General features: G+C 44.6%; 56 protein-coding genes (2 of these 56 running past the window's edge). 24 read left to right on the top strand and 32 right to left on the bottom strand.

Annotation, left to right across the window (positions count from 1 at the left end; genetic code table 11):
• The 7 genes from V7R39_RS11635 to glmU all read right to left on the bottom strand — a co-directional run.
• Window positions 1-432: the start of an ATP-binding protein gene (locus V7R39_RS11635; RefSeq protein WP_334030822.1), read on the bottom strand. Its footprint begins 1473 nt before the window's first position; 432 of the gene's 1905 nt are visible here — the first part of the coding sequence; the start codon lies at window positions 430-432; its stop codon lies off the left edge, out of view.
• Between the two features lie 19 nt (window positions 433-451).
• The gene (locus V7R39_RS11630) at window positions 452-1465 is read right to left on the bottom strand and encodes an ABC transporter substrate-binding protein (protein WP_334030821.1); all 1014 of its coding nucleotides are present in this window, start codon (window positions 1463-1465) and stop codon (window positions 452-454) included.
• Window positions 1466-1654: 189 nt separating this feature from the next.
• Window positions 1655-2311, bottom strand: a complete 657-nt coding sequence (locus tag V7R39_RS11625) for a hypothetical protein (RefSeq protein ID WP_334030820.1) — start codon at window positions 2309-2311, stop codon at window positions 1655-1657.
• 30 nt (window positions 2312-2341) lie between these two features.
• Window positions 2342-4174, bottom strand: a complete 1833-nt coding sequence (gene glmS, locus V7R39_RS11620) for a glutamine--fructose-6-phosphate transaminase (isomerizing) (protein WP_334030819.1) — start codon at window positions 4172-4174, stop codon at window positions 2342-2344.
• A 2-nt stretch (window positions 4175-4176) separates the two neighbouring features.
• Window positions 4177-5028, bottom strand: coding sequence for a DeoR/GlpR family DNA-binding transcription regulator (locus V7R39_RS11615; protein ID WP_334030817.1), 852 nt, complete (start codon window positions 5026-5028; stop codon window positions 4177-4179).
• A gap of 195 nt (window positions 5029-5223) precedes the next feature.
• On the bottom strand, window positions 5224-5832 hold the full coding sequence (locus V7R39_RS11610) for a Gfo/Idh/MocA family protein (protein ID WP_334030816.1): 609 nt from the start codon (window positions 5830-5832) through the stop codon (window positions 5224-5226).
• Between the two features lie 74 nt (window positions 5833-5906).
• Window positions 5907-7265, bottom strand: a complete 1359-nt coding sequence (glmU, locus tag V7R39_RS11605) for a bifunctional UDP-N-acetylglucosamine diphosphorylase/glucosamine-1-phosphate N-acetyltransferase GlmU (RefSeq protein ID WP_334030814.1) — start codon at window positions 7263-7265, stop codon at window positions 5907-5909.
• Between the two features lie 242 nt (window positions 7266-7507).
• Between glmU and V7R39_RS11600 the strand changes: the two genes are divergently transcribed.
• Complete coding sequence (locus V7R39_RS11600; protein WP_334030813.1) at window positions 7508-8929, top strand: sensor domain-containing diguanylate cyclase; 1422 nt, start codon at window positions 7508-7510, stop codon at window positions 8927-8929.
• A gap of 84 nt (window positions 8930-9013) precedes the next feature.
• Here the strand turns inward: V7R39_RS11600 and V7R39_RS11595 are convergent, their stop codons facing one another.
• The 3 genes from V7R39_RS11595 to V7R39_RS11585 are packed head-to-tail and all read right to left on the bottom strand — an operon-like array spanning window position 9014 to window position 12083.
• Window positions 9014-9904, bottom strand: coding sequence for a DMT family transporter (locus tag V7R39_RS11595; protein WP_334030812.1), 891 nt, complete (start codon window positions 9902-9904; stop codon window positions 9014-9016).
• On the bottom strand, window positions 9895-10464 hold the full coding sequence (locus V7R39_RS11590; protein WP_334030811.1) for a methylated-DNA--[protein]-cysteine S-methyltransferase: 570 nt from the start codon (window positions 10462-10464) through the stop codon (window positions 9895-9897). The genes V7R39_RS11595 and V7R39_RS11590 overlap by 10 nt, the downstream gene beginning before the upstream one ends.
• Window positions 10461-12083: a DNA-3-methyladenine glycosylase 2 family protein gene (locus V7R39_RS11585; protein WP_334030810.1), complete on the bottom strand. Its 1623-nt coding sequence runs from the start codon at window positions 12081-12083 to the stop codon at window positions 10461-10463. The genes V7R39_RS11590 and V7R39_RS11585 overlap by 4 nt, the downstream gene beginning before the upstream one ends.
• Window positions 12084-12470: 387 nt before the next feature.
• Here V7R39_RS11585 and V7R39_RS11580 point away from each other — a divergent pair, with 387 nt between their 5' ends.
• Window positions 12471-13589, top strand: a complete 1119-nt coding sequence (locus V7R39_RS11580; protein ID WP_438823540.1) for a serine hydrolase domain-containing protein — start codon at window positions 12471-12473, stop codon at window positions 13587-13589.
• 94 nt (window positions 13590-13683) lie between these two features.
• Here V7R39_RS11580 and speA read toward each other — a convergent pair whose 3' ends face one another.
• From speA to V7R39_RS11555, 5 genes are all read right to left on the bottom strand, one after another.
• A complete protein-coding gene (speA, locus tag V7R39_RS11575; RefSeq protein WP_334030807.1) occupies window positions 13684-15600 on the bottom strand; it encodes a biosynthetic arginine decarboxylase in 1917 nt (638 codons plus the stop codon).
• A 125-nt stretch (window positions 15601-15725) separates the two neighbouring features.
• Window positions 15726-16163 (bottom strand): arginine decarboxylase, encoded by a 438-nt coding sequence (locus V7R39_RS11570; RefSeq protein WP_334030806.1) that lies wholly within the window; start codon window positions 16161-16163, stop codon window positions 15726-15728.
• Window positions 16164-16370: 207 nt separating this feature from the next.
• Window positions 16371-17759 (bottom strand): NAD(P)(+) transhydrogenase (Re/Si-specific) subunit beta, encoded by a 1389-nt coding sequence (locus V7R39_RS11565; protein WP_334030805.1) that lies wholly within the window; start codon window positions 17757-17759, stop codon window positions 16371-16373.
• 11 nt (window positions 17760-17770) lie between these two features.
• The gene (locus V7R39_RS11560; RefSeq protein ID WP_269518211.1) at window positions 17771-18052 is read right to left on the bottom strand and encodes an NAD(P) transhydrogenase subunit alpha; all 282 of its coding nucleotides are present in this window, start codon (window positions 18050-18052) and stop codon (window positions 17771-17773) included.
• A 2-nt stretch (window positions 18053-18054) separates the two neighbouring features.
• Entirely contained in the window at window positions 18055-19212 is a 1158-nt protein-coding gene (locus V7R39_RS11555) for an NAD(P) transhydrogenase subunit alpha (protein WP_334030804.1), read from the bottom strand.
• Between the two features lie 623 nt (window positions 19213-19835).
• On the opposite strand from V7R39_RS11555, the gene V7R39_RS11550 reads away from it, so the two are divergent.
• Window positions 19836-20009: a DUF6435 family protein gene (locus tag V7R39_RS11550; protein ID WP_334030803.1), complete on the top strand. Its 174-nt coding sequence runs from the start codon at window positions 19836-19838 to the stop codon at window positions 20007-20009.
• A gap of 112 nt (window positions 20010-20121) precedes the next feature.
• Window positions 20122-20835 carry a hypothetical protein gene (locus tag V7R39_RS11545; RefSeq protein WP_334030801.1) on the top strand — a complete coding sequence of 238 codons (714 nt, stop codon included), beginning with the start codon at window positions 20122-20124 and terminating at the stop codon, window positions 20833-20835.
• Between the two features lie 17 nt (window positions 20836-20852).
• Here V7R39_RS11545 and ppiC read toward each other — a convergent pair whose 3' ends face one another.
• Complete coding sequence (gene ppiC / locus V7R39_RS11540) at window positions 20853-21134, bottom strand: peptidylprolyl isomerase PpiC (protein WP_334030800.1); 282 nt, start codon at window positions 21132-21134, stop codon at window positions 20853-20855.
• A gap of 141 nt (window positions 21135-21275) precedes the next feature.
• Window positions 21276-22223, bottom strand: coding sequence for a LysR family transcriptional regulator (locus V7R39_RS11535; RefSeq protein ID WP_334030799.1), 948 nt, complete (start codon window positions 22221-22223; stop codon window positions 21276-21278).
• 199 nt (window positions 22224-22422) lie between these two features.
• On the opposite strand from V7R39_RS11535, the gene V7R39_RS11530 reads away from it, so the two are divergent.
• Together V7R39_RS11530 and V7R39_RS11525 are read left to right on the top strand one after the other, a co-directional pair.
• Entirely contained in the window at window positions 22423-23409 is a 987-nt protein-coding gene (locus V7R39_RS11530; RefSeq protein ID WP_334030798.1) for a zinc-dependent alcohol dehydrogenase family protein, read from the top strand.
• Window positions 23410-23516: 107 nt separating this feature from the next.
• A complete protein-coding gene (locus tag V7R39_RS11525; protein ID WP_334030797.1) occupies window positions 23517-24422 on the top strand; it encodes a DUF4437 domain-containing protein in 906 nt (301 codons plus the stop codon).
• A gap of 129 nt (window positions 24423-24551) precedes the next feature.
• Here V7R39_RS11525 and V7R39_RS11520 read toward each other — a convergent pair whose 3' ends face one another.
• Window positions 24552-25349 carry an SDR family NAD(P)-dependent oxidoreductase gene (locus tag V7R39_RS11520; RefSeq protein ID WP_334030795.1) on the bottom strand — a complete coding sequence of 266 codons (798 nt, stop codon included), beginning with the start codon at window positions 25347-25349 and terminating at the stop codon, window positions 24552-24554.
• Window positions 25350-25496: 147 nt separating this feature from the next.
• The gene (locus V7R39_RS11515) at window positions 25497-26438 is read right to left on the bottom strand and encodes a 2OG-Fe(II) oxygenase family protein (RefSeq protein WP_334030794.1); all 942 of its coding nucleotides are present in this window, start codon (window positions 26436-26438) and stop codon (window positions 25497-25499) included.
• Window positions 26439-26763: 325 nt separating this feature from the next.
• Here V7R39_RS11515 and V7R39_RS11510 point away from each other — a divergent pair, with 325 nt between their 5' ends.
• Complete coding sequence (locus V7R39_RS11510; RefSeq protein WP_334030793.1) at window positions 26764-28584, top strand: DUF885 domain-containing protein; 1821 nt, start codon at window positions 26764-26766, stop codon at window positions 28582-28584.
• A gap of 93 nt (window positions 28585-28677) precedes the next feature.
• On the opposite strand, the gene groL is transcribed toward V7R39_RS11510, so the two are convergent.
• From groL to V7R39_RS11495, 3 genes are all read right to left on the bottom strand, one after another.
• Complete coding sequence (gene groL / locus V7R39_RS11505; RefSeq protein WP_032097616.1) at window positions 28678-30318, bottom strand: chaperonin GroEL; 1641 nt, start codon at window positions 30316-30318, stop codon at window positions 28678-28680.
• A 40-nt stretch (window positions 30319-30358) separates the two neighbouring features.
• Window positions 30359-30649 (bottom strand): co-chaperone GroES, encoded by a 291-nt coding sequence (locus V7R39_RS11500; RefSeq protein WP_163105968.1) that lies wholly within the window; start codon window positions 30647-30649, stop codon window positions 30359-30361.
• Between the two features lie 276 nt (window positions 30650-30925).
• Window positions 30926-31483 (bottom strand): FxsA family protein, encoded by a 558-nt coding sequence (locus tag V7R39_RS11495; protein WP_334030791.1) that lies wholly within the window; start codon window positions 31481-31483, stop codon window positions 30926-30928.
• A 495-nt stretch (window positions 31484-31978) separates the two neighbouring features.
• Between V7R39_RS11495 and V7R39_RS11490 the strand changes: the two genes are divergently transcribed.
• The 6 genes from V7R39_RS11490 to V7R39_RS11465 all read left to right on the top strand — a co-directional run bounded on the left by V7R39_RS11490 (window position 31979) and on the right by V7R39_RS11465 (window position 38181).
• On the top strand, window positions 31979-33769 hold the full coding sequence (locus V7R39_RS11490) for a protein-disulfide reductase DsbD (protein ID WP_334030894.1): 1791 nt from the start codon (window positions 31979-31981) through the stop codon (window positions 33767-33769).
• Window positions 33705-34685, top strand: coding sequence for a M23 family metallopeptidase (locus V7R39_RS11485; RefSeq protein ID WP_334030790.1), 981 nt, complete (start codon window positions 33705-33707; stop codon window positions 34683-34685). Before V7R39_RS11490 ends, V7R39_RS11485 begins: the two co-directional genes overlap by 65 nt.
• Before the next feature lie 269 nt (window positions 34686-34954).
• The gene (gene aroQ / locus V7R39_RS11480; protein WP_334030789.1) at window positions 34955-35395 is read left to right on the top strand and encodes a type II 3-dehydroquinate dehydratase; all 441 of its coding nucleotides are present in this window, start codon (window positions 34955-34957) and stop codon (window positions 35393-35395) included.
• A gap of 14 nt (window positions 35396-35409) precedes the next feature.
• Window positions 35410-35865 (top strand): acetyl-CoA carboxylase biotin carboxyl carrier protein, encoded by a 456-nt coding sequence (gene accB, locus V7R39_RS11475; RefSeq protein WP_334030788.1) that lies wholly within the window; start codon window positions 35410-35412, stop codon window positions 35863-35865.
• A gap of 14 nt (window positions 35866-35879) precedes the next feature.
• Window positions 35880-37223 (top strand): acetyl-CoA carboxylase biotin carboxylase subunit, encoded by a 1344-nt coding sequence (accC, locus tag V7R39_RS11470; protein ID WP_334030787.1) that lies wholly within the window; start codon window positions 35880-35882, stop codon window positions 37221-37223.
• Between the two features lie 529 nt (window positions 37224-37752).
• Window positions 37753-38181 carry a hypothetical protein gene (locus tag V7R39_RS11465; protein WP_334030786.1) on the top strand — a complete coding sequence of 143 codons (429 nt, stop codon included), beginning with the start codon at window positions 37753-37755 and terminating at the stop codon, window positions 38179-38181.
• Window positions 38182-38220: 39 nt separating this feature from the next.
• Here V7R39_RS11465 and V7R39_RS11460 read toward each other — a convergent pair whose 3' ends face one another.
• Together V7R39_RS11460 and V7R39_RS11455 are read right to left on the bottom strand one after the other, a co-directional pair.
• A complete protein-coding gene (locus tag V7R39_RS11460) occupies window positions 38221-38493 on the bottom strand; it encodes a TIGR03643 family protein (protein WP_334030785.1) in 273 nt (90 codons plus the stop codon).
• Window positions 38494-38743: 250 nt separating this feature from the next.
• Entirely contained in the window at window positions 38744-40888 is a 2145-nt protein-coding gene (locus tag V7R39_RS11455) for an exonuclease domain-containing protein (RefSeq protein ID WP_334030893.1), read from the bottom strand.
• Window positions 40889-41604: 716 nt separating this feature from the next.
• On the opposite strand from V7R39_RS11455, the gene V7R39_RS11450 reads away from it, so the two are divergent.
• From V7R39_RS11450 to V7R39_RS11440, 3 genes are all read left to right on the top strand, one after another.
• Window positions 41605-41796 (top strand): CPXCG motif-containing cysteine-rich protein, encoded by a 192-nt coding sequence (locus V7R39_RS11450; protein WP_032097608.1) that lies wholly within the window; start codon window positions 41605-41607, stop codon window positions 41794-41796.
• Window positions 41789-42418 carry a flavin reductase family protein gene (locus V7R39_RS11445; RefSeq protein ID WP_334030784.1) on the top strand — a complete coding sequence of 210 codons (630 nt, stop codon included), beginning with the start codon at window positions 41789-41791 and terminating at the stop codon, window positions 42416-42418. The genes V7R39_RS11450 and V7R39_RS11445 overlap by 8 nt, the downstream gene beginning before the upstream one ends.
• A gap of 223 nt (window positions 42419-42641) precedes the next feature.
• Window positions 42642-42935, top strand: a complete 294-nt coding sequence (locus V7R39_RS11440; protein ID WP_334030783.1) for a high-potential iron-sulfur protein — start codon at window positions 42642-42644, stop codon at window positions 42933-42935.
• A 277-nt stretch (window positions 42936-43212) separates the two neighbouring features.
• Here the strand turns inward: V7R39_RS11440 and V7R39_RS11435 are convergent, their stop codons facing one another.
• Window positions 43213-44829, bottom strand: a complete 1617-nt coding sequence (locus tag V7R39_RS11435) for an amidase (protein ID WP_334030781.1) — start codon at window positions 44827-44829, stop codon at window positions 43213-43215.
• A gap of 290 nt (window positions 44830-45119) precedes the next feature.
• Between V7R39_RS11435 and V7R39_RS11430 the strand changes: the two genes are divergently transcribed.
• Entirely contained in the window at window positions 45120-45710 is a 591-nt protein-coding gene (locus tag V7R39_RS11430; RefSeq protein WP_334030780.1) for a hypothetical protein, read from the top strand.
• Window positions 45711-45766: 56 nt separating this feature from the next.
• Here the strand turns inward: V7R39_RS11430 and V7R39_RS11425 are convergent, their stop codons facing one another.
• Window positions 45767-46555 (bottom strand): substrate-binding periplasmic protein, encoded by a 789-nt coding sequence (locus V7R39_RS11425; RefSeq protein WP_334030779.1) that lies wholly within the window; start codon window positions 46553-46555, stop codon window positions 45767-45769.
• Between the two features lie 253 nt (window positions 46556-46808).
• On the opposite strand from V7R39_RS11425, the gene prmA reads away from it, so the two are divergent.
• The 7 genes from prmA (at window position 46809) to V7R39_RS11390 (ending at window position 54076) form a co-directional block, all read left to right on the top strand.
• Window positions 46809-47687, top strand: coding sequence for a 50S ribosomal protein L11 methyltransferase (gene prmA, locus V7R39_RS11420; protein ID WP_334030778.1), 879 nt, complete (start codon window positions 46809-46811; stop codon window positions 47685-47687).
• A 410-nt stretch (window positions 47688-48097) separates the two neighbouring features.
• Entirely contained in the window at window positions 48098-49096 is a 999-nt protein-coding gene (dusB, locus tag V7R39_RS11415) for a tRNA dihydrouridine synthase DusB (RefSeq protein WP_334030892.1), read from the top strand.
• A gap of 30 nt (window positions 49097-49126) precedes the next feature.
• Complete coding sequence (gene fis / locus V7R39_RS11410; protein ID WP_012520109.1) at window positions 49127-49420, top strand: DNA-binding transcriptional regulator Fis; 294 nt, start codon at window positions 49127-49129, stop codon at window positions 49418-49420.
• An 82-nt stretch (window positions 49421-49502) separates the two neighbouring features.
• A complete protein-coding gene (gene purH, locus V7R39_RS11405; protein ID WP_334030777.1) occupies window positions 49503-51101 on the top strand; it encodes a bifunctional phosphoribosylaminoimidazolecarboxamide formyltransferase/IMP cyclohydrolase in 1599 nt (532 codons plus the stop codon).
• Between the two features lie 514 nt (window positions 51102-51615).
• A complete protein-coding gene (locus V7R39_RS11400) occupies window positions 51616-52428 on the top strand; it encodes a class I SAM-dependent methyltransferase (protein ID WP_334030776.1) in 813 nt (270 codons plus the stop codon).
• Window positions 52429-52457: 29 nt separating this feature from the next.
• Complete coding sequence (purD, locus tag V7R39_RS11395) at window positions 52458-53747, top strand: phosphoribosylamine--glycine ligase (protein WP_334030774.1); 1290 nt, start codon at window positions 52458-52460, stop codon at window positions 53745-53747.
• Window positions 53748-53890: 143 nt separating this feature from the next.
• Window positions 53891-54076 (top strand): hypothetical protein, encoded by a 186-nt coding sequence (locus tag V7R39_RS11390; protein ID WP_334030773.1) that lies wholly within the window; start codon window positions 53891-53893, stop codon window positions 54074-54076.
• Window positions 54077-54242: 166 nt separating this feature from the next.
• Here the strand turns inward: V7R39_RS11390 and V7R39_RS11385 are convergent, their stop codons facing one another.
• From V7R39_RS11385 to V7R39_RS11360, 6 genes are all read right to left on the bottom strand, one after another.
• Complete coding sequence (locus V7R39_RS11385) at window positions 54243-54527, bottom strand: helix-turn-helix domain-containing protein (RefSeq protein WP_334030772.1); 285 nt, start codon at window positions 54525-54527, stop codon at window positions 54243-54245.
• Window positions 54520-54867: a type II toxin-antitoxin system RelE/ParE family toxin gene (locus V7R39_RS11380; protein WP_334030771.1), complete on the bottom strand. Its 348-nt coding sequence runs from the start codon at window positions 54865-54867 to the stop codon at window positions 54520-54522. Before V7R39_RS11380 ends, V7R39_RS11385 begins: the two co-directional genes overlap by 8 nt.
• A gap of 274 nt (window positions 54868-55141) precedes the next feature.
• Window positions 55142-55453, bottom strand: coding sequence for a helix-turn-helix transcriptional regulator (locus V7R39_RS11375; RefSeq protein ID WP_334030769.1), 312 nt, complete (start codon window positions 55451-55453; stop codon window positions 55142-55144).
• Between the two features lie 8 nt (window positions 55454-55461).
• Window positions 55462-55851, bottom strand: a complete 390-nt coding sequence (locus V7R39_RS11370; RefSeq protein WP_334030767.1) for an immunoglobulin domain-containing protein — start codon at window positions 55849-55851, stop codon at window positions 55462-55464.
• A gap of 4 nt (window positions 55852-55855) precedes the next feature.
• Window positions 55856-56305: a hypothetical protein gene (locus V7R39_RS11365; protein ID WP_269518162.1), complete on the bottom strand. Its 450-nt coding sequence runs from the start codon at window positions 56303-56305 to the stop codon at window positions 55856-55858.
• 158 nt (window positions 56306-56463) lie between these two features.
• A protein-coding gene (locus tag V7R39_RS11360) for a DUF2339 domain-containing protein (RefSeq protein ID WP_334030765.1) crosses the window boundary here: on the bottom strand, window positions 56464-57671 show its 3' portion. 1612 nt of this gene lie beyond the right edge of the window; 1208 of the gene's 2820 nt are visible here — the last part of the coding sequence; its start codon lies off the right edge, out of view — the gene reads right to left on this strand; its stop codon occupies window positions 56464-56466.

The following is a 57671-nucleotide window of genomic DNA, read 5'->3' as shown; positions in this document are numbered from 1 at the left end:
TAAGATATCTTGGCCGTCGAACTGAGACTCACCAAAAGCCAATTTGAAATCGCTCACAGTAATAACCGATGCACTGCTGGTATCTGGAATACGTTGATCTTTTAAAGTTGTGTAAAGAGTTTGCCGGGTGCTGTCGTCGCTAATTAAGAAGTGACGCCCAGTTCGTGTATATAAATCATCGAGCTCTTCAAACACTTCTTTCTGATAAGCCGTTCTAAACACGGGGACATTCTCAAGGCCTGAGTCTATTAATAGCGCTCTGCGATCCTTTACAATCTCCATCACATTGAAAGCCAACGTTTGAGTAAGTAGCTGGTATTCGCGCTCTCTCACAGATTCGTAAGCAATTAAATAGGCCCAATAACCAGTTAACGCCATACCAATAAAGAGTATTGGTATGTAAATGGCTAGTAATTTTGATTTTATTCGCATATTAACTCTTGTCCATACCCTATTGATAAACGTGCTGCTCAGAAAGTTTCAGATAATTAGAAGGTATGGGAAGCTGTAATTTAATAGCGGTACTTACATTAACCGCCACGGTAAAGTTTTCAATTTGTTCTATTGGAATGGTTTCAGAAGAGCCTAGCGCTAAAATACGTTTAGCTTGTCTAGCGGCAGAGACGCCAATATCTTGAGCTTGAGAGACAATGCCAATAAGCGCACCTTCTTGAACTGATGCAACACTCTCTGCAAACAGGGGCAGAAGTCCAGTCTGTTTTTCTATATCTGAAATTAGATTAGGCGTTTCAATTAATGGCCCTGCCGATAGCCAGTACCCGTCAAGGGCAGTTTCCTGTGAATTTAATAAGCTAATGACGTCTTCTTTCATCACTGCTAAGCCCGCTTTTTTAGCAATATAGGGCGTTTTAATAGGAATAAACTGAATATTTTGGTAAGCGGATTGTCTCGCTATAAGGGCACTGGCAGCATTAAATGAGGAAGGGTATGACGTATGGATCAGACCAATTTTTAGCGCTGTTACGGGCTCTGATGCCTGTAAAACGCCATCTAGTATATCAAGTTTCACCTCGGCATTAACAACATGAGATTCACCGGTAATGTTGCGTTTGCTAGTGGCGCCAAAAGCAGAAACAATGCCTTCGGTAACAGGTTCAGACACCACCATAAAGAGCTTAGGAATTGACAATAAATCGTCATTATTAAATACAGCACGTGTAGCTAGAGTAGCTAGTGACACCAAAAGATCGGGTTTCGATTCGGCTAACATGTCAGCGATAAGGATGTTTGCTTGGTCTACCGAGCCCTCAGCATTGTAAACTCGAAAGCGAATATCTTTATCAGGCATCAAACGTTGTAATTCGGCTTCAAATGCAATGCGAGATTCTGTAACAATGTTTACTGGAAGCGTTTCTATCATAGCTACATCTATCTTTTCTTTTGCTAAAGCAGAAAAGGTAACGATGGGCACAAAAACAAATAAAAGGCAAAGTACCCTTACCATCTTAATTAACCTTTGAAAATTCAGCCTCAATAAACTTTATCATAAAGTTTCTGGGGCGATTTTCATAGGTTTAGTTCACCCATTTACAATCTTAAGACTCAATATGGGCTAGCTACTTTTAAGGTGTGCTAAGGTTATCGTTTATGACTGTTATTTTTTTATGTTTGTTTTTTACTATGCTTGCTTTTTTTAAGAACATGCCTGCTTTTTTGTCACCATTTTCATTTGCAATAGCAAACCACCGCGAGTTATTACGCTAGCTCCATTAAGCACAATGAGAGGCCATGCCGCGGCAATCGGCATGGTTAGCGCGAACGCTAATGTCGTTACATCTTTTATCAAAATACTTTGAAATAACGCGGGCGATAGCGCACCTATTACTCTGCTTCGCCTTACCACTATTAACTGATGAAGCGTGCCTTGTATCAGCAGCGCGGTCACAATTAGCATTAAGCTATTGGCCCCAAGCTTTGCCACACTGGGATAAGGTCGAAAGCCCATTGAGCATAAACCTATTACCATTGCAGTGGCGCATAGGCCTAGAACGAGCCCAGTGGGTATAGAGCGTCTGTCTTGCCAAAGTTGAAACAAAATAACTAGGATGAGAAGGAGCGCACCAAAGCGAGTCCACACCAAGTAATGGCTAAAAGGCTCTATGGCGATACCAAAAATAAAGTTGGCATAAAACGCAAAAAAGCTTGAAGCGAACTGGTTCGTCGACAAGCTTTGGGTAGAAGACTGATTGCTTTCGCGCAGCTTCTCTACATTGATAATTTGTTTTGCCAACCCGTACCAGGTCAGCAAAAAAGCAACTGCGCTTACAGTACCTAAGATGTGGTACAACACATGGTTTTCCTCAGTCGCTTCTAGTTAACGTTACTCTACCGTAACCGATTTTGCCAAATTACGAGGCTGATCCACATCTGTGCCTTTTATTAACGCAACATAGTAAGAAAGCAGCTGTAACGGCAGCGTGTAAATGATAGGTGCTATTGGGCCGTCGCAGTGAGGTACATTAATTACACGCATAGACTCATCACCTTCAAAGGCAGCGTCTTTATCGGCAAATACATACATGATACCGCCGCGAGCACGCACCTCTTCTACATTCGATTTAAGCTTCTCTAGCAACTCATTGTTTGGTGCAACCACAATTACCGGCATTTCGTCGTCAATGAGCGCAAGCGGACCGTGTTTTAATTCACCCGATGCATAAGCCTCTGCGTGAATATACGAAATTTCTTTAAGCTTTAACGCCCCTTCCATTGCAATAGGGTATTGGTCACCGCGGCCTAAGAATAGGCTGTGGTTTTTATCTGCAAACTCTTCTGCTAAGTCTTCAATGCCGTTGGTAATAGCCAGCGTTTCTTCTAGCTTGGCAGGCAGGCTGTGAAGGGCTGCAACAATGCCGCTTTCATCGCTTTCTAACATGCCGTTTTCTTTACCTAAAGCTAGGGTTAACATTAAAAACGCTGTTAGCTGGGTGGTGAAGGCTTTAGTGGATGCCACGCCTATTTCTGCACCTGCGCGGGTCATAAAGGCTAAGTCAGACTCACGGACTAGCGACGACCCAGGCACATTACAAATAGTAAGGCTCGACATATATCCCGACTCTTTCGCTAAACGCAGCGCTGCAAGGGTATCGGCAGTTTCGCCTGATTGAGAAATAGTAATAAGTAAACTATTTGGGTGTACTACCGATTTGCGATAGCGAAACTCTGAGGCAATTTCTACATTACACGATACGTTCGCGTATTGTTCTAGCCAGTAGCGCGCGGTCATACCAGCGTGATAACTCGTACCACAGGCAATAATTTGAACGTGTTTTACTTGCTTGAAAATAGCATCAGCGCCTTCGCCAAATACGTCAGGCGCTAACCCTGTTTCGGTAATACGCTGCTGAAGCGCGTTTCGCACTACGGTAGGCTGCTCGTGAATTTCTTTTAGCATGTAGTGACGGTAACCGCCCTTATCACCCGCATCGTGCTCAATATTCGACTCTACCACTTCACGCTCTACTGGCGCGCCATGCTTATCAAAAATATCTACCGTGCGGCGGGTAATTTCAGCAACATCACCTTCTTCTAAGAAAATGAAGCGGCGAGTAACAGGTAATAAGGCCATTTGATCAGAGGCAATAAAGTTTTCACCAAGGCCTAGCCCAATCACAAGAGGGCTTCCCGAGCGCGCTACTACTACGCGGCTAGGATCTTCTTTGTCCATGATCACAGTGCCGTAAGCACCGTGAAATGTGTTCACCGCGCTTTGTACTGCAGTTAATAGATTCTTACCCGATTTTAGCTCTTCATGCACCGTGTGAGCGATTGTTTCTGTGTCGGTATCGCTGGTAAAGCGGTAGCCCTTTTCGGTTAACTGATTGCGAAGGCTTACGTAGTTTTCGATAATGCCGTTATGCACAACAGCAACCCGTTCGCTAGAAAAGTGAGGGTGAGCGTTCGCTTCTGTCACACCACCATGAGTAGCCCAGCGTGTATGCGCAATACCCGTGCTGCCAAGTGCTTCACTTTTAGCTACCGCGTCAGCTAATTCTTGAACTTTACCGGTTCGACGAATTCGCGTTAGGTTTCCATCGCTTTGCAATAGCGCAACGCCTGCCGAATCATACCCGCGATACTCAAGCCGCTTTAGTCCTTCTAACAGAATTTCAACAACATTACGTTCGGCAACAGCGCCAACAATTCCACACATGCTTATTCTCCATTACGCGTGGCGACGATTACCGTCACGCCCTTATTTTCAATATTCGTTTTATCAGAATCACTGATGGTGTCATCGGTGATTAACACAGAAATTTTGTTCCAGCCCAACTCGAGGTTAGGCATTTTATGCAGTAGTTTTTTTGCACTGGCCATTACCACCACTTTTGAAGCGGCATTGGCCATTGCTCGGGTTACTCCCGTTAATTCATTAAAGGTGGTCGTGCCTCTTTGTACATCAATACCAGCGGCGCCAATGAACGCAATATCAAAACTATAGGCACTAACTAGCTGTTCAGCCATAGAGCCCTGAAATGACTGAGACAGGGCATCCCATGTACCACCAGCCATCAACACCGTTGGCTCTGTATCGCACTGGGTTAAATAGTTGGCGGTCGATAGCGTATTCGTCATTACTACTAGGTCATCCAAAGCGGATAGATAAGGTAAAATGGCAGAGGTAGTAGAACCGCAGTCAATCACCAGCTTGCTACCTGGCGTGACTAAATTGGCCGCGCATTGTCCGATGGCGTTCGACAGCTCACTACCGGCTAGCGACAATGCTTCTGTTTCAAAAGAGGTAGGCGAAGACACAGGGATAGTAGAAGTAACAGAAGACATTGCTGCAGAGTTATTATTAGCAGTACGTGATGAAACAGCAGGCACAGCGCCACCAAACTGCCTAATTAGCGCACCTTGTGCTGCTAATGCAGTTAAGTCTTTTCTTATCGTAACTTCAGATGCGTTAAATTGGCTGGCTAGCGTTTCTACACGTGTATGGCCATTGTCATTAACCCATTCCACTATGCGTTTGCGACGCTCATCAACCGAATGACTGCTCTTCAACTTGAACTACTTCTTTAAATACGGCATTTCAGATTTCACATTCGTATGCGGCTTTGTTGGGGCATAGTTTATTTGCCGTGCCTGAAAAAGACCGATTTTAAACATGAGAAACGCCCATAACTTTCAAAACGAAAGCTATGGATTACAATTTGAAAGAATCGTAAGGTATTATGAAAGCATGTTCAAGTGCTTTGCTTAATTTAACAGCAACTTTCTTTCTTCTTGACTCGCTTTCAGTGCTGTTTCAATAATGTTGATCACTTCAACAACGCTGGCCGATACCGCTGTAGGCTTGCCGAAAAGCTCAAGTGCTTGGTCGATAAGGTGGGGCCCTAAATCCCAAAATATCCCGCTGCCAGAGCCTTTGTTTTCACGCCATCGATTACGTGGAATAGGCCGAAAGCGGTCGATGCGACTTTCAAAGCGCTTAATATCACCAAGCTTACCTTGCTCAATAAGCTGCTTTAAGGTGAGAAAATCGCCATCAAAACGCCGATTGTGAAACACGCATAATTGCTTCTTTTTCGCATGCGCCACATCAACTAGGTGCTTTGCATCGGTTACGCTAAGGGTAAAAGGTTTCTCTACTAACACATGACTGTTGTGCTCAAGTGCGAGTAAGGACTGTGACGCATGCAGATGATTAGGCGTAGTTATTACCACCAAATCAAACTGCCTGCTGTTTAGCGCTTCCTCTAACGAGGAGTACACCACGGCGCTGGGAAGCGCAGTTTTCACCTCACCCGGCTTTGAAGACACAACGCCCTCAATTGCAAAGTCAGAAAGGTGTTGAAGAAAGGGCATATGAAACGTGTTAGCGGAAAACCAAACCCAACTAATAGCGTGGTGATCAAAGCAACTCCTAAACCCCTTCTATTTTATTTTTTGGTGGGGCGTGGCCAGTTAGCTATGTTGCGCTGCTTGCCACGGGCGACAGCGAGGGCACTGTCGTCAACTGCCGATGTTATCACCGAGCCGGCGCCTACGGTTGCATTATCGCCAACGTTTACGGGCGCTACAAGGGATGAGTTAGAACCAATAAATGCGTTCTCACCAATAATGGTTTTCGATTTATTTACGCCATCGTAGTTACAGGTAATAGTGCCTGCACCAATATTTGCATTAGCACCAACCTCGGCATCGCCAAGGTAAGTAAGATGATTTGCTTTTGCACCTTCACCTAATACTGTCTTTTTCATTTCCACAAAGTTGCCAACTTTGGCGTTTTTGTGCATAACCGCACCAGGGCGTAAGCGCGCATAAGGCCCTACCACACAGGCTTCGCCTACATTTGCCTGTTCAATGATAGAGTTGGCTTCAATAACAGCGTTATCTGCAATGTGGCAGTCGCGCAATATGCAATTTGCGCCAATAGACACGTTGTTACCTAAGGTTACGTTGCCTTGTACAATAACATTTACGTCGATTATAACGTCGTTTCCAGCTTCTAACGTACCGCGCATATCAAAGCGTGCTGGGTCTAACAGCGTAACACCGTCAGTCATTAGCTGCTGCGCCTGACGAGCCTGCAAGGCGCGCTCAAGGTTAGACAATTGAATGCGATTGTTTACCCCTTCAACTTCAACCGCCGACGCTGGCTGAGCCGACTGAATAAGCTTTCCTTCTGAGGCCGCCATAGCGATAACATCGGTAAGGTAATACTCGCCTTGGGCATTGTCGTTACTTAAGTTGTGTAACCAACGCTTAAGATCAGACCCAGACATCATCATCATGCCGGTATTAATCTCTTTGATAGCGCGCTGCGCGTCAGAGGCATCTTTATGTTCAACAATTTGAGTGATGTTGTCGTTTTCTCTGACAATTCGGCCCATTCCTGTGGGGTCGTCCAACTCAACAGTAAGTAAGGCTAAATCACAGCTGGCTTTTACTGCTTTTAGCGCATCTAGTGTTTCTTCTCTAATAAGCGGTGCGTCGCCTACCAGTACCAAAACATCTTCATTATCTTTTATGTGAGGGGCGGCTTGTTGAACTGCATGGCCGGTTCCTAACTGCTCAGACTGAAGGCACCAGTTTAAATTGTCTTCAACAATGGTCTGTTGCAGCAAGTCACCGCCGTGGCCGTAAACAAGATGGATGTTGTCAGCACCTAACGACTTCACTGTATTGATAATGCGCTGAACCATTGGAACGCCACCTACTTTATGAAGTACCTTTGGAAGCGAAGATTTCATGCGAGTACCTTTACCCGCTGCTAAAACAACCACTGAAAAAGCCATACAATCCCTTTATTGTGTAAACATAATTTTTATCTGCATATAGTGTAACTAAGCATTGATGAGATGTCAGCGGATGAATGCGCCCTGCCACGGTTTAAATACACCAACCTTCTGCCTGTTTGTTTTCTAGTTAGTCTTTTAGGCTAAACTTGAGGTGAACGCGCTAGTAGTTCATATTTGCAACAGGTATACTTTGTTATGGAAAATTTCAGTGCAGCCAGGCAAGGGAGCATGCGCAGTCTGTGAACACATTTAGAACCTTACATAGAAGCATATTGATGCTTTTTGCAGTCGTTGTGGTAGCGATTGTCACTTTAGTGCACTTTAGCATTTCGAAAATAGTAGCAGAGCAAAGCCGCGCCCAGCAGCAATCACTTTCACCCGCTATATCGCTTATTGTAGAACAGCTACTCAAACCCCTGCATATTTCTGATGCGCTTGGTCACTCAACAGAGCTTGTGGATTTACTCAATCAAGATTCAGTCGATAGCAACGCTGCATTTAGCACCTTACAAAGGCTTGAAGAGGAGTTTGGACTGTCTTTTTTCATTGCCAGCGAGAAAGACAGAAAACAATATAATGCTGACGGCACCATCATTAATCTGATTGAAGGTGAAGTAAGCTGGTATTTTAAGTACCGCGATTTCCCTGCTGATGCAGTGGCCGATATCGGTAAGTGGGAAGACACCCACCTGTACATAGACATTAAAATTCACAATCAAAAAGGCGAATTTCTTGGCTTTTTTGGCGTTGGCAAAAGCTTACGCAGCTTTTTAGAAATATTTGACTCTTACAAACAAGAATACGGCTACGATTTTTTATTCGTCGATAAAGAGGGCGATATTATGCTGTCTTCTGATCCAGCGTTAGTTGCCACCTATTCAGACTTTACTAACCTGTCTGAATTACCTTGGTACGCAAGCCTGCCGCTTTCCATTCAAAATGAGCAAGCGCTTAACAACAAGCTAGTTACCATTAATGAAAAAGACTTTTTAATTGCAGAGGTAAAGCTGAATCAGTTTGGCTGGACGGTATTTTTATTAAGCCCGCTAGAAGACAGACAGGCTGAGATTTCACAAGCCTTTATATTTAGCGTAGTGACACTGCTTGTGGTTGTGTTTTCTCTATTTTTATTGATATACAACTTATTGTATTACTTTAGAAAAGATATGCAACCAGACCTGATAGTTCGCCAAACAAACCGCCTTCCTGAGAAGGACAGTTTGCAGCTTATTTACAAAAGCCTATTGGCAGAGCACGGCTCGCTAAGCGTTGTAGTGGTAAACGTCGATGAAATGACCACCATTGTTGATGCGCATGGTCGCAACACCGGTGATGATATTTTAGATAAGGTAGCGATTTATTTATCAGAAAAGCTGCGAGACCAAGACGTATTAGGGCGCTGGAGCAGCGACGAGTTTATTGTCTTTTTGCCACAAACAGGGCCTCATGTGGCTTTAGAACTGGCACAAAACCTACGTCATGGTGTGGCAACACTGCCACCACTTGCCGAATACCCAGACATTCAGATTACAGCATCGTTTGGTATTTCGTACACCGCCTCAGTGCGGCCATTACAAGAAGTGACCGCCCATGCGGAAGATGCCCTGTATCAAGCAAAACGAGATGGTAGCAACCTAGTGCGTATGCAGTTAATAGACTAGGGCATTTAATTTGTGTTCTACAAAAAAGCAGCGTGCCGAAACACGCTGCTTTTTTATTGCTGTTTACTTCGGCGTGGAGCTAAATTAGGCCGATTCAAGCTTCGACTTTTTTCTTCTCTTAGTTAACACACCCGTAGTGAGTGCCACGCCTAGCAGTATCATGATGCCGCCAACGATGGTTTGCGCAGAAAGGTGTTCTTGCAGCAATAATACGCCCCAAATAATGCCAAATAACGGTACCAGATAGGCAACGGTAATCGCTTTTGCCGGCCCCACATCAGCAATCAGTTTAAAGTATAGGATATACGCAATACCTGTTCCGCCAATAGCCAATGCCACCGCATTAATCCACGCATTATTACTTGGCATGGTAGCCGGCAGTGTTGCAAGGGCGAAGGGCGCTAACATAATGCTCGCAAAAGCCTGACTGCCCGTCGCAACGGCAAGAGGCTTAACACCCTGCAGCCACTTTTTCATCATACTGGCAGCTATTCCGTAGCAGGTGGTAGCAAGCAGCGCGGTAAGAATGGGAAAGAAGCTCACTTCGCCCTCACCAAGCTTTTGCTGACTGATAACAGCCACACCGACAAACCCAACCAGTAAACCTACAATGGCACTTTTTGTGAGCTTATCTCCTAGCCACAGCCAAGCAACAATGGCGCCGAACATGGGCGCAGTTGCATTTAAAATGGCGTTAACACCAGCTTCTAAATGCAGGCTACTGTAGTTAAAAAGCACAAAAGGAATAGCGGTATTCACCAAGCCAACCAAGGCGATGGCAAACCAATGATGCCTAATTTGCGACAACCCCCCTTTGAGCACTAGTAACGGCAATAACACTGCCGTAGCAAGCAGCGTTCGAACGGCCACCAGTACATAAATACCAAATTCAGGTGCTGCCACGCGCATGAAGATAAACGAGCCGCCCCAAATACCGGCTAACACCACTAGTGCAATAACATTTCTTAGTCCCATAGTCCGCCTTGGGCTCCCTCTAAATTAAGCAAAAACTGCTTTCGCGCTAAACCACCCGCATACCCTGTTAGCGTTTTATTGCTGCCAATAACTCGATGACACGGTACTACAATGGCAATGGGGTTTTTCCCATTGGCAAGCCCTACCGCTCTTACCGCTTTAGGGTTACCAATGTGTTTTGCAATGTCTAAGTAACTTACGGTTTGTCCATAGGGTATGCTTTGCAACGCTTTCCATACCGACGTTTGAAACTCTGTGCCTTTGACATCTATAGGCAAATCGAATTCGTGACGCGTTTTTGCAAAATAGGCCGATAGCTGCGAACAAGCTTCTTGGGTAATGCCATTAGGCACGCCCTCTTTACTGCTGTCTTTAGCATTGTCTTTTACACGGTCTTTTACACTGCCTTTTGCTCTGCCTTTTAAGCTGTCCTTTACGTTAGGTTCAGGCTCACTAAACGCAATGCGGGTAACGCCAGTATTGCTTGCTGTCACCGTTACCACGCCTTGCTCTGTAGGTATTGATTGAGAAAAAACCTCTGATGCGGTGTCTGTATTCACTGGCTTAAATCCTTTTTGACTCTGTTGGCACTTTGTTTTCTGTCTGGTTTCGGTGCACTGTTTTTATCCGGCTTGCGCGCGCCGACTGTTTGAGGAAGCTGGGAGAGCTGCCAGAGCTGCAGTGTAAGATAGCTTCGCCACGGCGCTGCATCACCTGCGCAAACGGGGTGACGCTTTGCCATTTTTTTCACAATAAGATCGCCTTCAAGATAAACATCGGGGTCTCGTTCGCCGCGCATCTTAATATAATCTACTGTCCACGGCCCAACACCTTTTACCGCCAGCATATCTTCATGGCTTGGAGAGCGACTTTGAGAGCGGTTTTGAAAGTGACTTGCGGAGAGGTTTTGAGAGTGACTTGGAAAATGACTCTCAGAACAGCCCTCTGAAGAACTCGGCGAAGCGCTAGAAGACTGACTGCTAGAAAATAGCTGTGCAAAGCTTTTAATCGCATTTTTTCTGGCCTGGGGCATCCGCAAAAAAGAGAGATCGCTACTCGCTACCGCAGATGCTGAAGGAAAACTATAGCGAAGCTCATCGTCGCAGACATCGCTTTTGCCCAAATGATGCACCAGCAAAGTCAGCTGGCCAATAGCCGCTTTTACGCTAACTTGCTGACCCACAATAGCTCGGCAACCGGCCTCAAACACGCTCCATGCACTTGGCAGTCTTAACCCTTCTACAAGCTGCGCTTTTATTAATCCTGCATTGAGTAAGCCGCGCTCAATAAGCATAGGATCCGCCTTTAAATCTAACATGGCTTTTATGTTTTCAATTACCCGATAAAGCGGCGTTAAATCGCTCAATGTTATTGCTACTTCAAACCCGCCTTTGCAATCATTGTGTGTGGCGCAAAAATGCCCTTTCACGCCTTCAAATTCAAACCAGCGCTGATAGCTGCTCTCGGTCACTACTTCCATTGCAGCAACCGCACGGCCAGCTAAAAAATCTCTTACATAGGGCCAATCGTAAGGAGGGCGATAAGAAAGAAATAACCTGACACTTTGACCTGACTCTTGGCCTAGCTCTTGAACGTGCTCTTGGCTAGTATTTTTGGTAGTACGCCTAAGCCCTGATGGCGATGTTTTACAGTACTGCTGAACAACTCTTTGTAGCTGACGCTGGGATGAAAAGCCACAGCTTATCGCTACATCAAGCAGAGGCAAGGTGGTTTGCTGTATAAGCTGCTTAGCAAATAGCGCCTGCTGCATTGTTTGAAATTGTTTTGGCGACAAACCAATAGCGTCGGTAAGCAATTTATTGGCATAGCGCTCGCTTATGCCAAGGCGAGATGCAATATGACTAATTGGCTGGGCTGGGATTTCAGACAATAACGACAGTGCGCGGCGCACCGTAGTGTCTATCCCTTCCCAAGCGGGAGATTGAGGCGCACTGTCAGGCCGACACCGCAAACAAGGCCTAAACCCATCAGACATGGCTTGAGCCGCAAGACTGTAATAAGCCACGTTTTCTTCTTTCGGCAGCTTTGCAGGGCAAATAGGCCGGCAGAAGATTCCTGTTGTTTTCACCGCAACAAAAAAGCGACCATCAAATCGCGCATCTCTGCTGCATCTCGCTGATGCATAGGCTTGTTGCTGTGCATTGTCTATTGCCGACATTGAAACCTCTTACACATATCAATCGCGTTAAGCTTGCGTTGGCAATATTTGCCTTGGCCATACGGTTTTGCTTTTTGGCTGTTCTTAAAAAACGCTGAGCTACAGATTCTTAGTTTACGCGTAAAAACCGAAATTAAGGCGACAAAATCAGAACTCATTATTTTGTCACACTTTTTCTGCTCTGCGCGCTGGATTGCCTTTTTTACCGTTTCTCAGCGCTTATTAATAGTTATCGGCACTCTTTAAATAAGTGCCGTTATTACGCGCATTTGATAAATGACCAACCTATCCGCATAATATCGCCACCTTGATAACAACTGCCTATCTCTTATTGCAGAGAAGCCGGCCTAATGAGCTAACTGTATGCCAACTATTTTGCGCATTTCGATGTCGCGCTTTTTTCTAATGTGTGCATTGCCGCTGTTAGTGCTTTACTCGCACACATTGTCTGCTGACTGGCTTGATAACTATGCCAGCTATGTAAAAAAAGAGGCAGATAAATACAATGTACCTGGCTATGCATTTGTTTTTTATGAGCAGGGTAAAACGCCCCGAGTTTATGTGTACGGTAAAACGCGCAAACGGGGCGGCGAAAAGGTAACCAAAGACACCGTATTTCGTCTGGCATCCGTATCGAAGACTTTCACAGCACTGCTTAGCGCTAAATTGGTAGAGCGAAACCAGCTATCGTGGAACACACCCATTAAAACCCTGCTTCCAGACATTCCTTTCAAGGGCAAGGGTATGGAGGCACTAGAACTTCAGCATATTATTGGGCAATCAAGCGGCTTTATGCCAAATGCCTACGATAACTTAATTGAAGCCGACTATTCATTAGAACGTGTACTAACCTCCCTAGGTGAGCTTGAGCCACTGTGTAAACCGGGAGACTGCTACACGTATCAAAACGCCTTATTTGGCGCGTTAGAGTATTACTTCAGCGGGCAAGACACGTCTTATTCTAGCCAAGTTCAATCTTACCTGTTTTCTCCGCTGGGTATGACGTCGTCAAGTGTTGGTAAAGGCGGGTTGCTTGCCTCAGAATCATGGGCACGCCCACACATCGCCATTGCCCGCAAGAAATGGCACGAAGGTAAAGTAGAAAGCAATTACTACCGCTTTTCACCTGCCGCCGGGGTTAACGCCAGTATTTACGACATGACTATTTATTTGCAGGCATTGCTGGGAGAGTTTCCCACCGTAATCTCTAAAGAAATGGTGGAATATGTCACCACAGAACGAGTACGCACTAAGCGCGAAACCTATCGCAGAGGCTGGAGAGGCATGATTGACGATGCGCACTACGGCCTGGGCTGGCGCATTTACGACCTTGATGGCAAACAGCTAAATTATCATGGCGGATGGGTAAAAGGTTATCGTGCAGACGTGGCTTTCATGCCTGAGAAAAAGGCGGGATATGTCATGTTGATGAATGCAGAGTCGAACATGATTAACAGCGCTACCGCAGAGCTGTGGAAACGCTTTTTAAAACAAGCCGACGACTAAGCTCGCCGGCTTGTACTTACTCAATTGCTTATCATTGTGCTTGCTACTTTGTATCTTCATATCCAGAAGAAAAGCCAGCCAAGCGCAACGGTATCTACTTTGATTGTTTTAGGTAGGTATAACCGTTTAGACATTTTTCGTAAAAGTCTGTCCAGCGTACGCCTTCTCTAGGCTTGAGTTTACCATCCCACACATGTTTATCGATTAAGCGTTTAACGTCAGATGCCATGGCACGAGGGTTATACTGCATAACGTTAAGTACATCTTCTACCGAAGAGCCTTTAACAACTTCCTCAATGTAGAAATCTTCTGGATCGTCGTCATAGCTGTAAATATGTACTTCGTTTAGGCGACCAAATAGGTTGTGCATATCACCCATTACGTCTTGATAAGCCCCTGTTAAGAACAACCCTACATAGTATGGTTCGCCCTGTTTTAACGGGTGCATAGGCAGCACATCGGTAATCTCTCTACCAATTGTAAACTGATCAATTTTGCCATCGCTGTCGCAGGTAATATCTACCAACGAGCAGTTTACTGTTGGCTCCTCATTCATGCGTGTTAATGGCACTACTGGCAACAACTGATCGATTGCCCATGTGTCGGCAGCCGACTGGAACACAGAGAAGTTGCACAGGTACTGCGACGACAAGCTATAATCAAGCTCCTGCAGCTCTTCTGGTACGTATTCTTCATTGCGATACCAAATTTGCAACCTACCCATAATGTGCCAATACAGCGTTTCAATTTTGGCAAGTTCTTCAAGAGGGATTACGCGAAGCTTGAAGGCGTCTAGAGCCTGCTCTTTGTACTGCGAGGCATCGTTATATACCTCATGCATGTTTTCTTGCTCATCAAAGGTGTCAGCGAGTTCTCTGATATTCTTCAAGAAAAAATGCTCACCTTCTGTGGCTGACGTATCCATGGTTGCGGCATTAGATTTAATTTCGCCCACAATCTCGGTCACAACGCAGCTGTGGTGCGCCGTAATTGCGCGACCGCTCTCACTCACTAAATGAGGATGAGGTACACCCTCTAGGTCGCACATCTCTTTCATACCGTACACGACGTCAGCAACATATTCTTGCATGCTGTAGTTACGCGACGATTCGTTGGTTGAATTACTACCGTCGTAATCAATACCAAGGCCGCCGCCCACATCAACATAGTCTAACGCGAAACCCATTTTATGAAGATCGGCATAAATACGAGCACCTTCAGTAACGGCTTCTTTCACCGCTCTGATATCGGTAAGCTGACTACCAATATGAAAATGCAACAATTTAAGGCAGTGAGCCATGCCCTGCTCTTCTAAGTAGCGAGCAGCATTGATTATCTCGGTAATTGTAAGACCGAACTTAGCTCTCTCGCCCCCTGAACTTTCCCACTTCCCGCGACCTTTTACCGTCATTTTCGAGCGAACGCCGATAATAGGATCGATATCTAATTCTTTTGCTACTTTTACCAGCAGCAATAGCTCGGTGTATTTCTCTACAACCACGACTACGCGGCGGCCAAGCTTACGCCCTAGTAGGGCTAAGCGCATGACTTCGTCGTCTTTGTAACCATTTAAAATGGTGAGCGACTCTTCGTTTGTGTTCATGGCTAGCACAGTTAAAAGCTCCGCTTTCGACCCTGCTTCTAGCCCGTAGTTGTAAGGTTTGCCGGCATCGACAATCTCTTCAACCACTTCGCGCATTTGGTTTACTTTTACTGGATAAACGCCTTGGTATTCGCCTTTGTACTCAGCTTCAGCAATCGATTTACGAAATGCCTTATTTAACCCTGCTACTTGCGAGCGCAAGATATCGTGAAAACGAACAACAACAGGGAACTGAACACCTTCTTTACGTATATCTTCTATAACTGAATTGAAGTCTATACGTATACTCGGATTTTCGGGCACGGGCGTAATGTGAACGTTGCCATTTTCACCAACCTGAAAATAACCGCCACCCCATTGAGAGACGCCGTAGACGCGCTCTGCTTCCTCGATACTCCAATTAGACAAAATGATCACCTTTTAAAAAGTGCGTTAGGATTTACCTAACTTATGCGTGCAAAAATGAGTCGCGTATTATAGACAAAGCCATAAATGTTGCGACGTAAAATATCGATTGTTTCGACTAATTTAATTTATCGCGGCGTTGCTGTTTCTATCCATGATGTTACGTATGTCATCGCGCTTGGTTCAACTCTCTTGTCAACGTCGCTTAAAAATGTGTTTACATCGTTAGTGCGACTGAAAGTAAAAGGCTGGTTTTCTAAATAGCGTTGCGCGATATGGTTAGCATCAGTCGTATCATCTTCCAGCCACAATTCACTTAGCTGGTTTCTGCGGTCGAGTTGAATTGAGTCTTTGATGCGTATAACGGTTTCTGTCTTTGTACTAGACCAAGAGCGCATATCAACAAATAAATGGAAGGGTTTGCCTTTTCTGCTTTGCAGTGCATCTGACAGTTCGCCCAAGTAGGTAACATTAGTCCCCATACCCCAATGCCCACGAAGAGTCACTAAAATACAGTTCTGAAATATTTCAATATCAAATGGACGATGAGACGGGTTGCCACGCATTACAGGGTTAACACTCGATATTTAAAAAAGGCTGGTGATTTGATGTTAGAACGTATTGGAAGATTAAACAACCTTGTACTCATCACGTATTTTGTTGTTTTGGGCGATGCGATTAAGGCGGCTTATTAGGTATGAGTTTTAACTATATGTTGGGCCCGGCGAATTGAGTAATTGCCGGACCTATTTTAGTCTTACCGAAGAACGTGACTAGTCGTCACCAAATTCACGGATAATACTGTTGATGGTTTCTTTCGCATCACCTAGCACCATTCGCGTATTTTCTTTAAAGAAAAGTGGGTTATCCACCCCAGCAAAACCCGCATTGGCAGAGCGCTTTAGTACAAATACTGTTTTGGCGCGGTATGCCTCAATAACCGGCATACCGTAAATAGGGCTACCTTTCATTTCTTTCGCGGCTGGGTTTACTACGTCGTTAGCGCCAATAACTATAACAACGTCATAGTTTTCCATGCGAGGGTTTACGTCGTCCATTTCGTAGAGCTGATCGTAAGGAACATCAGCCTCGGCTAAAAGTACATTCATGTGCCCAGGCATACGCCCTGCCACTGCATGAATACCGTAGTCTACCGTACAGCCGTTGTCTTCCAGTAAAGACTGTAACTCACGCACTGCGTGCTGTGCTTGCGCTACCGCCATGCCATACCCTGGCACAACGAGTACTGCTTGCGCTGCTTCTAACACGTAAAATGCATCTTGTGCGGCCAGTACCTTAATCTCGCCTTCAATTTTTTCGCCTGCCTCAACAGGTGTAGAAAATCCTGATAGCAGTACGTTCATTAGTGAGCGGTTCATGGCCTTACACATTATATTTGTAAGAATAAGCCCTGACGCACCGACCAATAGACCAGTAACAATAAGAATGGTGTTGCCAGTGGCTAAACCTGCAGCCGAGGCCGCTATGCCCGAGTAACTGTTAAGCAAAGCAATAACCACTGGCATATCAGCACCGCCAATAGAAATGGTGGCCAATAAACCAAAGCTAAGTGCAATTGCGATAGCGCAATACAGCCACACTGTGTTTGATGGTTCGGTAGTAAACAAATAGCCAACCGCTAGCATACCCACTAAATGAAGAATACTCAGCTCGCGAAGCCCAGTAAAAACAACCGCCTTTGAACTCATCTTTCCTGACAATTTCCCCCACGCTACCACCGAGCCTGAAAAGGTAACACCACCAACGAGTATGGTGAAAAATAAGGTTACAAAGGTAAACGCGCCGGCCGTTTCTAGCGCCGCTATGCCCATGCTCGATAACGTCGCCCAACCAAGTAACAGTGATGCTGCGCCACCAAAACCATTAAACAATGACACCATCTCTGGCATTGAAGTCATTTCAACGGTTTTTGCCTTCCACGCACCGTAAGCGCCGCCAATAACAAACCCTAGCAATATATAGTGATAGCTGATGATCTGCTGATCGAGCAGAGTAACAACAACCGCTATAAACATACCGACAGCAGAAATAAAGTTACCTTTTTTAGCCGTATCTGGGTGACTCAATAATTTAAGACCAAGAATAAATAGTGCCGCAGCAACTACATACGCAAGGTTAATCGTGGTTACAATATCATTCACCTGCGTACTCCTTACTTCGTTTTCTTTTTGAACATATTTAGCATGCGGTCGGTGACTAAATAGCCCCCCACCACATTAATACTGGCCAGTGCCACCGCAATGGTACCCAACACGGTAGTTAACACGCTGTTGTCACTACCCGATGCCACTAAGGCGCCAACTAAGGTAATACCTGAAATAGCATTTGAACCTGACATCAAGGGCGTATGAAGCGTTGCTGGTACTTTTCGGATGAGTTCAAAACCAAGAAACCCTGCCAATAACACGATAAAAAGTAAGTATATGATTTCCACAATTAAGCTCCTTTGTATGCATTAAGCAGCATGTCGTTGGTAACGCTTCCCTGATGCGCAATAACGCAGCCAGCAAGAATATCGTCGTCCAAATCAAGGTTAAACGTATTGGTTTCTGTGTCGAAAAACTCGTCCACAAGGTTATAAATATTATTGGCGTACATGTCGGTGGCAGCTCGCGCGACAAACTGACTCCAGTACCCGTCGCCAATCACATTAACGCCATTTACCTCAACGGTCTCTCCAGCGACCGAGCCTTCTACGTTACCGCCAGAGGTGGCCGCCATATCCACTACAACACTGCCTGGCTTCATTAGCGCTAAAGTGTCTTTTGAAATAAGCACAGGGGGTTTTCGGCCAAACAGTTGCGCCGTTGTAATCACAATATCTGAATCGGCAATAGCGTCACGCTGGGCGTCTTGCTGCTTGACTTTTTGTTCTTCGGTAAGCTCTTTGGCGTAACCGTCTTTCGTTTGGCCGGTTTCACCAATATCGATTTTAAGGAATTTACCACCAAGCGACTCAACCTGCTCTGCAACCACTTCGCGAGTGTCGTAGGCAAGCACATTAGCGCCAAGGCGTTTTGCTGTGGCAATAGCCTGCAGGCCTGCCACGCCAGCGCCAATGATAAATACTTTGGCGGGTTTAATAGTGCCCGATGGCGTCATCATCATAGGTAAGATAGAAGGAAGCAAACTTGCAGCCTGCATCACCATTACATAGCCCGCTAAACTCGCTTGAGAGCTTAACGCATCCATTTTTTGAGCACGGGAAGAACGCGGGATCATTTCAACTGAAATAGCCGTAAGGTGCTTGTCAGCAATCGACTCAACAAGCGGTTGTTGAAAGAAAGGGTCAAGATGACCAACCACAATGGCCCCTTTTTTCATCAACGCTAGCTGCGCTTCGCTTGGCTTGTTTACGGCCACCACCATATCTGCAGATGATACTGACTCATTCACATCACTAATGACAGAAACACCCATACCTTCATATTCTTTATCAGAGTAGCCAGAAAGTAGTCCTGCTCCGGCCTCAAGGATAATAGAAGCCCCTTTCTTTATTAGGCGCTGCGCGCTAGATGGCGTAACAGCACACCGCTTTTCCACTTTATTTAGCGAGTCTGGCGTTTTAGATTCATTTAAAACAACAACTTTCATACGCTTCTCCTTATTCTTAGGCACTTTGAGAATGACACTCTTTTTTCTCATTGAAACCATTTTATTCATTTATGCTGATTATTTTTTGACTAAATTAAACGCCCGTTTAAATTTTAATTGCGTGATAGCGCGCGAAAAAAGCTGTTCAATTTTCACCCTGGGCCTTAGTAAACATACGCCCTCAATATATTTATTACAAAAATTTTTAAGCTTAAATACATAATTATAATTTATATGAAATTCACTTATATTTTTTTTCATTTGTCAGGATTGTAATTAGTAAAAGGAGATTTAAAGTATGCAGGTTGTTTTTTGCACAGCCGTAAAGGTACAAAAAACGAACAGGACTTAGCAGTGCACCGAAAATTTCAACTCATTTATTAGGTAAAAAGGCGAGCCATATTTTTATCATTTCTTTTTTCCACATCTTTTTTACCAGAATGTGATCAGTTATTAGAAAAAAAACGTTTACCCATTGCGTGTAAGACTTCATATGATATTGAGCGTTTTACTCACTAAAAATATCACAACAAATACACCACCATCAGAGTACGCAGCCGATACGCTTTTTTTCAAAAAATGTGTTTATAAAAAATGTACCGTGCAGCGTGGGGAGAAAAATAGTGTTTGGGCTTTTTAAATCGAATCCGTCAAAGAAAATGCGGAAAGAATACGACCAGCTTTTAGAGCGAGCCATGCTTGCGCAAAGAAAGGGCGATATTAAAACGTATTCTATGCTTACTGCAGAATCTGAAGCACTGTGGAAGAAAATAGAGGAAGTTGAAAAACAGCAGTAGTTTTTGGCTTCTTCCAATATTTTTTCAATTTAATACTTCATATCGCATTGTAGTGCGTATACCCGTAAACTAACGCCCTCACTAAGTTCATTTACAAAAGGGCGCTGGCATTATGGCATTCCGTTTCTTTATAACGATGTTATACGGCATCGTTATCACATCTTCTTTTTTTCATCATAGTGCCCAGGCCATTGAAGCGGGCCAATACTACTATTTCATTTCTGAAAAATGCGAGCCACGCGGCCCACAAACGCCTGAAGAGCGTGGTGCAGTAACACCCGATGTGATGCTATTTGAAGTGGTACCTGCCGGCATTAGTGATTACTTTGTACACATGAACACCGATGCACTTGTGCATTACACCGAAGAGGGGCAAGAATACTTAACTCGTCTAGAGGAAGAACAGGCCTATACCGCCGGTGGTGACAATAGCGGCAGCAGCAATAATATTCATCATGATTTTATGTTGCAGCGAGAAGCGATAAGCCTTAAAGATCTCATCTCAACACTAAATAGTTTTTCTCAGCAGCAAACAGAGAAAGGGTATTACTATCGCACTATTTTGGCGCTAGGTGATGAAAGGGCGAGGTTTAAAGCCGTAACTCGAGTACGTTTAACAGAAAGCGGGGCGACTAACAGAATGCTGCTTTCCGACTACTCTACTAGCTACTATCGTCTTGATAAGACTGGGAATGCTAGTGCGACCCCATTCATTAGTGTTGATCACAATGCTTTAATGCGGAAAAATATCCATCAATACAACAGCCCCTTTAACGCGTATACAACAACTCACGTATGCGGAGAAAAATGGGAGTCGGAAATCTAAAAATGAAAGCGGGGAATTTAGTTATTCCGATACAGGGTTTTAATAATATGAAAACCAAAGCGGGTTTTTATGGGCCCATGTACTTTTAGCACTTCTTTTTTAAACACAACATCGTCAAATGCTTTGACCATTTGACCGCGACGAAATTCACCTAAATCACCGCCTCGCTTACCCGACGGGCACATTGAATGCTTTTTGGCTAGCGTGCCGAAATTTTTACCTTTTTTAAGCTGCTCTAAAATAGAGAGCGCCTCTTTTTCGGTTTTTACCAAAATGTGTACCGCGGCTGCTGTTGCCATATTACATCGCCTTAAATCTGAAATACGCAGTGTGAAATAGGCCGGTTAGGATACACGCTTTCGCTTTGTTATTCCTTTAGCTTTTTGGTTGTGTTAGCTCGCTACGCTGCTTCTCTTGGGATTCCCGTTTAAGTTTCTCGTTTAAGGTTCTCGTTTAAGGTTCTCGTTTAAGAATTTTGCTTTAGCATCCCACACTGATAAATCGCCTAACTTTTCTATTAGAAAATCGATAAACACCCGCACCTTTGCAGTAAGCACATTCGACCTTGGGTACACAAGCCAGATTGCCGCGCTATCGCTAATGCGGTAATCGGGTAACACTCTCACTAAGCTTCCCTCAGACAGCTCAGTGTGCACGTTCCACACTGAGCTCATACATATTCCAACACCTGCTTTTGCGGCGATACGCATGTTTGCGCCATCATCGCACACCACCCGCGGCTTTTCAGACGCCATTGGAAACGAGAATGTATGCCCTATTGCTTCGTTAACCAATACCCGTGGTTTAGCGTTGGCAAACATCACTATTTGATGGTTTGCCAAATCGGCTTCGGTTCGTGGAAAACCATGTTTTTCGATATATGAGGGAGAAGCACACATGATTCTGGTATCGTCTGCCAGTCTTCTACCTATCAAACTACTGTCTTCAACGGCATAGTTACGCAGCGCTAAATCAAACCCACCTTCAATGAGGCTCGCTTGAGTATCTGATAGCTTTAATTCAAGGTTAATCCCGGGGTATCTGTCGAGGAATTCAGGCAATATTGGGCTGATAAACAGCTGTGCAAAGCTGCTAGATGATGCAAACCTTAGCGTGCCTTGTACCGTAGCTTTACCGCGTCCGAACGCCGCATAAGCGGCATCTTCTTGGGCCACAATTTCTTTTGCATAGGGAAGAAACTCCGCGCCCTCGATGGATAACACTACCTTGCGGGTAGAGCGGTGGAACAAGTCGGCCTTTAGCTGCATTTCCAACTTTGACAAGCGAGCGCTGGCAACAGAAGGCGCGAGGCCTAGCCGCTTTCCTGCCTCGCTAATGTTTAACGTTTCTGCCGCTATCACAAATAAGCGAATGCCGTTGGTGTCCATTTCCTGTTCCTCTGACTTATTAAGTTATTATTCTGACAATTATATTCAAAACCAGAATTCTCATTTCTTTTATACGTCATTTATGCCCAATATCAATACTATTAAGCTACAACCATCAACAACAGAGACGACACGTAGCGCAGACTCATCAATGCCTGCACAACGGGTTTCAGTGATAAAAATACATTAGGAGATGAAGATGAAAGCAATGATTGTAAATCAATACGGAAGTGTGGATGCCTTTGAAGCCGCTGACATTCCAAAGCCGTCTATTAAAGACGGTCATATTTTAGTGAAGATTGCAGCAACCAGTATCAACACCGTTGACACTATGATTCGTCAAATGGGTGCCGACTTACCTTTATCACCTGCTGCGCCAGCACTGTTAGGAATGGACTTTGCGGGCACAATAGAAGAGATAGGCGAAGGCGTTACTGACTATAACGTTGGTGATGAAGTGTATGGCTGCGCAGGTGGTTTAGCTGACCTTCCTGGTACGCTTGCTGAATACATTGTCGCAGATGCCAACTTGCTCGCTCTTAAACCTAAAAATATATCGATGAAAGAAGCTGCGGCACTGCCATTGGTTGGCATAACCGCCTATGAGGGATTGCAGCGCGCCGGTATTAGCGCAGGGCAAAACGTGTTAGTACACGGTGGTTCAGGCGGTGTAGGCCATGTGGCACTTCAATTGGCGAAACACTACGGCGCAAACGTATTTTCAACCGGCGGCGGCGATACTCAACTATCGTTAATTGAAAGCTTAGGTGCTAGCCCTATCAATTACAAAACTGAGAGTGTAGAAAGCTACGTACAAAAGCACACTGATGGCGCCGGATTCGATATCGTCTTCGACTCAGTAGGCGGCGCTAACATGACCAACTCGTTTGAAGCGGCTGCGCTAAATGGTCAAGTTGCTACCACAGTGGCCATGACAGAGCTTGACCTCACCGCAGCCCATTTTAAAGGGCTATCGCTACACGTGGTATTCATGCTTATCCCTATGCTTCATAACTATCGCCGCGAGGCCCATGCTCGCATTCTTAGCGATTTAAGCAAAATTGTTGAGGCAGGCGGCGTGAAGCCCGTTGTAGACGACTCGGCGTTTACCTTACCTGAAGTAGGTAAAGCCCATGCGCTATTAGAAAGTGGCAAAGCGTTGGGCAAGGTTGTTGTTACTGTTTAACACACTGTTCATTAATAAGTAATACACCGCGTTAACTCATAGGGAGCTGCTAGTCAGCTCCCTTTGCTGTTTCAACTTTTAGCAGTTTTATTCAAACGGAGACATGTATGAACAATGCAACTCATCGAGCCAGTCTTGTATTAACCAGCTTTTTATTTACCGGCTTTCTACTAGCTGGCTCTTTACTTACTACCATAGCGTCATTTAACGCCACCGCAGAAAACCACGACAGTACATCTTCAGTAATATCCTCTGCAGAACTTCAATGGGGATATTTAAATCCGCTTCGTGGAGATAAAAGCCCGGCGGCAACAGATTTGTGGGGCGACAGAACCAAAAACCAAGCAACGGGTATACTGGTTAAGCTTAAAGAAGGGTTTTCATCGCCACCGCATATTCACAACATTACTTATAGAGGTATTGTTATTGAAGGGCTTCTTCATAATGATACGCCGTCTGCAGAACACATGTGGCTGCCTAGCTTATCTTTCTGGACTCAGCCTGCCGGTCACAATCACATTACTGCGGCAAACAGCAAAGCCAACCTTATTTATCTTGAAATAGATAGCGGCCCCTATCTTGTTAAGCCACCAGAAGCTGAGTTTGACACTAACGAAAGGCTGATAAACGTGCATGCGTCAAACCTCATTTGGCTAAATGAAAACGACTCAGAACTACTTAAAGGCGATGGCGTTGAAATAGCTCACCTTTGGCAGAAAAGCGACTTACCCGATACAAAAGACAAACCAAAAGGTTTTCTAGTTAAATTTGCTAAAGGCAAAAAAGGTCACATTTTCACTACGGCGAAAGATTTTAAGAGCGTTATTATAAAAGGAAAGGCCAACTATGATTCAAAGAACACCGACACAGCGGTAGTGCTTGAACCTGGCAGTTTCTTTAGCTCCAAAGGCTCGTTCTCACATAACATTAACGCCAGTGAAGAAACGGTTTTATACATTAGAGCCAACGATACCGTGTCGATTTTGGCGCATTCTGAACCGGAGTCTGAATAAAAGATAAAGCAATAAAAAAGCCTGCAAGCACACGAGTCTGACGACTGGTTTGCTTGCAGGCTTTTCCGCGTTTTAAGTTATGAGTTATGAGCGTACAAAAAACGTTTGTACGCCTCATTGTGCTTAAAACTACTCCTCAACAACAGAGTGCAGCGCTTCCATCACGTTTTGGCAGTTTACTGCATTAACTGCGAAATTATGTGGTGAAGCAAATTGCTGTGCGTCGTTATCGAAATACTTGCCTGACGAATACTGAAATTCATCAGATAGGGCTGCTTTACACAGTATTTGAGCGCCGATACTCAAGTCGTTACCCGCCACGCCGAACCCTTCTTTCACCATTTTAGACGCTAAAAGCGACCCTGGATTAACCGATACACTCACTTGCCCAGGCTTAAGTGTTTTAGACACCTGCTCACTCCATATCGTTAACGCTAACTTACTTTGCGCGTAAGCCTGAAAATCATCATTAAGATGAACTAGCCCTTTCATGGCATCGACTTGCACTGGTGCTTGTGCAGCAGAAGAGAGATTCACTATCCGGCCGTCTTCGCTTAATACTGGTAGTAGCAATTCAGTAATAATAGCTGGGGCAAAGATATTAACCACAAAGCGAGCATCAAAACCTTCTTGTGTTATAGGTTGAGGCAGCTTAAATACGCCAGCATTGTTAATAATCACGTCAATTCTTGAATGGTCTTTTAAAATTGAACGACCAAGCTTTCTACATTCACTTAACGTCGACAAATCGGCGAGGTACGTATCGATTGTCACATCAGGAGCATGTTGCTTCACTTGTTCGCAGGCACTTTGCAGTTTATGGTCGCTACGTCCATGCATGATCAGATGATTACCCTGTGCAGCCAGTAGTTTCGCAGTCTCTAATCCAATACCGTCTGTTGCGCCTGTTATTACTACTTTTTTCATTTTTTTAAATCCTCGTTGTTTGCCTAACCCGCTTTACACGTTGCCGATCGTATTCTTTCTTCATGAGCCACTTTCTAATGAGCTACTTTTTAATGAGCCGCTTTTAATAAGTCATTTTTTTAACGAGCCCGTCACTAAAGTTACGGGCTAAAACGGTGCATAGCTGTCTTGATGAAAGCTGGCTGTAGCAAAATCGTCATTAAGGGCCTTCGGCATTGACCAACGCGCCTTTGCATCTACAGGTTGAACATCGTCTTTCGGATTTGGCAAGCTGCCTTGTTTTCCGAAAAGCCAAAATACAAAGTTAGTGCGCTCTCCACTGGTGATAGGTAAAGCAGCATGAGGCACCGACCCTCTATGAATAATTGCGCTTCCAGGTGTAAACATTAGTTCGTTTGTGTGCCCAGTGCTAGCATCAAAAAAGTTTACGGCTGAGCCGGAAAACGATTCTGTTGGTAAATTTAAATTGATGTTTAAGGTAACCGAGGAGGCATCAGTATGAGGCCGAATAGACGTATCTGTACTTGGCTGATAATTAATTGAAAAGCCAAAGCTTTGGCTGTCATATCCAATAATTTCAGGAAACAACAAACGAGCGATGGGGCACATATACGCATCAATTAATTCACGATAAAACTGCTGAAAACTCGGGGCTGCTAAATGCCCTTCTGAGCGGGCATCGAGCATTGCACCTTTGCGGTTTAATACAATGCCGTAGGGCGGTCTCAACGGAATTTGCGCATCCCATGCTTTTTCCAAAAATGCTCTAAGCTTACCAAGCTGCTCTGGATTGAAGAATTGGCAGGTATACACGCCGGGCGCAACCTGCTGCCACAGCGATTTAACATCCAACTCTTTGGATGGGTCTTCCCATGCAGCGATAGCGGCCTGGCGCAAGCGAGCATCAAGTAATGAACTATTAAGAGAATTGCCGTCAACTTGTTCAGCCGCTTCCCACTCTTTCCAAGCATTGACGAGCAGCTCTTGGTTACCGCTCCAAAACTGCTGTACCGATTGCGTACGCTGAAGCATGGCTTCTCGTGAGGGTAACTTTAACGCTCGTGCCGCTTCTAAATGTTGGTATGCCATTGTTTGTCCTCAGTGTTCCTAATCAAAGCCGCAGACTAGTTGTTTGCGTAGCTTGGTTTGCTTAGCTTTGTTTACTCAGCTTTATTTACTTAGCTTTGTTTACTCAATAGCACACAGTTTAATACCTCCCTATTAATGTATAAACGACACATAAAAGGAATCAGTATTCTGGTTTTGAATATAATCTGTGCTTGTTTTGGGTTCGCTCTTCGATATCTCTTCGTGGATAAAGCAGCCTTTGCTAACCACACCCACTAATCCGGTTTACTTTGTGGCGCAAATTCCGCTAACGTAGAGTGGGATTAAAATGTGGACAATAAAAATAATGAAACGATTTTTTAAATGGATTGGTACAGGTTTACTGGTTGTTGTACTGCTTGGCGGCAGCTTCGCTGCTCACGAATGGTATGCAGATAAACCCTTTTACTTTAATAATTTTTTAAACAGAGAGATGGTAAAGGTAGCATTTGATAGCCCTGAAACCTTAACGTCGTTAGGCTTTTTAGAGTCTTTGGGTATTAAAGGTCATAATTCAGAACTCGACGATGCCAGCCCCGAGAAAGGCGAAGCCCTTTTTGATAAGGCCCGAGGCATTAGGCAAGTTATCGTCGATTACGATAATGAAGACCTGAGTAAAGACGAGCTACTTTCTAAAAAAATTACTCTTTATTTGCTGGATTATTTAATTGGCAACGAGCCATTTCAATATCACACCTATCCTGTAAACCAATTATTTGGTGTGCAAAACGGCTTTCCAAGCTTCATGCAGGGTCAACATCAAATTAATGATGCAACCGATGTTGAAAATTACCTAAGTCGCTTAGGCGCGGTAGATGAAAAGTTTGCCCAAGTACTTGAAGGGCTAAAACTGCGTGAGGAAAAAGGCATTATTCCTCCCCAATTTGTTATTACTCGCGTGCTCGATGAAATGAACGGCTTTGTTGCTTCGCCGCTTAACGAGAACATTTTGTATAGCTCGTTAAAAGAGAAAATGGCTGATGTAGAAACACTGTCGCAAGAACAGCAGGATGAGTTCTTGGCTAAAGCCAAAGCGCGCATTAACGATGATGTAAATCGCGCTTATCAGCTATTTATCGACTACTTCACAACACTACAGGCAAAAGCAGGTAACGATCACGGTTATTGGCACTTACCTGATGGCGATAAGGTATACGCCAACGCACTTCGCTTTTTCACTACCACCGACATGACCGCAGACGAAATTCACAATATCGGCTTAAAAGAAGTTGCTCGAATTCAAGGCGAAATGATGACAATTCTTGAAGGCGAAGGCTACGACGTAACATTAGGGTTTACAAAAGCAATGGATGCCCTTGCAGCAGACCCTTCTCATTACTATGAAGACAGTGATGCTGGCCGTGAACAAATACTCAAAGACTATCAAACCATTCTTGATGAAATTGAAGAAGGTATGAGCGAGGTTTTCCGTATTCGTCCCGAAGCTGGCATGGAAGTAGTGCGCATTCCTGAGTTTAAGGAAAAAACTGCACCTGGTGCGTACTATCAGCAGCCAGCCATTGACGGTTCAAGACCGGGCCGCTTTTTCGCAAACCTTTACGATATAAAGGCTACACCTAAGTACAGTATGCGAACACTGGCCTACCACGAAGGTATTCCGGGCCACCATTTCCAAATAGCGCTAGCAATGGAAATGGAGGGCATGCCGTTTATTCGAAAAATGTCGCCATTCACTGCCTACACAGAAGGATGGGCGCTGTACTCAGAGTATTTAGCGTGGGAGATGGGCTTTCAAGACAATCCACTGGACAACCTTGGTCGACTTCAGGCGGAATTGTTTAGAGCGGTACGCTTAGTGGTAGATACTGGAATTCACCAAAAACGCTGGGCGCGAGAAGAAGCCATCGACTACATGGCAAGTAACACAGGTATGGCATTAAGCGATGTTACCTCGGAAATTGAACGTTATATTGTAATGCCAGGCCAAGCGACATCATACAAAGTAGGCATGCTTAAAATTTTGGAACTGCGAGAAAAAGCGAAAACTGCCTTGGGCGATAAGTTCGACCTAAGAGACTTTCATGATGTGGTACTGAAAAATGGCGCAGTGCCTCTGGCAATCCTCGAGGAATTAATCGACGCTTACATTAAAGAGAAGCAGGCGTAGAAAGCAAAGCCAAAACTGAAAGGCCAGACATGAAAAAGGCGCTAACTTCAAGAAGTAGCGCCTTTTCTTTAAGCGTTAAGCTTAGGGGATGATTTACATCATGCCGCCCATTCCGCCCATGCCGCCCATATCAGGCATTGCAGGAGCTGCTTCGTCTTTAGGTAGCTCAGCAACCATCGCTTCAGTAGTAATCATAAGTGAAGCAATTGATGCTGCAAACTGTAGTGCAGAACGCGTTACTTTAGTTGGGTCAAGAATACCCATCTCTAGCATGTCGCCGTAGGTGTCGTTGCCAGCGTTGTAACCGTAGTTACCTTCGCCGCCTTTAACAGCGTTAACAACAACAGATGCTTCTGCACCGGCATTGCTCGCGATTTGACGTAGAGGCGATTCCATTGCACGTAGCGCAAGTTTAATACCTACAGTTTGGTCTTCGTTGTCACCCGTTAGGTCAGCAAGCTTAGCCGCTGCACGAACTAGAGCAACACCACCACCAGGTACTACGCCTTCTTCAACCGCTGCACGCGTTGCGTGTAGAGCATCTTCAACGCGGTCTTTTTTCTCTTTCATTTCTACTTCAGTTGCTGCACCAACTTTAATTACTGCAACACCACCAGAAAGCTTAGCTAAACGCTCTTGAAGCTTTTCTTTGTCGTAGTCAGATGAAGAGTCTTCAATTTGACCTTTAATTTGTGCACAACGACCTTCAATCGCTTCTTCGTCGCCGTTACCATCAACAATAGTCGTGTTGTCTTTGTTGATAACTACGCGCTTCGCTGTACCAAGGTCTTCTAGCTGCACTTTTTCAAGGTCTAGACCAATCTCTTCAGAGATTACTGTACCGCCTGTAAGTACCGCGATGTCTTGAAGCATTGCTTTACGACGGTCGCCGAAACCAGGTGCTTTAACCGCAGCCACTTTCACGATACCGCGCATGTTGTTTACAACTAATGTTGCTAGCGCTTCGCCTTCAACATCTTCAGCCATAATAAGTAGTGGCTTACCAGCTTTCGCTACGCCTTCAAGCGTTGGAAGCAATTCACGGATGTTAGAAATTTTCTTATCTACTAACAAGATGAATGGGCTATCTAGTTCAACAGTTCCGTTTTCTTGGTTGTTGATGAAGTAAGGAGATAGGTAACCACGGTCGAACTGCATACCTTCAACAACATCTAGTTCGTTTTGAAGTGCTTGACCTTCTTCTACAGTGATAACACCTTCTTTACCTACTTTTTCCATTGCTTGTGCAATGATGTCACCCACTTCTGCGTCTGAGTTAGCTGAGATAGTACCAACTTGTGCGATAGACTTGCTGTCTGCACAATCTGTAGAAAGTGCTTTAAGCTCAGCAACCGCTGCGATAACAGCTTTATCGATACCGCGCTTAAGATCCATTGGGTTCATACCCGCAGCAACAGACTTGTGACCTTCAGTAACGATAGCTTGTGCAAGCACAGTAGCAGTAGTTGTACCGTCACCCGCTTCATCGTTCGCTTTAGAGGCTACCTCTTTCACCATCTGTGCGCCCATGTTCTCAAACTTGTCTTCAAGTTCGATTTCTTTCGCTACAGATACACCATCTTTAGTAATGGTAGGTGCGCCGAAAGACTTGTCTAAAACAACGTTACGGCCTTTAGGACCAAGCGTTACTTTTACTGCATTTGCTAGCGTGTTTACGCCTTTAAGCATTTTTGTGCGAGCGTCGTCACCAAAACGTACTTCTTTAGCTGCCATGATTCAATTCCTCTCTAATTCGGTTAAACGTTAGTCGTTATTACTCAACAATCGCTAGGATGTCGCTTTCGCTAAGGATCAAAACTTCCTCACCATCCAGCTTTTCTGTTTTAACGCCGTAACCGTCACTGAAAATAACGGTGTCGCCAACTTTTACGTCTAGCGCTTTAATATCACCATTCTCAAGTATGCGACCATTACCCACAGCGATGACTTCACCGCGAGTTGATTTTTCTGCTGCAGAACCAGTCAGAACGATACCGCCTGCAGATTTACTTTCTTGCTCTGCGCGTTTAATTATTACGCGGTCGTGTAAAGGACGAATTGCCATTTTCAAGTCTCCTGAAAATTCCACTATTCAAAATTAAAGAATATTCAACATTCACTGTTTTGAATGTTGATTGCCTGGAACGCTCATTGCTGAGCAGTTAAAATGTTATCTGCACGGATAAATGGGGCAGTACCCAAACAAGTTCAAGTGTTTTTCCACAAAAAAATGTAAAAAAATTGATTTTTTTGCGAAATACATGTGTTTGGGGGGATTAGTTAGAGGATGAGACGGCTCAGCATCAAATCAAAACCTACTCGCTAGCGGTATGGAGTAGGTTTACTTCAAACGCTTGTCTTCGTCGTTTTGCGTATTGTCCGTATATTCACCTTCAATCACATCGTCTTTGTTTTTCGCTGATGTATTAAATGGCGAATCAGTATCTCCAAAAGGGTCGCTGCCAAATGGGCTTTGTTGCCGGTTTGTATTGAAGCCGCTTGCACCTGGCCCAGCACCACCAGCTCCTGCACCGGGCATAACAACGCGCATTTTCATGTGCTTGCTCACCTGCGCAGCAAGTAAATGTCGCGTTCCGGGTAATACAAACATGAAACCTAATATGTCGGTGATAAACCCTGGGGTCACTAATAATACGCCAGCCACCACTAGCATTAACCCTTCAACAAGCTCTTTTCCCGGCATTTCGTTGCGCTGCATTTTTGCCTGCGCGGTTTGAAGGGTACTTATCCCCTCACGCTTTACAAAATAAGAGCCAATGAAAGCGGTAAGAATAACAATCCCTATTGTGTTCCAACCACCGATAATGCTGCCAACATTAACCAGTAAGGCGATTTCTAAAATAGGAAGTACGGCAAATAAAATGAATAAAACCCGCAAGGTGAGTCCTCTTTAAACAGTCGATTAAGTGATATATGGGTGTTGAGCCCAAAAGCAATCAAAGGTTCGTTTGCTTTCGGTTAAATACAGGTTCAATACGACCGATAACTAAAGCCATCACAAGCTATTTCGAGTCGGGACAACCTTTGTTGAAATAGGCATGCAGCGTTTACGTAGATAGTCTTACCCTTATTTACGGTGAAGTATGTCTAAACCTAACCCCTATTTTGGTATAGTTAAGCACTTTTTGTAAGGTCGGCGTGTATAAACGCTAGTAAAAGTACGGAATCAGTACTAATTCATTATTAAGCTAATACTTGGCCAATACAAAGAAAACATCGAGCACATTAGCAATTGCGCTGACTTTACTGGCAGTGGCTTAAAATAAGCAATTTAGAACTCATAATAGAAGTTGAAGTTATTAATATGATTAATGCCCTACTAAACCGAGTGTCAACATTATTTCTGCCCCGTCGAACGTGTGCTTTTACCACAATGGTATTTTCAATTTTTCTTCTTTTAGTGAACGCGTTATCAGTAACCGCCGCTGCGCAATCACAATTCCCCAACAGCTTAGACAACGCATTCTCACAAGAGCCCGAGTTTTTAGACGTTGAGCAGGCGTTTGCCTTCGACTTCAATCAGAAAGACAGCACGCTAACGCTAACATTTGCGATAGCAGATGGTTATTACCTGTATAAAAAGCAGTTTAAGTACGTCGCTAAAGAGGCCGCAATAGGCGAAGCTATCTACCCAAAAGGGGTAATAATTGAAGATGAGTTTTACGGTAAGTCGGAAGTTTTTTATAACAGCGTCAGCATAACGCTTCCCCTAGAAGAGGCCTCTTCTGATGGCGTGGTAAAAGTGCGTTATCAAGGCTGTGCCGATGCCGGGCTTTGCTATCCACCCACTGTAAAAGTCGTTTATCTCAATGAAATCGTTAGTGGCGGGAAAGTATCAGCTCAAAATGGCGTTTTAGCACCAGAGAGTGAACAGTTCTCCCTTGCCAATAAGTTAATCAATAAAGAAAACCTCCCTCTTACCCTGCTGTTATTTTTTATCTTAGGTATCGGCCTTGCGTTTACCCCTTGTGTATTCCCTATGTACCCCATTGTGTCAGGCATTGTTATTGGTCAGGGTAATACAAAAAGCCTCTCTCATTCTTTTTGGCTTACCTTTGTTTACGTACAAGGCATGGCAATTACCTACTCTCTACTTGGATTGGTTGTGGCAGTAGCGGGGGCGCAATTTCAAGCGGCACTTCAGCACCCTATTGTGTTAGGTGTTTTCATTGCTTTATTTGCCACGTTAGCCGTGGCACTGTTTGGCGGTTTTGAAATACAACTGCCTGCAAAGTGGCAAGAAAGGCTCACCTCAGCAAGCAACAGTCAAACCCCCGGCAGCTTTGCAGGCGTATTTATTATGGGCGTGCTGTCGGGGCTCATTGCCTCGCCGTGCACCACTGCGCCACTTACCGGCATATTGCTATTTATCGCACAAACGGGGGATATGACCCTTGGATTTATTTCCCTCTATTTACTGAGTATTGGTATGGGCATACCGCTGATCCTATTTGGCGTTACAGGCGGAAAACTGCTGCCTAAAGCGGGGAACTGGATGAACGTCGTTAAGGTAACATTCGGCTTCATGATGCTGGCCGTCGCCATAGTATTTGTAGAGCGGTTGTGGAACAGCTTGTATTCAGACTTTTTGTGGGCAGCACTAGGCTTCGGTTTATTTGGGTACTATTGGAAGTTAAATCGCGCGACGCCTAATAGCAAAATAAAGCTATTACGGGCCATGTTGGTCGCGGCAGGCGTTATGGGAAGTGCAGGCATTACTTATCAAACCGGCGAAAACGTTGGGCTTTGGGGTGAAAAAGTGAGTCATCCTGAATTTATTAAGGCAAGAGATTTTACCGATTTACAGCAGAAGATAGCAAAGGCTAACGACAACGGCCAAACGGTAATGGTAGACCTTTACGCCGACTGGTGTGTTGCGTGTAAAGAGTTCGAGAAATACACCTTTCCAGATCAAAACGTGGTTAACGCGCTGAGCAATACCGTATGGATGCAGATGGACCTTACCGACAACACGCCCGAGCGTCAGGAAGTGTTTGATAAGTTTGAGGTGCTTGGCTTACCCACTATTTTATTTTTCGATAATAACGGTGAAGAGTTGAGACAGTCACGGGTAACTGGGTTTATGAAAGCAGACGCCTTTGCAACGCACATTAGCAATGCGCTTGCTGACAGCGCCGCTGCAGATAATGCCCGCGACGAGTAGCATCATCACTCTGCGGCGTGGACTGCATAAGTGGCAGCGTAAGTGGTTACATAAAAAACCTGCGAATGGTCGCTTACGCGCACTACTTGTTGGAGCGTTGGTTGCTTGGGCTTTATTTATTTGGGCATTGCCACTTCAGGCATCAGCAACTCACGCCTTATCCACACAGCGAGAGGGTTGCTTTGATGAGCGCCGCTTTTGCTTTTTGTTAAGTGAAAAAGACGACACCAGCGGTAGTTATGTCATACGCGTTCAGCGTTACATCGATTTACCCGTAGCCTTAACGCTGTATTCAACAGACCTAGGTTATACAGCCCATGCCAACGCTTTTTTAGCTAATAACGATCCTATTGTTTTAGGAGAGACCCAGTCACCATCTCGCTTTTTCTCCACCATGCGCGTGAAATGGACAGTAGGTAATATTAGTGCCGCTCACAATAGTGAATATCGTTATGCGTCTCCGTTACAACCTCAACAAAACTACCCTATTGTGCAGGGCGTTAACGGAAAGTTTAGTCACTTCGGTGCATCTAAATATGCTCTGGATTTTGGTGCTAGTGAAGGCACACCGGTGCTTGCGGCGCGAGGGGGTATTGTTATAGATACCAAGCGCAATGGGAAAAAAGGCGGACCTACTCCAGAGTTCGCGAAACATGCAAATTACGTTGCCATTTTGCATGACGATGGAACCACCGGTGAATATTATCACCTCAGATATGAAGGTGTTGTAGTAAAACGAGAGCAACGAATTACCCAAGGGCAACTTATCGGGTACACCGGAAATACCGGCTTTTCGTCTCTTCCCCACCTGCATTTCGGCGTATACGTGGCAAAATTTCACGGTCGCTATCAAAGCGTACCGTTTTCACTACAGAACCCCCCGACTTTAGCTTACAGCTCATCAGAAAATCGCTGAAAGCCACGCATGGCAGGTGATACACCGCTTAAAAAAAGCAACGTTTCATTAACAATAAAAAAAACCAAAGCACGTTTGTGTAGCGAAAACTTTGCGTCGAAAACACCTGATTAGACCAGTATTTTGCTGCTAAATCTTTCTCTATCTCTATAATCAACATATAAATTTAAAAACGGAACCGGTTATTGGCTTTTTTTCGTGCAACTGACGGCAAACTTTGTTGAAATAACGAATACCACGACAGTTACACGAAGATAGTAGCAAATTAGATGAATATTTTGTTATTAAATGGCCCTAACTTAAATATGTTAGGCCAAAGAGAACCCGACAAGTATGGCACGCAAACTTTGCAAGACATCATTGATGACTTGCAGGCTCAAGCTGCCTCCAGCGATGTGACGCTTTCGCATTTTCAGTCTAACGCTGAACATGCACTTATTGAGCGCATACATGACGCTATGGGTAATACAGATGCCATCATCATTAACCCTGCTGCATTCACGCACACAAGTGTGGCCATTCGCGACGCGCTTTTGAGTGTGAGCATTCCGTTTATCGAAGTTCACTTGTCGAATGTTCACGCTCGTGAACCTTTTCGTCATCATTCCTATTTTTCTGATGTTGCAGCTGGTGTCATTGTTGGCCTTGGCCCCATGGGTTATTCCCTTGCACTAACCGCAGCAATCAATTTACCGAAATCGCAAAAATAACGCAGAGAAAGAACATGGATATTAGAAAGATAAAGAAACTCATCGAGCTAGTTGAAGAGTCTGGTGTAGCTGAACTAGAAATTACCGAAGGTGAAGAGTCAGTACGTATTCACCGTGGTCCAACTGGCGTTCAAGCACCGGTAAACTACAGCTTTGCAGCGCCTGCGGCGCCACAACAGCCGCCGGCACAAGCCCCAGCTGCGCCTGAAGCAGCGTCTGAACCAGCAGCACCAACAGGCCATGTGGTTAAATCGCCAATGGTAGGAACTTTTTATCGCGCGTCTTCACCTACTGCAAAAGCGTTTGCCGAAGTAGGTCAGCAAGTGAAAGTTGGCGATACACTATGTATCGTAGAAGCCATGAAAATGATGAACCAAATCGAGTCTGATAAAGCCGGTGTTGTTAAAGCAATCTTAGTAGAGAACCAAGATCCGGTTGAGTTTGACCAACCTATGTTCATCATCGAATAAGTGAGCAATTCACAATGTTAGATAAAGTACTTATTGCTAACCGTGGTGAAATTGCCCTACGTATTTTGAGAGCCTGTAAAGAACTTGGCATCAAAACAGTAGCCGTGCACTCCACTGCGGATAAAAATTTAAAGCACGTATTACTCGCCGATGAATCCATCTGTATCGGTAAAGCGTCTGCAACCGAGAGTTACCTGAATATTCCTCGTATTATTGCAGCAGCAGAAGTAACTAATTCAATTGCTATCCACCCTGGCTACGGCTTTTTAGCGGAAAATGCTGATTTTGCAGAAGCAGTAGAAAAAAGTGGTTTTATCTTTATTGGCCCAACAGCAGACACCATTAACCTGATGGGCGATAAAGTATCAGCTATCAATGCAATGAAAAAAGCAGGGGTGCCTTGTGTTCCTGGTTCTGATGGTCCGTTGACAGACGATAACGAACGCAATAAAACCATAGCCAAACGCATTGGTTACCCAATCATTGTTAAAGCTGCTGGTGGCGGTGGTGGTCGCGGAATGCGTGTTGTGCGCAGCGAAGGCGAGCTCGTAAAAGCCATAGAAACTACACAAGCAGAAGCAGGCGCAGCCTTCGGCAACCCTACTGTCTACATGGAAAAATTCTTAGAAAACCCTCGCCACGTAGAAATACAGGTACTGGCCGATGGGCAAGGTAACGCTATTCACTTAGGTGAGCGAGACTGTTCTATGCAGCGTCGTCACCAAAAAGTGGTAGAAGAGGCGCCAGCACCTGGAATTTCGGAGCAAATGCGAACCAAAATTGGCGATCGCTGCCGCAGAGCGTGTGTTGAAATAAACTATCGTGGTGCGGGAACCTTTGAGTTCCTATACGAAAACGGCGAGTTTTATTTCATTGAAATGAATACGCGTATTCAAGTAGAGCACCCAGTATCAGAGATGATCACAGGCGTAGATTTAATTAAAGAGCAGCTTCGCATAGCGGCAGGCCAGCCACTGTCTATTGACCAGTCGCAAATTCAAATTCGCGGCCACGCTATTGAATGCCGTATTAACGCTGAAGATCCTCAGACTTTTATTCCAAGCCCTGGTTTAATTAACATGTTTCATGCTCCAGGTGGTTTAGGTATTCGTTGGGAATCGCACATTTACGCCGGCTATACCGTTCCTCCGTTTTACGATTCAATGATTGGCAAACTAATAGCGTATGGTGAAAGTCGTGACGAAGCTATTGCTCGCATGCGCCACGCATTAGAAGAAATTGTAATAGAGGGAATAAAAACAAATATTCCGCTTCAGCGCTCTATCATGGCAGATGAAAACTTCTTTGCCGGCGGCACTAATATTCACTACCTTGAAAAGAAACTAGGCCTAGCCTAACCCCCCCTTGGGTTGCACTGTTGTTTAGGTGCAGCCCAACTTTATGCCCCTTTTAATTCTTTTGGTTTTTCGTTTCCTATTGATTCTAATTTAACGATTACAACAATCAATTTTTACTATTTTTCTTGTTCAAACTGCGCGCCTATACTTACCACAAGTTTAAACGTCTCCCGTTATGACTGTTTTTTCTGTTGTGTGTTTTCCTTTCGGAGCTTACCTCCACTTCAGCCGGTGCTTTGCGCCGGCTTTTTTATGCCTGCAATTCAAGCGCGCCTGCTATTCGAGCGTGCTATGAATCACGCGCAAAAAAAAGGCCCACCAAACGGTGGGCCAAACAGCAAGAACGCGTACACACTTTAACAGTGCGTGAATAGATACGCCCCATAATTTGCACAAGTTCATATATAAAAAATTACTTATTTTTAACCTCTTCGCCTTTAAAATAAGACACTAGTTTATTAGACTTCGATCTAATACAGGGAAGTTAATTACAACCTTAGGGACACTTCAAGACGTTTAAGGTAGTACTATGCAAAGCCGTTACAAACAGCTTAAAGAGAAACTTCCGATTTCCAGATTGTCTGACGATGTGCTCCTCGCCCTGCGTGTTCTGTATGACGACCCTCTCGATATTGTCGATTTAAAGCAAGATATCGACGACCTAACGCACTACCCCGAAAGGCTTCAAGACAGCTATAGAAAAGAATGGGAAACCTACGTGTTAAAAGCGTTGGCTGAGGATTTAAAAAGGGATGAGGCGTTATCCGCTAATGAGTTTATTGAAAACATTATGCAGCGGGTTGAAGACGTGGAACAAAACAATACCGCTTACGCTGCTTACCTGCCGCTGGTAGCCCAAGCTAAAACCATTAATGAATCGGGCAATACCCTTGTATTCCCCAGCCCGTTTCGACAGCAACTTATGGCCTTCTTATTGCCCGTTAGCACAGTAAAATAACTCCAGAAGATTTCCTTTCACAGCGCCTGCTAACAGGCGCTATTTACTGGCACTTTTTACCTTGTACTGAGACGGACAATAACCTCGGTCTACACCTTCTGGTCGTAAACTCAAGTGCTTGGTTTTGCGCCCAGATACACGAGCTCGCCAATTCTTAAAAGTCTTGTGTTTAAGGTTTTTACGCATCAGCTTGATTACCTCTTTTTCAGGTAATCCGAAAAGCTTTTCGATGGCTTCAAAAGGCGTTCTGTCTTCCCACGCCATCTCTATCACTCGCGACTGTTGTTCTTCGTCTAACATAGTTGTACTCATAAACGGTTTTGCTCGGTCTAAGGTAAAAGCGATTATCAAATTGAAGCGCTCTCTTATTAAACGCTTTTTTTAACGTTGTCTTTTTACAGTATTTTTCAGGGCTTGCTTTGCGTATGGCAGCGCTTGTATAACACTACATTTACGTAATACATTGCGATATCAATACATACGAAAAAATATCGTCTTCGTTCAACTTTTATTAGAAGGTACTGCGCTAATCGTTGAACTAGTCATTAACCAACCTATTAACTTACTCGCTCGCCAAGTCATTTACTTCGTCATCTTTTTCAAATGACAGCTTGAGCAGCTCGGCGGCTGCCTTTGCATCGGAGAGAGCTCGGTGATGACGCTCCATCGAAATGTAGAAGTGCTTAGTTAAATTGGCCAATGAATAAGAGGGCAACCCAGGGTGCGTGCGACGCATTTCTCTCACAGTGCACATTTTTGGGCGGCGGAATGACTGCTCAAGGCGGGCAAACTCTTGTTTAATAAAACCGTAGTCGAAGTTGACATTGTGGGCTACAAATACTGCATCCTCAGTAAATTCTGCAATATCATTGGCAACCTCAGAAAAAAGCGGCGCATCTTTTACCATCTCATCTGAAATGCCTGTCAGCCGAGTAATATTTGAAGGAATACGGCGTTGAGGGTTCAGTAACGTTTGGTAACGAGCAACCTCTTCACCAGCAATAAGTTTCACCATACCTATTTCAGTAATACGGTTATAGCTGTTGTTCCCGCCAGTTGTCTCTATATCAACTACAACGTAGGGCTGTTCTGGGTCGCGTACCCAGTTTACGGTAGTGACTGCTACTTCAAACCCAGCCTGCTGCAAACGCTGAATAGACACTAGCTGGTTGCGTCGTAACTGATCTCCCGGCGCTTTGATCTCTTCAAATCGCAACCCGTTTTCGTACACCATTATATCGGGAAAGCCATCTCTTAGGCTTTCAAAGTCTTTGCACATCATTCGCAATAAGCTGTGAATAGACTGAAGCTTCCCATGGCGAAGTAATGCCTCTATGGGCGCTAAAAGCCGACTAGACCACATGAACAAGCTGTTCACCTTGCCGTAATGCTGCGTCGCCATTTTTTGAATATGAAATAGCAATTTTTCCGGCGTATCTAACGACGACAGCAACGCTTCAATACTGGTTTCAAATTTTGCGTAAAAATTATTCTGCTTAAGTGATAGTGGACGTCGGTCAAACTCTGTTACTAAAGTATCCTCTTCATAAAGCTGCTTCCAAAACGTCAATCCAAAAAGGCTTCGCCACAATCGATTTTCTGTGCGCCAGCCTTCAATACCGTGTCTGGCATAATGGGCCAGCACGCCCCGCTCAACCTGCTGATTTTGGCTTACATCAATCGATAATTCTCTACTGGCATTACGCAGCATATCGGTAACCGTACTGGTACGCTTTTTGTTGTACTTGCGCGCATAGAAATCTTCAGCAAATGCCAATAGCGTATCCGATTGCGGGTTATCAATAATGTACTCAAGTTCACTTTTCACTTCGTCAACGCAGCCGAGTTTATAGCTTTCTCTTATCCATTTTTCTTTCCCTTTATCGCTGTCTGCCAAACGTAAAATATTAAGGCCTTTTTGCTTGTCTTCGTCTAATAGCTTTAATCCTAATGCGTACAGCAATTGATCTTTATAAAACCCTGCGGACACACCTTCGGTGCTAGGAAAGTCGCTATTAGCGAGGTTAAGCAAAGTCTCGGTGTGATAAAACGGAAGTTGCGTGTAGTGGTTTGCGTAAAACCATGCAGCTTCTGTGTCTGACTTACTCTCAAATCGGGCAACATCGGTTACCGAATCTGAACGAGTGCGCATAACGCCTAAATCTCTCATGGAAAATTGATTTAAGCGGCTCTTCGTATTGCCAAAATATAAAAACAATAGGAAGCGCAGTGCATCGTTAAACAAACACACTAAATAGTTATCGATAGAAAAGCGGCTAGGCCACCCGTTAGCACGAATTTCATTGCCAAGTAGCGTCACTAATTTTGGCTTAGTGAGTGAAGACAATCCTTGCGTACTACCGTAATCTGCTAACAGCGTTAAAATAGCGTCTTTGGTAAGCACACCGGCTATGTCATTAAACGAGGCGTTCGTGAGGTCGCCAAACCAACCGCTTTCTATCAGGCTGTTTATTTGAGCTTGAGGCGTGTTAATTTCTGCGTAATTAAATTGTGTTCGGTCAATAATCGCATATTTACGGTTAGCCGCGCGTACGATAATGCACTGCTTGTCATCGTCTAACGCGTTAAAACGCTCGATAAACGATGCGGCCTCATCACAGAGCAGTGTCGCGCTTGCCCCCTCAAAAAAGCTGAGGAACTCATGAAAATGAGTGAGGTAATATCGAGGAGGGAGATCTTTTCGCACTTTTCGCATTTGGCCAGCAGCCCAGTCAATTAAAATTAGTCAGTTAAAGATATTTGGGTACAGCTAATGGTTATAGCCACTCAAGCCATGCCTTCTTAAATCACAGCGACTCAAGCTATGCCTTCTTAAATCATAGCGACCCGAATCATAACAAAACACTTTTATAGTGTATATTTATACAGCACCATTAATCAACCTTTACCCGCTGTTTACTTACCCAGCTAAAAAACGAAGCTAACTGTTTATCGGCTAGTAATAGCGGCAATGTGCAGAGGTTTTTGGCCAGAGTCATTTCATCGTAAAAGCGGTGAATACCGCTATGACACTGCCTGCAAACATGCACACCTTCTTGGCGCTCGGCTTTTGTATAATGCTTCTTGAAATATTGACGCCTGTGCATTTTTTTCGGAATAAGATGATGATATGTCAGTCGCGTCTTACGTTTGCAGCAAGGACATATCCCAACAGTGTTTGCCACACCAACCACCTCACTATTGTTTAAATACCCAATTGATAACCTAAGCATTTAAGCTTGGGCGTATTGAACTAATCATTAATACCGAAAATACTGGCACCTGATCACTAATCTGCTCCCCAAGGTTTTCAATAAGTCGTCCAATAAATCATTCAACGAGCAACGCATAAGAAGTTAAAAACAATCCACCCTTTAGTAATAAGCGTATTCATAGTAAATTAAAAAAACATGGAATTAAGATATGAGTTTGACACGCGCAATGGGCTTTTCCTGCCCATATTGTATGGCTCCTAATGACGTTGAAATTGATGAAATAAACGACGTTGGTCAAGTGCAGGTATTAGACTGCCAAGTTTGCTGTCAGCCCATCGAATTAAGAGTGTTTCAGCACGGTGAAGAACTTTCTATAGAGGCGGAAAGAGAAAATGACTGACCGTATGACTCGCGATGATTTAGACAACTTAGAGCAGCGTTACCGCGCTAACTTAATTAATAGTTTGTCTGGCTTCAAATCTGCAGTGTTGCTGGGAACCACAGATGGTAAAACTAACAACTTAGCCATTATTAGTTCAGTGGTTCATATAGGTGCAAACCCGCCGCTACTTGGCATGATAATGCGTCCGCATACTGTGCAGCGAGATTCATTGGATAACATTAAGCAGCAGGGCTTCTACACCTTAAATCACGTGAATACACAGTGGGCAGATAAAGCACACCAAACCTCGGCCCGTTACGAGCAAGATGAAAGCGAATTCGATGCCGTGGGGCTAACGCCTTTTTTCAGCGACACGTTTAGTGCGCCTTATGTTAAAGAAAGCGAAGTTAACATTGGTCTTAAAGTAGCTCAGCATTTTAGCTTGCTCAATAATACCGAAATGGTGATTGGCGAAATCCAAGAAGTTTTTTTTGCTAAAGATGCCATTGATAAAGATGGATATCTTGATATTGAAGCTTTAAACACTGCGTCAATCAGCGGACTAGATAGCTATCATTCAAGCAAACGGTTGGCGAGGTACTCATACGCTAAGCCAAATGTTCCCCTTGAAACAAAGTAAACTTTTAAGCACAGACGCTGTCTTATTGTGCATAAATGGCAACAAGATAAAATTTTATTAATCGATTAGAACTGAGTTTTACGCAATTTTTGTCGATCTTTACTGAAAAAGCGTTAGTATAAACTATGTATCAAAAAACCTGCCCTTCTTGGGCAGGTTTTTTGCGTTTAAGGCACTGAATAAAAAAGAATCATTATCGTTTCTATCTCATTGGGAGAATGTTATGAAATCTGTTAATCGCCGCGACTTTATGAAATTTACGGGCTCAACGCTAATAGGGTTAACCCTAGGTGGCGTTGCACTGCGTGCACAAGCTCAAGAACAGCTGAGCGCAGACGATGCCACTGCGAAAGCGCTAAATTACACACCTGCTTCTACCGTAGAAGGCGCAAAATGCAGTAACTGCATGTACGTACAGGGCGCCGATGGCGAACCACACCGTCCATGTAATATCTTCCCCGGCAAACTGGTAAATGCGAACGGCTGGTGTAGTGCTTGGGTTAAAAAGCCTGGCTAGATAGCGTGTCTTTCACTGTTGGCTTATCGGCGCTGTCTCAAACGTATGGTTAATGACAGTGCTAACGTAGCGGTAGTTTCGTAAGCGCTGAACTTCATTGAAGATTAGTGGCAACCAACGAGGCAGAGTGAACAAAGAAGAACAAGCTGTTAATCACTCATTACACAATTATTGTGTAAACCAATAATAGAAAAGAGCCTCGACGCATGGTGTTGAGGCTCTTTTTTTTGTGTTTCAGTTATGAGACGCTGTTAGCTCCTCATAGAGGAACTAAGCCCTAGTTGGACGTCACATTTTCAGTAATAGATTCAAGCTCAGGCGCATCAAATCGTGAAGGTAAAAGACCCGGAGTGATAGAAAAACCATGCTTGGCTTCAAAAACACTACCAATTCGCAATACCTTTTCATCCATCCACTTACCCGCGATGAAGCTAAGTCCAACAGGAAGGTTTTTAATGTCATCAACAGGTACGGTTAAATGTGGGTACCCTGCTACCGCAGCTAAATAGCCAACGCCGATAAATCCGCCTGGCGAGTGATCGCCATACACCCCGTCGATTAAAAACGAAGGACTGTTCGAAGGAGAAACCAAAACATCAACATTGTGCTGCTGCATCAGTGTATCGATGCCGTTGGTTCCTGCGGTTTTCTGAATCAGTGAAAGTGCCGACTTATATTCCTCGCTATCGATGGCTGCAGCTTCAAGCGACTGTTCAAAAATGTCTTGATTGAACAACGCTAGCTCTCGTTCATCTGTTTTATTAAAAGCGATAAGTGCCTGTAAATCTCTCGCAGGAATATCTGCAGGCGAGTCGGCTAAATACTCGTTAATCGAGGAATGGAACTCACTTAACAGAACGTTATACGAGTCTGCCCAAAAGCTATCTGGCTGGTCGAAGTCGTCAATATCAACAAGGGTAGCGCCTGCATTTTCCAGACTGCTTAACGCATTTTCATAGGCTGCGAGTATATGAGGGTTATCGCCTTGTCTGAAACGTACCACACCAATTCTTACACCTTTTAAATCAGTAGCAATAAGCGATGAATTAGGCGGTTGAATAAGGTGCTTGCCCGCATCGGCTGTGGCGTTGTCTTTTGCATCTTCACCGGCCATGATAGATGCCATTAACCATGCATCTTGTACGCTATTTGTCATTGGCCCAGCAGTATCTTGGCTAAATGAAATAGGGACAATATGAGTGCGAGAAAGCATACCTACTGTTGGTTTAAAGCCAACCACACCGTTCATTGAAGACGGGCAGATAATAGAGCCATTTGTCTCAGTACCTACGGCAAGAGAGGCTAGGCGAAGGGCCATAGCGGCGCCAGAACCTGATGAAGAGCCACAGGCGCTTCTCGATAATAAGTGTGGATTACGGGTTAGCCCGCCCACTGCACTCCATCCACTAATAGACGACTCCGAGCGAAAGTTTGCCCACTCTGATAAGTTCGTTTTACCTAATATGATGGCATCTGCTGCTTTTAGCTTAGCCACAATCGGCGCGTCGCGACCCGTTGTATTGTTCAGCAGTGCCATCGACCCCGCGGTGGTTGCCATCTCACTTGTTTCAATATTATCTTTTAATAAAACGGGAATTCCGGCTAATGCGCCGACGCTTTCGCCATTCTTAATTTTTGCATCAATGCGCTTAGCTTGCTCAAGGGCTTGGGTATTAATAGCCAGTACACTGTTAGTATCAGTATCTAGGCGCTCAATGCGAGCTAAATAGCCAGATACCAAATCATACGACGATAACTCGCCAGACTGAATAGCGCCGGCTTGGGCATACGCCGGTTTATCCAGCCATTGTGATGCCGTGTTTTGCTGTTTACTTGTTGTTGTGCATGCGCCGCACAGCGCCACAAATATGAGTAGATACCACTTCTTTATCATTATTTTTCCCTTATTTTGCTACACAACTACTCAAAAGACTGTTGGCGACCTGCCTTCAGCATAAATAGCTGTGTAATTTAATTAACGCGCTTTTTTAGCGTACTTTTTCGCATTAACTACTTTTTATACTATGCAGCAAAAATAGTTCATATGTAACGAAAATAACTACGTTACGCTGGCGGTATGTAGACCCTAAATGGAAAATAAACGTGCCACAAAATTAAACAACAGAGATTGCGAATAACGTACTTACCAACTACTGTTATACACTCAACTTATAAGGATATTGTATGAATCGCTTCTTTATTGCTTCGGCTATTCTCGCCGTCGCGGCATCCTCCGCGGTTGCCAACCAAACCAAAGCACCAAACACCGCTTATATACTCCAACTTTCAAGCAACCTGAACTGTGACAAGCTCGATATCGAATTAGTCCCTCAGTCTAATGCGGACACCCAGCGTCTCACATTTACGACAAGTGCGTTTGCAGCGGCAGAATTAGAAACGGGCACCTACCATTTCGGTAAGGTAAGTTGCGCTAAAGAAGGTGAAGTAAATACCTGGAATATCCTTGAAGGACAGCTGGCCGCACTTTCATTGTCGGAAAGTAAAATTTATTACGGTGGCAAAATCATATTGAGAGAAGACTCAATTGCAGACAACAAGGAGTCACCAGATGTTCTGGATAATTGCCCAAGAAGCATAAGTCGGGCTCGAGGAGCCTCTAGCGATTCATGTCGGGATGGTGTGGGCGTGAACGCATCGCTAAAAGGAACGGTGGAAGCATTCGCACCCTCTGTAACCGAGCAAGATATTGCCGCTGTAAGAAAGGCATTCAAAGCCACAGAAACAAGCGTTACTTATCTTCCACTACGTGGATAGCTTTTTAAATAGCTAAGCATTTTTTGCTCTGCAAAGAAAGTTAATAGGAAAGCGCACTAATAAAAGTGCGCTGGTAACGGCGCGCTATTAGAAAGAATAGCGAACACACTTTCTGACCCGCTCCATTCAAGCCCATACTTTTCTAATAAAGCTTGGTAGCGACCGCTTTCAATAATTGTAGACAAACTGTGATTAAACGCTTCACGCAGCTCTTTATTAGGAATAGCCGCTCGATAGGTAGAAATAGGAAAGAGTTCATGAAACACCACATCATCGGTTTTATACCTGTCGTCGTTTAGTTTGAAGTAAGAAAAAATATTTCTGTCCATAACCGCCACATCAACACTGCCTAGCATTAGCATGTCGACTTGTCGCGCTTGTTTTGCCATTTCTAAATAGGTCGGCTGCGAAGACAGCGTTGCTTCAAACCTTTTACCAAGTACTGATGTGGCAGTTTGAAAGGCCACCACACTCTTTGTCTTTAGCGCTTCAATACTATCAATGTGAAGTTTTCTGTCTGAACGTGTTATCGCAACATTTTGATAAGCAATGTATGGATTAGAGAGGATATCTTCCGATACTGCATGAGAAGGCGTCAGCGTTAGCGCAATATCAACAGCCCCTTGATTAATGACCTTTGTCGTTCTGCCATAGGGCAGATAGAGCACTTTTGCACTGTGCCCCATATCGCTAAGAATAGCGCGTACTAGATCAACTTCAAATCCACTGTCATTAGCAGAATTCACGTATGGCGGCTTATCCATTCCCACAAGTACCTCCACTTCTCGAGACTGCACATTAGAAGCAGCTAGCAGTATAAAAAGAGGTAAAAGCAGTGATCGCATATGTAAGTGATTCTCATTTAGGGATAAGTAAGCGTCAATAATACAAGCTTGCAGATAAGTTGGTAGTCGACAAAAGATTAACTTTTAATCAAAAAGCTGTTTTTTCGAAAGCGTGTTTATTGAGAAGAACATAGCAAAAAGGAGCGGTAAAACTAGGGGATGCCCTAATGAACACTATTTTTATCAGCCGCCGGATTTCGTTTACATCAGGTGAAAGGTACAATACTGCCAAATACGTTAACGGCATACGACTATGGCTTGGCTACAACTACGAATTAATACCACTTCGGAACACGCAGATGCAATTGGCGATATGCTAAGTGCCAATGGCTCTCAAGCCGTCACGTATGTTGACGCGAAAGATACCCCTATGTATGAGCCCAAGCCTGGCGAAGTGCTGCTTTGGCCCGACACACAAGTGGTTGGTCTATTTGAAGCCGACGCTGATATGAAACGTATTTTAGAACGGTTAGCCAAAGCAAAAGTATTGGGCCCAGACTTCAAATACAAGCTTGAACCACTAGAAGACAAAGACTGGGAGCGTGAGTGGATGGACAACTTCCATCCCATGCAGTTTGGAGAACGGCTGTGGATATGCCCGAGCTGGCGAGACGTTCCCGATCCTAATGCCGTTAATGTGATGCTCGACCCCGGCCTAGCCTTTGGTACGGGTACCCACCCCACGACTGCCTTATGTTTACGCTGGTTAGATGGTATCGACATGACTGACAAAACCGTGGTGGACTTCGGCTGTGGCTCCGGCATTTTGGCGTTAGCCGCCTTAAAACTAGGCGCCAAACGTGTAGTCGGGATTGATATCGACCCTCAGGCTTTACAAGCCACAAAAGAAAATGCCCGCAGAAATGGGGTAGAAGACCGCCTAGACGTGTTTTTACCCGAAAATCAGCCAACGCTAGAGGCAGACGTAGTGGTAGCGAATATACTCAGCGGCCCCCTTCTTGAGCTGCGAGAAATAATTACCGGATATTGCAAATCCAATGGACTGCTCGTGCTGTCGGGTATTTTAGCCGAACAAGTTCCTACTATTGAACAGGCCTATGCAGAAGATATTGTAATAGAGCCTAGTGCAATTGACGGTGAATGGGCGAGAGTATCCGGATGCAAGCATTAGTAATGCGCGCACAATAAGACATCACCTGTGATATTTATTGTTCACTGAACCCGCATACATTTTCAATTTCTCAGTGTTACGCAATACGATAAATTGATAAAAAGCAGGATGTAATTGTTAAATTTTTTCACATTACATCCCTTTTAACTCGTGGCTTTCACGTATCAAGCACAAAATTTCACCAGCATTTGTGCGTTAGATTACTAACGAGACAGATTTTTTTCGCTGTCAATACCGATAAGTGAAATTTTGTGTGATTTTTAGCCTTTTCAAGCATTGAGAAAACACGTACACTTAGCGCCCCGTTTTAGCCGGGTGTATAATTTCTGTGCAATTACAAATGGTGAGCTTCTCGTTAACTTATGCAACAACCTATGCAACCAACTGTGCAAAAGCCTTTGCAACAACCTTTGCAAATTGGACCATATAAGTTAGATAACAATTTGATGTTAGCTCCCATGGCTGGCGTAACTGACCGACCGTTTCGTCAATTATGCAAGCGCCTAGGCGCAGGTCTTGTAGTGTCTGAGATGCTGTCGAGTAATCCAAAAGTATGGAATACCGCAAAGTCGCAGGCGCGCATGAACCACGAGGGCGAAGAAGGAATTCGCTCTGTACAGATAGCGGGTGCCGATCCTGAGCTTATGGCGCAAGCAGCGCAATTTAATGTTGATAATGGTGCGCAAATCATCGACATCAATATGGGTTGTCCTGCTAAGAAGGTGAATAAGAAGCTTGCAGGTTCAGCACTGCTTCAGTACCCAGACACAGTGGAAAGTATCATCAAAGCAGTAGTTAAGGCTGTGGATGTTCCCGTAACACTGAAAATACGTACCGGTTGGAATCCAGAAAATCGCAATGGGGTAGATATTGCCCGCATTGCAGAGCAAAACGGCATACAGTCGCTTGCTGTTCACGGTAGAACAAAAGCGTGTATGTATAAAGGAGAAGCAGAGTACGACACCATACGCAGAATAAAGGCGGCAATATCAATACCTGTTATTGCAAATGGTGATATTACTTCTCCACAAAAGGCACAAGAGGTACTGAATTACACTGGTGCAGATGGCGTTATGGTAGGTCGCGGCGCGCAAGGTAAACCTTGGATTTTTAAACAAATTCAACATTATCTTGAAACGGGCGAAACCGTGGCTCCACCGCCACTGTCACAACAGTTTGAAATTTTGCACGAGCACGTAACGAACGTACAAGGTTTCTACGGTGACACAGCCGGTGTAAGAATAGCCCGAAAGCACGTGGGCTGGTATCTCTCGGAGCATGATACGGATCGTCAGTTTCGTAAAACGTTTAACGCTATCGATGATGCTACTGAGCAACTCGATGCACTAAATGCATATTTTCAAGCGCTGCAGACTAGAGAAAACCGACAGATTTCTCCCGCAGCATAGTGATGACTAACTAAAGAGCAACACAGTATTATGTTCGATCAAAACGTGACTTCACCTTTTACTACTACCGTAACTACGCCTTCACAAACGCAGGCTCAAAAGCCTTTGCGCGACTCTGTTAAGCAAGCGGTTAACAAGTACCTAAAGCAACTAGACAACGCAAACATCGATAACTTGTACGAAATGGTACTGGCTGAAGTGGAAGCACCACTTCTAGAAGAAGTTATGACCTACACGCGCGGCAACCAAACCCGCGCAGCGATTATGATGGGCATCAACCGCGGCACACTTCGCAAAAAGTTAAAGCAATACGGCATGAACTAAAATTTTAAGGGCGCTGCCCAGCAAAGAGCACCAATCGGTGCTCTTTTTGTTTCAACACTACAACTTTGAAGCTACTACATTTATGCAAACACCAAAACCAATCAAACGTGCTCTTTTAAGTGTCTCTGACAAAACAGGTATCGTCGATTTCGCGACAGCGCTTAACAATGCAGGCGTTGAGCTTTTATCAACAGGCGGAACTGCGAAACTTATCGCCGATGCAGGCCTTCCTGTAACGGAAGTGTCTGATCACACAGGTCACCCTGAAATTATGGCTGGCCGTGTTAAAACCCTTCACCCTAAAGTACATGGCGGCATATTAGCCCGTCGCGGTATTGATGAAGCGGTTATGCAAGAAAACAATATTGCGCCTATCGACTTGGTCGTCGTAAACTTATATCCGTTTGCGGTTACTGTTGCCAACGATGATTGCACATTAGAAGACGCTATCGAAAATATCGATATCGGTGGCCCGACAATGGTGCGTGCGGCAGCGAAAAACCACAAAGACGTGACTATTGTGGTCAATGCAGCAGATTACGACAGTGTACTAGCAGAAATGAACGCCAACAGCGGCTCGTTGAATTACAAAACCCGTTTTGACCTAGCCATTAAAGCATTTGAACACACTGCTGAGTACGATGGCATGATTGCCAACTACTTTGGTGCACGTCTAGATAGCACAGAATGTGAAGAAGACTGCGACCACCAGCACAGTGAGTTCCCTCGTACTTACAACGTTCAAATGAGCAAAAAACAAGACCTGCGCTATGGTGAAAACAGTCATCAAAATGCCGCTTTTTACGTTGAAAATACAATTCAAGAAGCCTCTGTTGCCACCGCTGAACAGCTTCAGGGTAAAGAGCTATCGTTTAACAACATTGCCGATACCGATTCAGCGCTAGAGTGCGTTAAAGAATTCGACGAGCCAGCATGCGTTATTGTTAAACACGCCAATCCTTGTGGTGTTGCCATTGGTGACGATATTTTAAGCGCCTACGACCGTGCGTTTAAAACCGACCCTACCTCTGCATTTGGCGGCATCATTGCCTTTAACCGCGAGCTCGATGCTAAAACAGCGCAAGCTATTGTTGACCGTCAGTTCGTTGAAGTGATTATTGCGCCAACAGTGAGCGACGAAGCGAAAGAAGTAGTCAGTGCGAAGAAGAATGTACGCCTTCTAGCATGTGGCGAGTGGGCTGGCCAGTTAACCGAAGGTTACGACTTTAAACGCGTTAATGGCGGCCTGTTAGTTCAAGAACGCGACTTCGGCATGGTCGATAAAGAAGACTTAGAGGTTGTGACTAAAATCAAGCCATCTGAAGAGCAGCTTCGCGACCTTATGTTCTGCTGGAAAGTAGCCAAATACGTGAAATCTAATGCCATTGTGTATTGTAAAGATGGTATGACTATTGGTGTGGGCGCAGGACAAATGAGCCGCGTATACTCTGCAAAAATTGCAGGTATAAAAGCCTCAGATGAAAACCTTGAAGTAGCTGGTTCGGTCATGGCTTCAGATGCATTCTTCCCATTTAGAGATGGCATAGATGCAGCAGCAGAAGCCGGTATAAAAGCGGTGATTCAACCCGGCGGCTCGATGCGCGACCAAGAAGTGATTGATGCAGCTGACGAACACGGCATTGCTATGGTGTTCACGGGTATGCGCCACTTCCGCCACTAAACCTTTTGAAAAAGTTGGCGTCTATTAAACCTTTCGCATTTATTGAACGATTGGCGCCTACTAAAAGGCGTGCGCTTTTTGCGCATGAATAGATATAGACCCCAGCGGGGCTCCACTGCAGCATGCTTGTTGCAGTGGAGTCACACTGTAACTTGCTCCCCGTTAGTCTATTTATCAGTAAATAAGCACATGGGTTAACTACTTTGTTTTACACCTTGTTTATCACTCGGTTTATTACATTGTTTGTACCCCGTATATACAGCAGAAACGCGTATTAACGGCATGTACCGATGGTAGAGCGTGAATGCGATAGAGTTGCGAATTATTCTGTTGGGTGTCGGATGCGTGTCACACTTAGCTGATAGTCTTGATCTGACTTGTGGTACCTTGTAGTAATAGTGTTAACACAAATACTGTTGTTACAAAGAATAGTGTTAAAAAGAGCACCATGTCCTAGGGCGTATCGACCTAGAGTGCTTTGACAAAAATACCCTCGACAGAAAAGGAAATAATAATGAAAAAGTTAGCTCAATTAGTATTAGCAGCCAGCCTCGGCTTCTCTGCAAATTACGCTACAGCCGATGCCATATCGGATGCCGCAATGAGTGATATCCGCACGGCAAAAGCGAAAGTACGCGATGAATATCGCAACCCTCAACAAACCCTTCGATTTTTTGGACTAACGTCAGACATGACGGTAGTTGAAGTATCGCCTGGCGGCGGTTGGTATGCAGACATCATCAGCTCTGTTGTGAAAGGCGACGGCCAGTATGTAGCAGCGCATTACTATGTCGATGAGTCGACGAACGACTACTACAAAAAAGCACTAGACGGCTTTAAAGAGCAAACTAAGCCGGGCATGAAATATGAAGGCGCTCTGATCACTGCTTTCCATCCAACCAAAGCCCTAGATATTGCCCAAGCAGGCAGCGCTGATATGGTGCTAACGTTCCGCAATGTACATAACTGGTACATGCGTAGCGAAGATGAAGGTGTTGATAATGCCTTTGGTGCCTTTTTCAAAGCGCTTAAGCCAGGTGGCGTATTAGGTGTGGTAGAGCACCAACTGCCAGAAAGTGCCGATAATGAAGCCATGAAAAACAGTGGTTACATGAAGCGTAGCTATGTTGTTGCCGCAGCTGAAAAAGCCGGCTTCACACTAGAAGCAAGCAGCGACGTTAATGCAAACCCAATGGATACGGCCGATCATCCAAAAGGTGTGTGGACATTACCTCCTCGCTTAGCACTTGAAGATCAAGATCGTGTAAAATACCTTGCCATCGGTGAGAGTAATCGCATGACGCTTAAATTTAAAAAGCCTAATTAATAAAACCTAAAGTTAAAACGGAATAGTGAATGAACGTACTTGTAATTGGCGGCGGTGGTCGCGAACATGCGCTCGCTTTTAAAGCAGCCCAGTCTTCTGAAGTTTCAACAGTTTTTGTCGCGCCTGGTAATGCAGGCACAGCAATAGAGCCTAAGCTAGAAAATGTACCTATCGATGTTAATGACATCGCAGGGCTCGTTTCTTTTGCGAAAGGTAACGATGTTGAACTTACCATTGTTGGTCCAGAAGCGCCGCTAGTTGCAGGTGTTGTCGATACATTCACTAACGAAGGACTAATGATTTTCGGTCCTACACAGGCGGCCGCGCAACTTGAAGGGTCTAAGGCATTTACTAAAGACTTTTTAGCGCGCCACCACATTCCCACTGCCGAATATCAGAACTTTACTGAAATAGAGCCTGCCATCGACTACGTTCGCGAAAAAGGCGCACCCATTGTTGTTAAGGCAGACGGCCTAGCGGCGGGTAAAGGCGTGATTGTTGCGATGACCTTGGAAGAGGCAGAAGCCGCTATTCGCGATATGTTAGCGGGCAATGCCTTTGGCGACGCTGGCAGCAGAGTGGTCATTGAAGAATTTTTAGATGGCGAAGAAGCGTCGTTTATTGTCATGGTAGATGGCAAAAACGTACTGCCGTTTGCCACAAGCCAAGACCACAAGCGAGCGGCTGATGGCGACAAAGGGCCAAACACTGGCGGAATGGGTGCATACTCTCCAGCGCCGGTAGTTACCCAAGCTATCCACGACCGCGTTATGAAAGAAGTGATCATGCCTACGGTTGAAGGCATGGCGGCGGAAGGTAATGACTATGTGGGTTTCCTTTATGCTGGCCTTATGATTATGGCTGACGGTACGCCTAAGGTTATCGAGTACAACTGTCGCTTTGGCGATCCAGAAACTCAGCCTATAATGCTTCGTTTACAGTCCGACCTGGTTCCTCTGTGTATTGCAGCCTGTAAGGGCGAACTTGACGGGCAAACCATCGACTTCGACTCTCGCGCTTCAGTGGGTGTTGTACTGGCAGCTGGCGGCTATCCGGGTAGCTATGACAAGGGCGATGAAATAACAGGTTTTGAAGAAGCAGCACAATTAGAAGGCAAGGTGTTTCATGCTGGAACTACGCTTAGCGACGGCAAAGTCGTTACCGCTGGCGGACGTGTACTGTGTGCCACAGCGCTTGGTAATAGCGTAACTGAAGCGCAGCAAAAAGCCTACGAGTTGCTAAATACTATTCAGTTCAAAGACGTTTACTATCGTTCTGATATTGCTCATCGAGCGATAGCAAGAGAAGCGAAAGCCTAGCTTTAACGTCGAGTTTAGGGTGCTTAATTAAGCAAAACTTTCTTAAACTCTAACTTCAGTAAAAATAAAAGCGAATTAGTGCTGACTAATTCGCTTTTTTTATTTGTTTCAATCATCTGGTTACTCGCTGCATTACAGGAAAAATGCAGCTTAAACGAGACCGGTTCAAAGACACCGTTCGCACCGCGCTAGATGACGGTGTGCTCAGTGAACATGACGCTCATCATATTGAACGGGTACGAGGTTTACTTGATTTAGACGAAGAAGAAGCCCACCTTATCATTCGCTCACAGCAACACCATCACAACGGTAAGTCGATAGACGAATGAAAGGCACTGGGCTGTTAATTGACTGGCCCATTAATTGATTAGGCAGCTTCAGACAAGGAGCAGACATTAACTTTCCGATAACAGGCGCAGACATGCGGGGCAGAGTGGCGAAGCCGCCAGCGAAGAATTGTGTCAGCCAGCGGAGCGGGTGTTATTTATTGGCTTGTTAGCCCAGCGCACGCAAAACTGCCTTTGGCTCTTTGGCGACTACATTCAAAAGTGCTAATGCTGGACCATGAGGAGTGCGGTCGCCCCTTTCCCAATGCCTAAGAGTTGACACGCTGATGCAAAATTTGGAAGCAAACTCCATTTGTGTTAATCCCAAACCGTGCCTAATACTGGCTACATCAACCTGAGGTAGCCGATGTGTTTTAGCCGCCACCTTTTTGCCGTCATTAAGATCGATTGCCTCTTGAAGTCCTTGAGCAATACTTTCATAAGCACTATTCATAATTTTTCTCCAATGCTTTCTTTACGAGAATTTCAACGAGTTTAGCTAATTCATTCCTATCAGCTTTGGACAAATTCGCGCGCTCACTTTTTCCAAATATGGTAAGAAGATACAAAGGAATACGTTCATCATGATAGTAATAGATAACTCTTACACCACCGCTTTTTCCTTTATTGCCCCTACTCCAGCGTAATTTACGAATACCGCCGGTACCTTCCATGATATCTCCCGCTTTTGGATGCTCAGAAAGATAATCAATTAGGGTTTTGCGCTCAGCTTCGTAAAGTAACGAATCTGCTCGTTTAATGTATTCAGGTAATTCGGTTATTGTCGTGAGCATAACGCTTATAGTAATCCATTGGATTACTTCGGTCAATGAGAGAAATAAGGGCTAACGCCCGGCTCACAGAGCAATTTTTGGATGGCGGCTTTTGTGCGTGTTATTGCACAAATGTTTACAGCGGAAATTTATCAGGTGGGGCCGCTTGTTATACGATTGCAATTCGCTCATAGCTGCCAATAAGTTTGCAATAAATCAATGGCTCCTTCACGAACTTAAGAGTGTCAGGTAAAGTTGAGACCAATCCACTTAATAGTGTTAACACTAAGCAACTTTATAGCAGCGCTAAAATTGTTGTACTGGCTCCACCACCAACCACAAGACCACATATAAAAATAAATAGGTACGCTTTTACTGGGTTTTGTCGTGCTGGCTCTACCTCTGCAACTTCCGGTACTTTAAATAATGTCTGACGCTTTACATCAAAGGCAACGCATAAGGCCATGATGGTCTCTAGCGATGCATTCCCTTTGTTTTCCACCCGCTGAATGGTGCGTAAATTTACGTCGCATAACTCTGCCAGCTGCGCTTGGGTCCACGCTCGCGCTATGCGCATTTCTTTAACAATATCGCCTCTCACTTCCATTTGCTATTTCACCCTGCAAAATGCATAACTGCAAAATAACCAAACACCGCCCCCAAAGCGGCAATACAGGCAATCACAGCGATGTTTTTAAATAACGAATTGTTGCGAGAAAGCATAGATGTAGTCTCTCGCTGCACAGTACGTGCACCTTTTTTTAGGCGCACCTCTGTGCGGTAAGTGAAAGGGTTCTCCACTTCCACTTCGAGAGTATAATCTTGGTTATTTAGTCTAAGCGCATGTCGACCAGTAAATCGAAACAGGTTTCGATGTTCTGATACAGGGTGATCGTCCACATACACAACCTCTTTGCCCGACCACAAACTGCAGTGCACCGCTATATTGTGCCCTTCGTGCTGTAAGTGACACCAAAGCCCCTGCCTCATTGTTATTTGCGTCATAATGTTATCCGGAGAAGCTCATAAAGCCTAAATAGCCACAAAGAAAGCCCACAATTAACCCTACGAATAAAAATCTATCCATACTGAAAAAGGATTTAAGTAAATTTCCTTTTTCCAATTGCGATAGCGTTTCGCTGGCCACTTCTTTACCATCACAAAAAAGCGTGACGTTTAATTCACCGCGCAGAACATGAGTCATGTGTGTTTTCACGAGATACTCATGACCATTTTTAGTAAATGCATGTTCACTTTTTGTGCTGCTTAAATTTCTAAACGACGATACCACTTCGTTATTGAAAGACACTTTTTCCTTACCACTAAACACCGAGCCCCACATAGAGATATCATTACCTTCGTGGTCGAAATAAAACCAATACCCATTGTTTAGCGATACTTGACTCATATGTTCTCTTCTAGATACTTGCGATTGTTTTATAACTTCATTTGATTGCATGATTGTTCTCCTTTGCTTCAATGCCAGCGTATTTCATCGGAAATAGCGAGTAAGTGAAACGGCACTAATGCGACAGGACAGTAAATCATCTGTTTTTGTCATACGACACCCCTGTGTCGTATAGGTAAACTATTAAAATATATAAAGAAAGTAAAAAGTCATGCGTCAAGCAATTCAGCGTCGCCACGAAGCTTTTGGAACAGCCAACCAATGCCTACAAGGCCCAGTCCCAGCCCAATAAAGGACAGCGCTCGGTATAAACCTTCAAGGTTTGCCATATCAACAACGAATGCTTTTAAAATAACTAACGCGAGTAAACCAAAACCCAGTTTTACCGCAAGCTGGTGTTGCTTAAATTGGCCAATAAATATGGTTGCAGTAGCGATTACTAACCAGCACACAGAATACGTGTAAAGCTCAGGCTGAGTGAAACCACTTTCTAATAATAGGTTTGCATTGTGAAAGGCACCGCGAATGATGCTGTTAATGTATAAAAAGGCGAATCCACCTGCAATTACACCTAAATTAATGCGGACTTTTTTGCTTAAAATAGTATTTAGCGCATCCGGGGTGCCCAAAATCATGCGCTGCAATGCACTAGACAACACACTTGTGGCGAGTAATGCGGGCAATAGCCATTGCAATAGTAACCAGTTAAACACGGTTCTCTCACCAGTAGGTTGGGAATGAATAAAGGGATTATTGGCAACACTAATATCCACATGAGTAATACCTACCCCAATTAACAGCACCAATGCAGCAACGCGATACAACACTGTCATAGATTGAGCAATAAACGCTCTATAACAGTAGGCCGCAGCGAGTGCACACCAACCTAGGGCCACCAGCACTCGATCTTGATAATCACCTGCCAGTAAATCAGGATAGCTTCCGGTGAGGTAATAGCTTGGTTCCGTTGTAATAAAAAGGGCTGCTACGTGAATGAGTGCACCTTCTAACCACACTTTTAACGTTGTGGATGGGTTGTATTTTTTGGCAATAATTAATGCTGCAAAAATGAGAGGATAAATAATGGCGGTCCAGTGAGTCCCCCAAAAACTCTCGTTAGCATAATCTGCCAACCACGGCGCCACCGTAATTCGCACTAATACGGCTGTTAGCAATATTTTGTATAACCAATCAGGTAGTGTCACTTTATAGCGAGCACTTAATACGCTGATACTTGCTACCTGCAAGGCCAAGGCGAACGATAAAACGGCTGCCTCTAACAGCATGGTAAGACATAAAGTAAGGCACGCATTAGCCAGCACGGCATAAGTGAGCTGACCTAAACCACGAGACTTTAAGGCCACTGTCGTACTGACTATTGCTAATAGCGCTAATTCGAATGCCCAGACACGATATA

This window comes from Alteromonas sp. P256, assembly GCF_036864455.1.
GTDB lineage: Bacteria > Pseudomonadota > Gammaproteobacteria > Enterobacterales > Alteromonadaceae > Alteromonas.
This window is presented reverse-complemented; position numbering and strand designations above follow the sequence as displayed.

Excerpts from the sequence above, each read along its gene's own strand:
- V7R39_RS11630 (WP_334030821.1), bottom strand. The coding sequence starts at position 1,465 with ATGGTAAGGGTACTTTGCCTTTTATTTGTTTTTGTGCCCATCGTTACC.
- glmS (WP_334030819.1), bottom strand. The coding sequence starts at position 4,174 with ATGTGTGGAATTGTTGGCGCTGTTGCCGAACGTAATGTTGTTGAAATT.
- V7R39_RS11610 (WP_334030816.1), bottom strand. The coding sequence starts at position 5,832 with ATGCCCTTTCTTCAACACCTTTCTGACTTTGCAATTGAGGGCGTTGTG.
- glmU (WP_334030814.1), bottom strand. The coding sequence starts at position 7,265 with ATGGCTTTTTCAGTGGTTGTTTTAGCAGCGGGTAAAGGTACTCGCATG.
- V7R39_RS11595 (WP_334030812.1), bottom strand. The coding sequence starts at position 9,904 with ATGGGACTAAGAAATGTTATTGCACTAGTGGTGTTAGCCGGTATTTGG.
- V7R39_RS11585 (WP_334030810.1), bottom strand. The coding sequence starts at position 12,083 with ATGTCGGCAATAGACAATGCACAGCAACAAGCCTATGCATCAGCGAGA.
- V7R39_RS11580 (WP_438823540.1), top strand. The coding sequence starts at position 12,471 with ATGTCGCGCTTTTTTCTAATGTGTGCATTGCCGCTGTTAGTGCTTTAC.
- V7R39_RS11570 (WP_334030806.1), bottom strand. The coding sequence starts at position 16,163 with ATGCGTGGCAACCCGTCTCATCGTCCATTTGATATTGAAATATTTCAG.
- V7R39_RS11555 (WP_334030804.1), bottom strand. The coding sequence starts at position 19,212 with ATGAAAGTTGTTGTTTTAAATGAATCTAAAACGCCAGACTCGCTAAAT.
- V7R39_RS11545 (WP_334030801.1), top strand. The coding sequence starts at position 20,122 with ATGGCATTCCGTTTCTTTATAACGATGTTATACGGCATCGTTATCACA.
- ppiC (WP_334030800.1), bottom strand. The coding sequence starts at position 21,134 with ATGGCAACAGCAGCCGCGGTACACATTTTGGTAAAAACCGAAAAAGAG.
- V7R39_RS11535 (WP_334030799.1), bottom strand. The coding sequence starts at position 22,223 with ATGGACACCAACGGCATTCGCTTATTTGTGATAGCGGCAGAAACGTTA.
- V7R39_RS11530 (WP_334030798.1), top strand. The coding sequence starts at position 22,423 with ATGAAAGCAATGATTGTAAATCAATACGGAAGTGTGGATGCCTTTGAA.
- V7R39_RS11525 (WP_334030797.1), top strand. The coding sequence starts at position 23,517 with ATGAACAATGCAACTCATCGAGCCAGTCTTGTATTAACCAGCTTTTTA.
- V7R39_RS11520 (WP_334030795.1), bottom strand. The coding sequence starts at position 25,349 with ATGAAAAAAGTAGTAATAACAGGCGCAACAGACGGTATTGGATTAGAG.
- V7R39_RS11515 (WP_334030794.1), bottom strand. The coding sequence starts at position 26,438 with ATGGCATACCAACATTTAGAAGCGGCACGAGCGTTAAAGTTACCCTCA.
- V7R39_RS11510 (WP_334030793.1), top strand. The coding sequence starts at position 26,764 with ATGAAACGATTTTTTAAATGGATTGGTACAGGTTTACTGGTTGTTGTA.
- groL (WP_032097616.1), bottom strand. The coding sequence starts at position 30,318 with ATGGCAGCTAAAGAAGTACGTTTTGGTGACGACGCTCGCACAAAAATG.
- V7R39_RS11500 (WP_163105968.1), bottom strand. The coding sequence starts at position 30,649 with ATGGCAATTCGTCCTTTACACGACCGCGTAATAATTAAACGCGCAGAG.
- V7R39_RS11490 (WP_334030894.1), top strand. The coding sequence starts at position 31,979 with ATGGTATTTTCAATTTTTCTTCTTTTAGTGAACGCGTTATCAGTAACC.
- aroQ (WP_334030789.1), top strand. The coding sequence starts at position 34,955 with ATGAATATTTTGTTATTAAATGGCCCTAACTTAAATATGTTAGGCCAA.
- accB (WP_334030788.1), top strand. The coding sequence starts at position 35,410 with ATGGATATTAGAAAGATAAAGAAACTCATCGAGCTAGTTGAAGAGTCT.
- accC (WP_334030787.1), top strand. The coding sequence starts at position 35,880 with ATGTTAGATAAAGTACTTATTGCTAACCGTGGTGAAATTGCCCTACGT.
- V7R39_RS11465 (WP_334030786.1), top strand. The coding sequence starts at position 37,753 with ATGCAAAGCCGTTACAAACAGCTTAAAGAGAAACTTCCGATTTCCAGA.
- V7R39_RS11460 (WP_334030785.1), bottom strand. The coding sequence starts at position 38,493 with ATGAGTACAACTATGTTAGACGAAGAACAACAGTCGCGAGTGATAGAG.
- V7R39_RS11450 (WP_032097608.1), top strand. The coding sequence starts at position 41,605 with ATGAGTTTGACACGCGCAATGGGCTTTTCCTGCCCATATTGTATGGCT.
- V7R39_RS11445 (WP_334030784.1), top strand. The coding sequence starts at position 41,789 with ATGACTGACCGTATGACTCGCGATGATTTAGACAACTTAGAGCAGCGT.
- V7R39_RS11440 (WP_334030783.1), top strand. The coding sequence starts at position 42,642 with ATGAAATCTGTTAATCGCCGCGACTTTATGAAATTTACGGGCTCAACG.
- V7R39_RS11435 (WP_334030781.1), bottom strand. The coding sequence starts at position 44,829 with ATGATAAAGAAGTGGTATCTACTCATATTTGTGGCGCTGTGCGGCGCA.
- V7R39_RS11430 (WP_334030780.1), top strand. The coding sequence starts at position 45,120 with ATGAATCGCTTCTTTATTGCTTCGGCTATTCTCGCCGTCGCGGCATCC.
- V7R39_RS11425 (WP_334030779.1), bottom strand. The coding sequence starts at position 46,555 with ATGCGATCACTGCTTTTACCTCTTTTTATACTGCTAGCTGCTTCTAAT.
- prmA (WP_334030778.1), top strand. The coding sequence starts at position 46,809 with ATGGCTTGGCTACAACTACGAATTAATACCACTTCGGAACACGCAGAT.
- fis (WP_012520109.1), top strand. The coding sequence starts at position 49,127 with ATGTTCGATCAAAACGTGACTTCACCTTTTACTACTACCGTAACTACG.
- purH (WP_334030777.1), top strand. The coding sequence starts at position 49,503 with ATGCAAACACCAAAACCAATCAAACGTGCTCTTTTAAGTGTCTCTGAC.
- V7R39_RS11400 (WP_334030776.1), top strand. The coding sequence starts at position 51,616 with ATGAAAAAGTTAGCTCAATTAGTATTAGCAGCCAGCCTCGGCTTCTCT.
- purD (WP_334030774.1), top strand. The coding sequence starts at position 52,458 with ATGAACGTACTTGTAATTGGCGGCGGTGGTCGCGAACATGCGCTCGCT.
- V7R39_RS11390 (WP_334030773.1), top strand. The coding sequence starts at position 53,891 with ATGCAGCTTAAACGAGACCGGTTCAAAGACACCGTTCGCACCGCGCTA.
- V7R39_RS11385 (WP_334030772.1), bottom strand. The coding sequence starts at position 54,527 with ATGAATAGTGCTTATGAAAGTATTGCTCAAGGACTTCAAGAGGCAATC.
- V7R39_RS11380 (WP_334030771.1), bottom strand. The coding sequence starts at position 54,867 with ATGCTCACGACAATAACCGAATTACCTGAATACATTAAACGAGCAGAT.
- V7R39_RS11375 (WP_334030769.1), bottom strand. The coding sequence starts at position 55,453 with ATGGAAGTGAGAGGCGATATTGTTAAAGAAATGCGCATAGCGCGAGCG.
- V7R39_RS11370 (WP_334030767.1), bottom strand. The coding sequence starts at position 55,851 with ATGACGCAAATAACAATGAGGCAGGGGCTTTGGTGTCACTTACAGCAC.
- V7R39_RS11365 (WP_269518162.1), bottom strand. The coding sequence starts at position 56,305 with ATGCAATCAAATGAAGTTATAAAACAATCGCAAGTATCTAGAAGAGAA.